The following is a 55,813-nucleotide window of genomic DNA, read 5'->3' as shown; positions in this document are numbered from 1 at the left end:
ATCTCTTCCAGACTCCCGATTCGGGGCCGCCGGAGGACGCCGAGCCGCCGACGACGGGGCAGCGGCGGACCACCGGGCCCCGGCTGCAACCGCTCACCGCACCCTGATCCTCACTCCGGCCCCCGGCCCCTGGTCCCAGGGTCGGGGGCCACCCCCCGCCCGAGCGGAGCCCGGTCGGCCTCAGCCCGCCCGGCGGGCGGCGCCGTCGCTGCCGCGTTCCACCGCGAGCAGCTCGGTCAGGCCGGTGCGGTCGAGCAACTGCTGGAGCTGGGAACCGACCCCGGTGAGTCGGACCGCGCCCGTGCCGTCGTGATGGGCGGTCAGGAACGCGCTGAGCCCGGACGAGTCGCACAGGCTGACCCCGCTCAGGTCGAACAGGAGCTCCTGGTAGCCGTCCCGGCGCAGCTCGGCGGCGGCGTTGACGAGCTCCGGGGCGGTGTCGAAGTCCAGCTCACCGGACAGCCGGAGCCGGGCACGCCCGGCGTCGAGCCGGGTCACCTCGATGGTCAACAGCTGAGCGGCCATGCGCCCATGTTCCCAGCCGCGGGCCCGGGTGCAAACCGGGGGGCCGGGCGGAGCGCGTCAGGCCGTGCCGGCGGCGCCCTCCGCCGCTGCCAGGCCCTCGCCGAGCGGCCGGGCGAGCAGGCCGGTGACGCCGGTCATGTCGAGGATCGTCGCCAGGAACCGGGGCACGGCGTGCAGCCGGAGGGCGGTGCCGCACTGCTGCCCCTCGCGCCACGCGTGCACGATCACCCCCAGGCCGGTGCTGTCGATGAAGAGCAGGTCGGTGAAGTCGAGGACGAGGGCCGGCGGGGCGCTGGCGAGCATCCGGTCGACCTCGGCGCGCAGCGGCCCGGCGGTCGTGTAGGCGAGGTCGCCCCCGACCCGAATGAGCGGTGCGGCGGGATCCGACCGGTCGACGGTCATGCTCAACGGAGTCGCCTCGGGTTGGCTCCGACAAGACAGCACCGATCACGCCCTTTCGCAGGCCGCCGAGGGGGCGGGGGTGAGGGGATCGTAACAACGCGCCGCAGGTCCCGCCGGGCACCGAGCGCCGGCCGCACGACCGGCGTCGGGTGGCGTTCGCGGCACACCGGCGTAGGGTGGTGCGAGAGATCTGACCACCTGTGCTGCCTCCCGGTGGTGCGGGTGTCGACAAGGAGTGGGGCTCAGCCGGTGACTGCTGCGGACGTCCGGGACTCAGATCCCGGCGACGGGCGGGTCTCCACACCGAGTGCCGCACGGGCCACGGCGCGGTCCGTCGGCGCCCCGGCACGCCCTTCCTCCGCGCTCCCCGCACTGGCGGCCGACCGGGAGCACGCGGCACCCGACTGGTCCGAGGTCGTCGAGCACTTCCGCGAGGGTCTCGTCGTCTGCGACGCGCAAGGCGTCGTCCGGCACGTCAGCCCGGTGGCCGAGCGGCTGCTGCCCGAGGTCACCCCGGGCGAGCTGCTCGCTGCGGCCAACCTTCCAGGGCTGACCGCCGACGGCGAGTTCACCCACCGCGGCCGCCGGCTGCGCGCGCGCCGGGTGCCGCTGTCGGCCGCCCGCTGCTGCTGGTACGTCGAGGACGTCACCGAGAGCGTCACCCGCGCCGACGCCCTGCTCGCCGAGCGGGCCCGCTCGGCGTTCCTGGCGGTCGTCGGCGAGAAGCTCGGCAATCCCCTGCATCCGGACCGGGCCGCCGCGGCGGTGGTCCGTCTCGCCGTGCCGACGCTGGCCGAGGTGGCGGTGCTGGTGCTGGCACCCCGTTCCGGTCGGGCGCGCTGGTGGCGGGCCGCCCGCAGCGACGACGACGCCCCGGTGGTGGACAGCGGCGTCCTGCCCGCCGTCGACCTGCCCGCGGCGATCACCGAGGGGCTGGACGGCGGGGAACCGCACACCGTCGACTGGCTGGCGGAGCAGGCCGTGGAGGCCGGCTGGCTGCCCGGGCTGACCGCGGCGGAGGCCTGCGTACGGGTGGTGCCGCTGCCCGGTCGCGACGCCCCGGCCGGCGTGCTGCTGGTCGCGCGGCGCGTCGAGCGCTGGTACGACGAGGCCGACGTGGACCTGGCCCGTGCCTTCGCGGCCCGGGCGGGGGCGGCGCTGACCACCGCGCTGCTCTACCGCGACCAGGCCGAGGTCGCCGACACGCTCCAGGCGAGCCTGGTGCCGGTGGAGCCGGCCGAGGCGACCGGGGTGCAGTGGGGCACCGCCTACCGGCCGGCCCAGGCCGGGTTGCGCATCGGTGGCGACTTCTACGGCTCGCACCGGCTGGCCGACGGCGGTTCCGTGTTCTTCCTGGGCGACGTCTCCGGCAAGGGCGTCGAGGCGGCGGTCTTCACCGGCCAGCTGCGTCAGTGCCTTCAGGCGCTGCACCGGGTCGAGTCGCAGCCGGGGCGCCTGCTGAAGCTGCTGAACGACGCGCTGCTGGAGACCAGCCAGGCGCAGGGGCAGGGACGTTTCGCGACCATGGTCCTGGGAGTGGTCCGCGCGCACCGCGAGGGGGGCCTGACCCTGACCCTGGCCGGCGGCGGTCATCTGCCGCCGCTGGTGCTGCGCGGCTCCGGCGAGGTCGAGCCGGTCCCGCTGTCGGGCATGCTGGTCGGCGTGGTCCCCGATCCCCGGATCGGGGAGGTGACCGTCCGGCTGGAGCCGGGCGAGACCTGCCTGCTCTACAGCGACGGGGTGACCGAGGCGCGCGGGGGCCGCCGCGGCAACGAGCAGTTCGGCACGGAGCGGCTGGTGCACGCGGTGACCGGCTGCCAGCGGATGCCCGCGCCCGCCCTGGCCGAGCGCGTCGAGCAGGTGACCTGCGACTGGTTGGCCCACGGCGACCACGACGACATCGCCGTGCTCGCGCTGCGCGCGACCGGCCCGGGCGGGCGTACGGCCAGGCACCTGCACGCGGTGCCCGACGCGAGCGGCACCGCCGAGACGAGGGAGACCCGACCGTGACCGTCGCCCCGACCGCCGGGGCCACCCCGGCAGGCGCCTGGCCCGGATACCTGGACTGCCTCCAGGAGGCGGACGAGTACGCCGCCATCGAGGTGGCCACCGGCCTGCTCGAGGCCGGCGTGCCCGCCGAGCGCGTCCTGCTCGACCTGGTCGCCCCGGCGCAGGCCGAGGTGGGGGAGCGGTGGGCGCGCAACGAGTGGAGCGTCGCCCAGGAGCACGCCGCGACGCACATCAGCGAGCGGGTGGTGGCGGCGGTGGCCGCGTACGCGAACCCGCGTCCGACGCGGGGTCGGGTGGTGGTGGCCTGCATGGACGGCGAGTGGCACGCCCTGCCGCCCCGGCTGGTCGCCGAGGTGCTGCGGCTACGGGGCTGGCAGGTCACCTTCCTCGGCGCGAGCGTCCCCGCCCCGCATCTGGTGTCGTACCTGCACCGGCACGACGCCCACGCGGTCGCGCTCGCCTGTGCGCTGCCGATGCGCCTGCCACACGCGCACCGCATGATCGAGGCGTGCCGGCGCGTGGACGTACCGGTGGTGGTGGGGGGCCGGGGATTCGGCGCGGACGGACGCTGGGCCCGGCGGCTCGGCGTCGCCTGGGCGCCCGACGCCCCGACCGCCGCGAACCTGGTCGCCGACGAGCGCGCGTTGCGCCGCGTCCCGCCGGCGGAGTTGAGCCACCTGGCCGACGACGAGTACACCAGCCTGGTCAAGCGGCGCGGCGAGCTGATCGACGGCGCGCTGGCGGACCTGCGGGAACACGACCCGGGGACGCGCGACTACACGCCCAGCCAGCTGGACTCCACCGTCAGCGACCTGGGCTACATCGTGGACTTCCTGGCCGCCGCGCTCTACGTCGACGACGGCTCGCTGTTCACCGAGTTCGTCGACTGGCTGGTCGAGATCCTCACCAGTCGGGGTGTGCCGGCCCCCGCCCTGGAGTCGACTCTGGAACACTACGGGCGGGTCCTGCGCGACTTTCCCCGGGCCGCGCGGTTCCTCGGGGCGGCGCGGTCGTCCCTGGCCAGGATGGGCGACTCCGGGGCGCGATGAGCGCCGGTGCGGCCGTGTCGGGTGCCCCTGCTTATACTTGCCACACTGCAAGCATCCGCCTGCGGTCAAGCGAGGGGGTCCAGGGGTGACGTTCACGGTCACGTACGCCGACCGCGACGGCGGGGCGACGCGCCTGCGGCTGGCCGGCGAACTCGACCTGAGCACCGCGCCCGAGCTCAACGCCGCCATCGACCGGCTGATCGGCGCCGGCGAGCGCCGCCTGCTGGTGGACCTGACGGAGCTCACCTTCTGCGACTCCACCGGGATCGCCGCCTTCGTCCGGGGCGACAACCGGGTCGCCGCCGACGGCGGGTGGCTGCGGGTCACCGGCGCCACCGGCCGGGTCGACCGCGTGCTCCAGGTGACAGGGCTGGCCGAGGTGCTGAGACACGAGTCCGGCAGGGCCGACCCGACGGCGCGGTCCGCCAGTTGATGGGCTAGATTTCCCCGCCGGCACAGAGCGCCTCACGATTCTCCGTTCCACCGACCCGAAGCAGGTAGTGATGGGTGCAGACACTCCGAGTCCGGTTCGCATCCTGGTGGTGGACGACGACCCGGGCGACGTGTTGATGATCGAGGAGGCCCTCGCCGACTCCGACGTCGACAAGGTCATCGACGTGGTCAGCGACGGCCAGGAGGCGATGGAGTTCCTGCGCCGCGAGGGGCGGCACACCGACGCCCGGCGGCCGGACGTCATCCTGCTCGACCTGAACATGCCCCGGATGGACGGGCGCCAGGTGCTCGGCGAGGTCAAGAGCGACGAGGACCTGCGTACGATCCCGATCGTCGTGCTGACCACCTCCAACGCCGACACGGACATCGTGGGCAGCTACACGCTCCAGGCCAACGCCTACGTCACCAAGCCGATCGACCTGGACGACTTCAACGACGTGGTGCGCCGGATCGACGAGTTCTTCGGCCGGGTGGTCGTGCTCCCGAAGCGCTCCTGAGGCGCCTCCGGGCGGATCGGCCCCGCCGGGTCGCGCGCCGGCACCCCGGGACGCGCCCGTGTTGCGGGCGTCCGCATGGTGAACATTTTTCCCGAAGCCCCTCCGCTGCCGCCCCCAGCGCCGAGGATCCAGGGTGGGGAAGGAAACACCGGCTGCCTGGGGGGCGACAGTATGAGGTTCTGCGTCGTGGAGACCGGCTATGACCAGCGGCAGGTCGATTCCTGCCTGGACGAGATCGGCGTCCGGTTGGCCCGGCTCGCCGCCCGGACGGAGGGCGCCGCGAGGGCCGGTCGCGAGTGGGACGAGATCCGTGACGAGGCGACGGCGCTGCGCGGCCTGCTCGAACGGCTGGACCTCGGCGACGCGGACCGGGCCCGGCGCGGCGCGCACGACGCCGATCGCGAGGCGGTCGACCTGCTGGCCCGGGCGCGGGTCGAGCTCGACGCGGCCCGGGAGGAGGCCCGGCAGGTGCGCGAGCGCGTCTACGCCGAGGCCGTGCAGGCCCGCCGGGACTTCGAGGAGGCGCTGTACGCCCGGCGCAGGCGCGAGGCCCGGGTGGACCGGATCCTCGACGGGGTGACCGTGCAACCGGTCCCGGCGGACACTCCGACCGCCGCGGCCGGGATGCCCGGCAGCGGGGTGCCGGCGACCCGGATCGCCGCCCGGGGCGGCGCGGACGCGTCCAGCGAGCCGCCGGGCGGCCGCGCCGGGATCCGCTGACCCTCGCCGGGGACCGGCGCGGTCAGCCGGCCGCCGTCAGGTCAGCGCGGCGACGACCGTGGTGGCCAGGCCCTCGTGCTGGGCGTACGCGTCGGGGAAGGCCGAGACCTGCACGGCCTGGGCGGCGCCGGCCACGCTCATCTGCTGCCAGCCCGGGACGTCCCGCAGCGCCTCGTAGAAGGCTCGCGCGGCGTACGACGGGCGCATCAGCTCGCGTACGGTGCCCCAGCCGCTGCTCGGGCGCTGCTGGAACAGGCCCACGGAGTCGTGGTCGGAGCCGCTGCCCTGGTGCGGGTACCGGCTGGACTCCGGAAGCACGTCGCTGGCGAGGTTGTAGAGCCGGCTCTCCTGCATCGCGGTCGCCACGGCCACCACCATGGCGCGGCGGGGCATCTTCAGCTCGGCGCCCACGTCGACGATGATCTTGGCGTTGTCCATCTGCGCCTGGGTGAGCCCGGCGACCGGGCGTGGGCGGGGTGGCGGGGCCGGCTTGCGCGGGGCCCTGCGGGTGGCCGAGGGGGTCGGCTTCGGCGTCGGGCTGGGGCTGAGCGTAGGCGAGGGCGAGGGCGAGACGGCCCGGTCAAGGGAGCGCGAGGCGCGGCCGTCGTCGACGGCCCGCTCGGCCAGCGCCTCGGCCACGGGTTCCCGCGCGGCATCGGCGTCCTCGCGCGTGCCGGCGAACGCGGCCACGCCGAGGCAGCAGGTCACGCCGGTGGCGAGCGCGACCCGGACGGGGGTCGAGGAGAGCAGGGCCCGGCCGCCGCGGCGCTGCCGTTCCACAGCGCGATGACGGCCGGTCGTCCGTTCGGTCGAGGCGGGATCGTCCGGGCGGGCGGCCGGGCGATCCTGGGTCAGCTTCTGGTCGAGAGGGTCGTCGGGGTGCACCCGCCGAGGCTAGAAAGGCGAGCGCGTCTTGCCATCGGCCTGGTTGGTGGCATGCGCCACATTTTGCGCCGATCTGCGGGTCGATTACCCCCGGCAGGCCATCAACGCCGCCAAATGCTCTTGTCGACTCTTTCGCATATATCCGATTAGGGGTTGCCAATCGGGCGGAGAATCGATCGCGGGCCCGGGCGCCGGGCCGGGGCCGAGCCTCCACCGAACGGTGGAGGCCGCCGTGGGCCACCTGACCGACCGCCCGTCGGCCCCGAGGCGCAGGCGCAGGTCGTACCGGCGGCGGTGGTGCTGGAGCTGCCACGCGGCGCAGGGCCCGCCGGCGGGTCGGTCAGTGCCGGCCGTTCTCCGCCGGGGTGACGGTGAGCCGGTGCCGGCTGCCGTCGCCGCTGGAGAAGGGCCACAACCGGTCCGCGTGCTCGACCAGCTCGGCCAGCTGTTGCCGGCTCAGCCCCGCCGACGAGATGGAGGCGTGCACGTCGGCCCGGTACCGGCCGTCGTCGTCGCGCCCGAGCCTCGCCTCCGCGCGTACCTGCACGGTGTGCGCCTCGTCGGTGATCTCGCCCGCCGCCTCCACCGCCGCGTGGTGCAGGCAGGACGCGAAGGCGGCGGCGAGCAGTTGCTCCGGGGTCAACCCCGAGCAGTGCGGCGCCAGTGGGGACGCCAGGGCCGTGGACAGGCTCCCGTCGTCGGTGCGTACGTGGCCGCCCTCGGCGGTCGCGGTGGCCGTCTCGTTCAGCCAGGAGCTCGATTCCGGCATCGCGTTCCTCCCGTCGCTCACCCGCCCGGCTACCCGGCCCCCGGACGGTGAAACGCGGGCGACCGGTGGGCGGCCCGAAGGACGCCGGACGGGAGCGGCCCCACGACGCCGGCGTGGCCGGGCCGCAGGAGGAGGCTCAGCCGGCGTGGCCGGGCCGCGGGAGGAGGCTCAGCCGGCGTGGTCGGGCCGCGGGAGGGGGCTCAGCCGGCCTGGGTGGACCAGTCGGGAACGGGGGCCGCCTCGGTCGCCTCGGCCGCCGCCCGCTCGGTCCACGGCGACATCGACCCGCCGCGCTGTCGTGGCGCCATGGGCTGCCGCAGCGGCACGTACACGCGGGCGTCCACCGCCTCCGCCAGCAGCAGGGCCGCCATCAGGCTGGACGGCCGGTCGGCCGGGTCGTCGGCCAGGCAGCTCGCGCACAGGTCGGCCACCTCCGGCGGCAGCCCCTCGATCTCCGGCAGCGGCAGCGGCGGTTGCCGCAGGCGCGCGCCGAGCAGCTGGGTCGGGGTCGTGGTGCCCGCCTGGTACGGCAGCCGCCCGGTCAGGCAGTAGTAGAGCAGGACGCCGAGGGCGTACATGTCGGCGGCCGGTGTGACGGGCGCCCGTTCCAGTTGCTCCGGCGCGAGGTAGGCGGGCGTGCCGACCACCATCCCCTCCGGTGACCGGTCCGGGGTTCCGGACGGGGCGGCGATGCCGAAGTCGAGCACCTTCACGCCGGCCGGGGTCAGGATCACGTTCGCCGGCTTGACGTCGCGGTGCACGATGCCGTGCGCGTGCGCCGCGGCCAGCGCGGCGCTCACCTCGGCGCAGACCCTTACGGCGATGCGCCAGTCCAGCGGTCCGGCCCGCAGGTGCGCGGCCAGCGTCTCGCCCTCGGCCAGTTCCATGACGATGTAGGGCACCTGACCCTCGGGGCCCGGCCCGCAGGTGCCGAAGTCGTGCACGAAGGCCACGTTCGGGTGCACCAGCCGGGCGGCGGAGCGGGCCTCCGCGCGGATGCGCTCCACAGAGGTGTCCTGGCCCTCCTGCCCGGGGGACATCACCTTCACCGCGACCGGCCGGTCCAGCACCGCGTCGTGGGCCCGCCAGACCTCCGACATGCCGCCGATGCCGATGCGCTGTTCGAGCCGGTATCGCCCGTCCAGCGTTCTCATCGACCGCTCCCTGCTCCTCCTGGCCCGTCCCTCGACAGGTCCCCAGAGCAGCGGTACCCGAGCTCCGATCAGGGCAAACCGCTGCCGGATCCGGGCGGGGCCGTCCACTGCTGCGGTAGCTTGCGAGCCAGGGCCGCTGCCGGGGCGGTACTGCGGGAAGGCGGGCGCGCGGATGAGCGAGGTGACCGTACGCTTCGTCGGCGGCCCGGCCCACGACCTGGTCCGGGCGGTGCCCGCCGAGCCGGACGGCTCCCCGCCGGCGCACTGGATCCTGCGGCACCCCGACGGCGTCGGGCCGGCCACGGCCGGCGGACCGGACCACCTCTACCAGCGCGAGCACCCCACCGGCGGCGGCACCTGGACGATGCGCTTCGTGCACACCTACCCGGTGGGCATGACCGAGTGAGTTCGCCCGTCGCCCGTCGGACGGGGCGGCCACCCGGGCGGTGGACGGGTCGGCCACCCGGGCGGTCGGCTGCCCGGCGGCGGACGGGCCGGCCGGCACACAGCGGGGGCACAGGTGGCGCACAAGCCGGGCACAGCGGCCCGGCGCACGATGGGGGCCATGGTGACGGACGGGCAGGTCGGGGCGGGCCGGGTCGAGCTGCGCCGCCCCGACGGGGAGCCGGTGCGGGTGCTGGTGGTCGACGACGAGCCGACCCTGGCCGACCTGCTGTCGATGGCGTTGCGCTACGAGGGCTGGCAGGTGCGTACGGCCGGCGACGGCACGTCGGCGCTGCACGCGGCGCGGCAGTTCCGGCCGGACGCCGTGGTGCTCGACGTGATGCTGCCCGACCTGGACGGCTTCCAGGTGCTGCGCCGGCTGCGTGAGCAGGCCCCGACGGTGCCGGTGCTCTTCCTGACGGCGCGGGACGCGGTGGAGGAACGGATCGCCGGGCTGACCGTCGGCGGCGACGACTACGTCACCAAGCCGTTCAGCCTGGAGGAGGTGATCGCCCGGCTGCGGGCGCTGCTGCGCCGCTCGGGCTTCGCCGTCGCCGCCCGCCCGGACGCGGTGCTCACCGTCGGCGACCTCAGCCTCGACGAGGACAGCCACGAGGTACGCCGCGACGGCTGCCCCGTCACGCTCACCGCCACCGAGTTCGAGCTGTTGCGCTACCTCATGCGCAACCCGCGCCGGGTGCTCAGCAAGGCGCAGATCCTCGACCACGTCTGGAACTACGACTTCGGCGGCCAGGCCAACGTGGTGGAGCTGTACATCTCGTACCTGCGGAAGAAGATCGACGCGGGCCGGAAGCCGATGATCCACACGCTGCGCGGCGCGGGGTATGTCCTCCGGCCGGCGGAGTGAGCCGGCCGCCGGCCGGCTGCGCCACCGGCTGGCCGGGGTGTCGCTGCGGACCCGCCTGGTGGCCATCCTGGTTGCCCTGCTGGCCCTGGTCAGCGTGGCCATCGGCGGGATCACCACGGTCGCGCTGCGGCAGTTCCTGATCGACCGGGTCGACGACCAGTTGACGCCGATGCGGACCGGTCCCGGTCGGGGCGTGCCGTCGCCCTTCGACGCGCCACCCTTCGGGCCGGACGCCCGGATTCCGCGGGGCCTCCCGCCGGGGACCGTCGCCGCCGAGGTGGCCGACGGCCGGGTGGTCCGGGCCTGGACCCTCGCCGACCGGGAGGAACGCGCCGTCCCCGCCGGGGACCTGGCCGGCCTCGCGGACCTGCCCACGGACGGCCGACCCCGCACCCGTGAGCTGGGCGAGCGTGGTGCCTACCGGGTGGTGGCGCGCCAGCTTCCGGGCGGGACCGTGCGGGTGCTCGGCCTGCCGCTGTCGGGCGTGTCGGAGACCGTCTGGTGGCTGGTCGCCGCGCAGGCCGGCGTGGCGACCGCGGGGCTGCTCGTCGCCGGCGGGGCCGGTGCCTTGATCGTGCGGGCGACCCTGCGCCCGCTGCGCCGGGTCGCCACCACCGCCGGCCGGGTCAGCGAGCTGCCCCTGGACCGCGGCGAGGTCGCGCTGTCGGTGCGGGTGCCGGCCACCGACACCGACCCGCGCACCGAGGTCGGGCAGGTGGGCGCGGCGCTGAACCGGATGCTGGGGCACGTCGGCGCCGCGCTCGCCGCCCGCCAGGCCAGCGAGACCCGGGTACGCCAGTTCGTCGCCGACGCCAGCCACGAGCTGCGCACGCCACTCGCGGCCATCCGGGGGTACGCCGAGGTCGCCCGGCGCGGCCGGGACGAGGTGCCGCCCGACGTGGCCCACGCGTTGCGCCGGGTCGAGTCCGAGAGCACCCGGATGACCCGCCTCGTCGACGACCTGCTGCTGCTCGCCCGGCTCGACTCGGGCCGGCCGCTCGTGGTCGAGCCGGTGGACCTGTCCGCGCTGGTGGTGGACGCGGTCGGCGACGCGCACGTGGCGGGGCCGGAGCACCGGTGGCGGCTCGACCTGCCGGACTCCGTGGTCCGCGTCCCCGGCGACCCGGCCCGGCTGCACCAGGTACTGGCGAACCTGCTGGCCAACGCCCGGGTGCACACCCCGCCCGGCACCACGGTCACCACCACCCTGCGGGTCGACGGCGACGTCGCCGTGCTCGGCGTCGCCGACGACGGGCCGGGCGTGCCACCGGCGCTGCGGGCCGAGGTGTTCGAACGCTTCTCCCGGGGCGACAGCTCCCGGTCCCGGGCGCACGGCAGCACCGGCCTGGGCCTGGCGATCGTGGCCGCCGTGGTGGAGGCCCACCACGGCACGGTCGAGCTGGACGGTCGGCCCGGCCGGACGGTGTTCACCGTCCGGCTGCCGGGAGTTAGCTCCGGCGGGTGACCCGTGCCGGGCCGGGCCGCGGCCGGCGCCGCGGTGACCGTCGGGCGGGCCGGAGGGGCGACGGTCAGTCGGCCAGCAGTTCGGCGAGGGCCTGCCCGACGCGCTCCGCGTGCCGCCCGTCGGGGTCCTCGTCGGCGTTGAAGTCGGTGACGCTCATTCCGATCAGCCGACCCGAGCGCACCAGTGGTCGGGCCAGCGCGATGAGGTCGGCCCAGTCCAGCCCGTCCGGCTCGGGGTAGCTGACCGCGGGGAGCACCAGCGGGTCGAGCACGTCGAGGTCGAGGTGCAGCCAGGCCGGCGTCGTACCGGCGGCGAGATCCCGGCCCACCGCCGCCGCGTCGGCGCCCCGCAGCCCGGTGGCCGGCACCAGGTGGACGGCGGGGTCGATCCGGGAGGCCTCCTTCCCGTCCGTCGCGGCCCGGTCGAGCGGCCGGTGCCCGAGCAGGTGCACCTGGTCGGGGTCGACCAGCGGCCCCTCCCGGTCGAGCACCCCCGCCGGGCCGTGGTCGGTGACGATCGACAGGTCCATGTCGGCCGCCTCACCGGTGGGCGAGGTGCGGCCGTCCTCGAAGTCGAGGTGGGCGTCGAGGAACCACAGGTCGAAGCCGGCGGGCAGCCCCGCCAGGATGCCGGGCAGGATCGCGCAGTCGCCGCCGAGCACCAGCGGATGCCGTCCCGAGCCGATCAGCGTCGTCGTGCGGGCGGCGATCGCCCGGCCGGCGCGGCGCACCTGGTCGACGCCGATCACCCCGGTCTCCGGGTCCCGTACCGGGTCGGTGATCAGGGCGTCGACCGCGCCGGCGTCGGCCGCGCCCAGCCGGCCCAGCAGCCCGGCGCTGCGCAGGGCCGCGGGCGCACGGTGCTCGCCCCGGCCGCGTCCGGAGGAGTCGAGGGGAGCGTCCAGCACCGACCATCGCACACCCGGAGGCTAGCCCGGCCGTGGCAGGCTGGGCGGCATGTACCGGGAACGTCCGGCCGGGTTCGCCGACGCGGTGCTCTGGACCAGCGCCACGACGGCGGGCGCCGCACCGACCAGGGTGCTCCCCGACGGCTGCCTCGACCTGCTCTGGTCGAGTCGCGTCGGGCTGCTGGTGGCCGGGCCGGACCGCAGGGCGCACCTCAGCGGTGGCGGGCCGGCGGAGCGCTGGGTGGGGCTGCGGCTGCCGCCGGGCACCGGGCCCGCCGTGCTTGGCGTACCGGCCGTCGAGCTGCGCGACCGGCGGGTTCCCCTGGCGGAGCTGTGGAGCGACCGGGATGTCGCGCGGCTGGCCGAACGGGCGGAGGCGGATCCGGTCGCCGCGCTGACGGAGATCGTCGTACGGCGGCTGCGGGCGGCCGGCGGGCCCGATCCGATCGGCGCCCGGGTCGCCGCCGCGCTGGCCGCCGGCGCCAGCGTGACCGCGACCGCCGCCCGGACCGGCCTCGACCCGCGCGCCCTGCACCGCCGGTGCCAGCACCTGTTCGGGTACGGCCCGAAGACCCTGGCCCGGATCCTGCGGATGGGGCGCGCGCTGCCGCTGGCCCGCGCCGGCACCCCGCTGGCCGAGGCGGCGGCCCGCTGTGGCTATGCCGACCAGGCCCATCTCACGCGGGACGTGCGGGACCTGGCCGGGGTGCCGCCGACCGCCCTGCTGACCTGAACCCTCGGCGATCGTCCCGGCCGGGCGACCGCTGACGCTCCGCGCGTCCCCGGTGCGGTGCCGCGTCGCATCCTCACCATCGCCCACGAGGCCCGACGGGTCGAGTTTCGGTGTCCGGCGCGGCCGGTGCGCGTTCAGCTCGCGGCGAGCGGGGCGAACAGGTCCACGCCGTTGCCGTCGGGGTCGAGCACCACCGCGTACCGCTGGCCCCAGTGGGCGTCCCACGGGGGCAGGTGGCCCTCGTGGCCCTCGGCCACGAGTTCCGCGTAGAGCCGGTCCACCTCCGCCGGGTTGGCGCACAGGAAGGCCAGGCTGGCCCCGCCGCCGCCCCCGGGCTTCCAGTCGGGGTCGAACGCGCGGACGGTGTCGGCGGTGTCCCAGGCCAGCCGGATGCCGCCGGGCAGGGTGACCTCCACGTGCGGCGCGGTGTCGGCGTCGGCGGGGATGTCCAGGCCGAGCCGCCGGTAGAAGGCGAGGGAGCGGGACAGGTCGCTGCTGACCATGCCGATGAGATCGAGTCTGGGTGCCATGGCTCCCACCGTAGGGAGGCTCCCGGCGCCCGTCTTGAACGAAACGGACAACCGGGCGGAGTGTCGGGTGTGCCCTTCACGACCGGGACGATCGGCGTAGCGTGTCAGACAAGTCCGGCTTTACGGGCAAATCCCCCAAGGATCCTGCCCGCGTACGCCGACATCGAGACGCGAGGAAAGGAGCGGTCGGTGGAACACCTGGCCTACCTGGACGCGGGGTCCGGCAGCCTGATCGTGCAGGCGGTGGTCGGCGGGGTGGCCGGCGCCGCGGTGGCGGCCAAGCTCTACTGGCGGCGACTGGTCGACCGGTTCCGCCGCCAGCCCACCGACCAGCGCTGACCCCGGCCGATGGCGAACTCCCGCACCGGCCTGCGCGCCGAGCCAGCCTCCTTCCGCGACCCCGCCAACCGGGTCTTCCACCTCGACGGCGACGTGCTGCGCGGGCTGGACGAGCAGGCCGCCGGGGAGTGGCGTGCGCTGACCGCCAGCGAGTTCTTCCCGCCGCTGCTCGCCGCCGGCAAGGTGTGCGGCACCGAGGCGGTCGACTCGCCGGCCGTGCCGTCGGCCGACCGGTGGGCCGCAGTCCTGCGCCACGAACGCATCCCGTTCGTCTCCCACCCGTACGAGTGGTCCTTCAGCATGCTGCGCGACGCGGCGCTGCTGCACCTGGAGATCCTGCGGGCGGCCCTGCCGGCCGGGTTCACCACGAAGGACGGGTCGGCCTACAACCTCCAGTGGCGGGGCGCCGAACCGGTGTTCATCGACGTCGGCTCGTTCACCCCGGCCCGCGACGGCGAGCCCTGGGCCGGCTACCGGCAGTTCTGTCAGACGCTGCTCTACCCGCTGCTGCTCGGCGCCCACCTCGGGCTGGACTTCCAGCCCTGGCTGCGCGCCCGGGTCGACGGCATCGAGCCCGAGCAGATGCGCCGGCTGTTCGGTGGCGCCCGGCGGCTGCTGCCCGGCGTACCCACCCACGTGCACCTGCACGACGCCATGCAGCGGCGCAACGCCCGGGCCAGCACCGCCGACGTCCGGTCCCAGCTGCGGGCCGCCGGCTACTCGCGGGAGTTGGCGCTGGCCACCGTACGCGGCATCGAGAAGCTCGTCCGGCGGCTGGAGCCCCGCCGCACGGCCAGCCACTGGGTCGACTACCAGCGCACCTGCGCGTACACCGCCGACGACCGGGCCGCGAAGGAACGCTTCGTCGCCGAGGCGCTGGCCGACGGACCACGGCCCCGCCTGGCGCTGGACCTCGGCGCCAACGACGGCCGGTACGCCCGCCTCGCCGCCCGGCACGCCGACTACGTCGTCGCGGTCGAGCAGGACCCGGGCGTGGCCGACGGGCTCTACCGGGACCTGCGCGCGGCGGGGGAGCGGCGGATCCTGCCCCTGGTGATGGACCTCGCCGACCCGTCGCCCGGCGGCGGCTGGCGCGGCGTCGAGCGGGCCTCGTTCGCGGACCGGGTGGAGGCGGACGCGATCCTCGCCCTGGCCGTGGTGCACCACCTGGCGATCGGGCGCAACGTGCCGCTGCCCGAGGTGCTGGACTGGCTAGTCGGGCTGGCCGCCCCGAGCGCCCGGGTGGTGGTGGAGTTCGTCCATCCCGAGGACCCGATGGCCCGGCGGCTGCTGGCCAACAAGCCCGAGGGGCTCTTCCCCGACTACCGGCCGGCCGAGTTCGAGCGGCTGCTGGCCGCGCGCTGCCGGATCGCGCGGCGACTCGACCTGCCCTCGGGCACCCGGACGCTCTACGCGGCGGTCGTGGGTGGCTGAGCCAGCGCCCCCGCCGGACCGCGCGGGCGGCGACCGGCCGTCTGGCGACCGGCCGTCTGGCGATCCGCCGTCTGGCGACCGGGTTTCCGGAGGCCGGGTTTCCGGTGGCCGGCCGGGCGGCTGGCGTACGGAGCTGGGCCGGCTGGCCGAGGTGACGGGGCTCGTCGGGCTCGTGGTCACCCAGCCGCTGCTGGACGTGCTCGGGCGCAGCCCCGACTTCTTCCTGTTCCACCGGGCGGACCGTGGGGAGATCATGCTGCTGGTGGCGTTGGTCGCGCTGGTGCCCACCGCCGCCGTCGCGCTGCCCGGCGCGCTGTCCCGCCTGGCCGGACGCACCGCCCGCTCGGCCACGCACACCCTGCTGGTCGGCCTGCTGATCGCCGCGCTGGCCGTGCAGGTCGGCCGGCACGGTACGCCGCTGCGGGGCGTACCGCTGCTGCTGCTCGCCGCGGTGGCCGGGGCCGCCTGGGCCGCCGCGCACCGGCGCTGGCGCGGGCCCGGGCGGATGCTGCGGCTGGCCGCGGCCGGGCCGCTGCTGTTCGTGGGGCTGTTCGTGTTCGCCTCGCCCACCTCCACGGTGGTGCTGCCTCGGGGCGAGGGCGGCGCCGCCGGGGTGCCCGGGCCCGGCAACCACCCGCCCGTGGTCGTGCTGGTCCTCGACGAACTGCCCCTGGTCTCCCTGCTCGGCGCGGACGGGCGGATCGACGCCGCCCGGTTCCCGCACTTCGCGGAGCTGGCCGGCGGCTCCACCTGGTACCGCAACGCCACCGGCGTCAGCGGCTGGACGCCCTACGCGCTGCCGGCCATGCTCACCGGCCGCTACCCGCAGCGGGCGGTGGCGCCGCACTACTCGCAGTACCCGGACAACCTCTTCACCGCCCTCGGCGGCCTGTACGACGTCCGCGCCGAGGAGAGCATCACCCGCCTCTGCCCGCCCAGCCGCTGCGAGCAGCCGGTCAGCCCGGAGCAGGGGATGGGCGTGCTGATCCGGCAGGCCGGCGGGCTGCTGCGCCAGGTCACCGCCCCGGTCGACAGCCGCGTCGACCCGGAGGACTCGTACCGCGAGCGGACCCGCGCGGAGGCGGGCATCGACGCCGCCGAGCCGGTGCCGGCGGACCCGAAGTTCCGCTGGGACAGCCTCGACGACAACCAGCCGGCCCGCTTCGCCAGCTTCCTCGCCGGGCTACGGCCGGCGCCCCGGCCCACCCTGCACTTCCTGCACCTGCTGATGCCCCACTCGCCGTGGGCGTACCTGCCGTCGGGGGCGCGCTACGACGCCCCGCCGGACCTGCCGAACGACGGCGACGGCTGGGCCGAGCTGGCCCGCCGGCGGCACCTCGCGCAGCTCGGCTACACCGACCGGCTGATCGGGGAGACCCTGCGTACCCTGCGCTCCACCGGCCTCTACGACCAGGCCCTGCTGGTGGTCACCGCCGACCACGGCGTCAGCTTCACCCCCGGCGCCCAGGGCCGGGGCATGGCCGCCATCCGGACCGCCCCCGGCGAGGTCGCCTGGGTGCCGACGTTCGTCAAGGCGCCGGGCCAGCGCGCCGGCCGGATCGACGACCGGAACTGGCAGCACGTCGACCTGCTGCCCACGATCGCCGACGAGGCGGCCATCCGACTCCCGTGGCCCGTCGACGGCCGGTCCGCCCGGCAGGCCCCACGCGCCGAGGCGGGCAAGGTCTTCTACGACCGCCCCGGCCAGCCGACCCCCGTCGCGGGCGGCGTGCCGGCCCCGATCGCACCGCCCGCGCCCCACCCGCTGGTGGGCGCCGCCGTCGGCGACCGCCCGACGGGCGGCACCGCCCGGGTCGCCGACCTGGCCGCGTTCGACGCGGTGGACCCGGACACCGGGCGGCTGCCGGCCGCCGTGTGGGGCGACGTGCCCGACGACGTACCCGACGGCACCCCGCTGGCAATCGCTGTCAACGGCCGGATCGGCGCGGTCGTCCCCGTGGTACCACGTGACGCCGGCGGACGCCGCTTCGCCGCCCTGCTCGCCGACGACCGCCTCTTCCACGCCGGCGCCAACCGCCTCACCATCTACCGCGTGGCCCCCGACAACACTCTCCTCACCCTGACCCTCACCTGACTCCACCGCCTCACCCAACCCCGCCCCACCCCGCCCAGAGCTGCCTCACCCGGTCCCGCCCAGACCCGGTCCCGCCCAGACGCGGCCCGGCCCCGTCCGGCCCGGCCCGGCCCCGTCCGGCCCGGCCCGGCCCCGTCCGGCCCGGCCCGGCCCCGTCCGGCCCGGCCCGGCCCCGTCCGGCCCTGCCCGCGCTCCCGCACCCTTCCCTGGCGTTGATCATGAAGTTATTGCCCTGGAATGCGCTTTCCGTAGGCAATAACTTCATGATCAACGTGCGCGGTGCGGTGCGGCGCGGCGCGGCGCGGCGCGGTGCGGCGCGGGGCGGCGCGGGGCGGCGCGGCGCGGACAGCGCGGGGCGGCAACGCGGCGCGGGGCGGTGCGGGGCGGCGGCGCGGACAGCGCCGGCGGAGGGGGGCGGTGAGTGGGGTGGGTGGGGTGGGGTTGGTTGGCGGTTGTGCGTCCGGATTGCGTGGGTTTCCCGGGGCGCTGGTCGGGAAACGGGTGACGCATGCCTCACCGTCGAACCACGACGGGCGGTATCTCCTCGAACGTGATTACGGTAAAAGCGAAGGCAATTCAACGCAGATCTGCCGGCGAAGCGAGGGAACCATGACGGAAGTCAAGCTCGATCACCCCGGTGGGCAGCTTTCGATGCCGGTGCAATCCGCGGTCGAGGGCCCCGCCGGCATCGGGGTGGGCAAGCTGCTGAAGGAAACCGGGATGACGACGTACGACCCCGGTTTCGTCAACACCGCGGCCTGCTCGTCCGACATCACCTACATCGACGGCGACGCGGGGATCCTGCGTTACCGTGGGTACCCGATCGAGCAGCTCGCGGAGAAGTCCTCCTTCCTGGAGGTCTCCTACCTGCTGATCTACGGTGAGCTGCCGACCCAGCAGCAGTTGACCGAGTTCACCGAGCGGGTCCGCCGGCACTCGCTGCTGCACGAGGAGATGCGCCGCTTCTTCGACGGCTTCCCGCGCGACGCGCACCCGATGGCCGTGCTCTCGTCGGCCGTCAGCGCCATCTCCACCTTCTACCAGGACAGCCTGGACCCGTTCGACTCCTCGCACGTCGAGATGTCCACGGTGCGGCTGATGGCGAAGGTGCCCACCATCGCCTCGTACGCGTACAAGAAGTCGATCGGGCAGCCGCTGCTGTACCCGGACAACTCGCTGGGCTACGTGGAGAACTTCCTGCGGATGACCTTCGGCGTGCCGGCGGAGCCGTACGAGGTCGACCCGGTGATGGCCAAGGTGCTGGACATGCTGTTCATCCTGCACGCCGACCACGAGCAGAACTGCTCCACCTCGACCGTGCGGCTGGTCGGCTCCAGCAACGCCAACCTCTTCGCCTCGGTCTCGGCGGGCGTGAACGCGCTCTTCGGCCCGCTGCACGGCGGCGCCAACCAGGCCGTGCTGGAGATGCTGGAGAAGATCCAGGCCGAGGGCGGCGACGTCGGGTCCTTCGTCCGCAAGGTGAAGGACAAGCAGGACGGCGTGAAGCTCATGGGCTTCGGCCACCGGGTCTACAAGAACTACGACCCGCGTGCGGCGATCGTGAAGAAGGCGGCCCAGGACGTGCTCGGCCGGATGGCCAAGCCCGACCCGCTGCTGGACATCGCCGTGCAGCTGGAGGAGATCGCCCTCGCCGACGAGTTCTTCGTCTCCCGCAAGCTCTACCCGAACGTGGACTTCTACACCGGCCTGATCTACAAGGCCATGGGCTTCCCGACCAAGATGTTCACGGTGCTCTTCGCGCTGGGCCGGCTCCCCGGCTGGATCGCGCAGTGGCGCGAGATGATCAACGACCCGGAGACCAAGATCGGCCGCCCGCGGCAGATCTACACCGGTGCCCCCGAGCGGGCGTACGCCCCGTTCTCGGAGCGCTGAGTTCCGGCCGTACCGACGACGAAGGCCGCCGACCCGCACGGGGTCGGCGGCCTTCGTCGTGTCGTGCTCTGCGCCCCGCCGGGCCTTCCTCGCACCCTCAGCGGAGGCCGGCGGCGGCGAGCAGGTTGCCCTCGGCGATCGACGGCACGGCGCGACCCCGGGTCACCCGCTCGGCGGCGAACGACCCGGCGGTGGCGATCGCGGTCGCGTAGGCGGTGGCCGTACGCTGCGCGATGGCCGACCAGCCGTAGCGCTCGTGCACCATGACGCGGGCCCGGCGGGCGAGCTGGCGGGCCCGCTCCCGGTCCGACAGCAGCGCGTCGACGGCGTCGGTCAGCCCGTCCGGGTCGTGCGGCCGGAAGGTCACCCCGGTCACCCCGGGCTCGACGATCTCGGCGAGCCCGCCGGTCGCGGCGACGGCCAGGGGCGCGCCGGCGGCGGCGCCCTCCAGGGCCACCATGCCGAACGGCTCGTAGATGCTCGGCACGGCGAAGCAGTCCGACGCGGCCATCACGGCGGGCAGGTCGGTGCCGCCGAGGAAGCCCGGCAGGCTGACCGTGCCGCCGAGACCCAGGCGGTGCACCTCGGCCTCCAGTTCCGCGCGGTACGGCCCGTCGCCGACGATGACGGCGCGCAGCCCGGGGTGCCGCTCGCGCAGTCGGGGCAGCCCGGCGATCAGGTGCTGCACGCCCTTCTCGTAGACCAGCCGGCCGGCGAAGGTGACCAGCGGCCCGTCCCCGGCGAAGCGGGCGCGGGCCTGCGCCACCGCGGCGGCGGAGACGCGCCAGCGGTGCGGCTCCACGCCGTTGGGCACCACGTCGACCCGGCCCGCCGGCACGCCGAACAGCCCCGTCACCTCGTCGCGCATGTAGCCGGAGCAGACGATCACCCGGCCCGACTCGCCGGCCAGCCAGTGTTCGACGCCGTGGATGGTGCGGTTCATCTCCTCGGGCAGCCAGCCCTGGTGTCGGCCGGCTTCGGTGGCGTGGATGGTGCTGACGAGTGGGATGTCGAGGTGTTCGCGCAGGGTCATGGCGGTGTGGGCGACGAGCCAGTCGTGGGCGTGGATGACGTCGTAGGTGCCGGCTTCGGTGGCGCGGAGGGCGGCGCGGGTGAGGGTGTGGTTGAAGGCCATGGTCCAGGCGAGCAGGGAGGAGGTGGCGAGGGGGAAAGTGACGGGGTCTTCGGCGGCGCGGACGATGCGGACGCCGTCGGCGTACTCCTCGAGGGGTGCGCCGTCGGTGTGGCGGGTGACGACGGTGACCTCGTGGCCGGCGGCGGCGAGGGCGACGGAGAGGGCGTGCACGTGACGGCCGAGCCCGCCGACGAGGACCGGCGGGTACTCCCAGGAGAGCATGAGGATGCGGCGGGTCTGCGGGGGCGTGCCCGTCGATCCGGACTGCGCCGGGACCTGGGGCCGGGAGGTGAGGGTGGGCCGGTGGACCCGACCCGGGGTGCTGGTGTGCTGCTCGTCGACCCGCAGGGTCGTCACAATCGATCTCCGTCCGTGCATGGTGGGACGCGCCGGCAGCGGTGGCGGCGGAACGGTGCTGAGGGATGGCCGAATGGCCGGGCCGGGGCGCGCGGGCGCGCCCCTGGGAACAAGCAAAGGGCATCCCGACCGATCCCGCATCTCGAAAGGGGCCAAGGTGACGGAGGACACCTGAAAGTGCCGGTTCGTGTCAGTCGGGTGGATTCCGGTCGTCGGCCGGTCGGGTGAGAAGACGGCGGGACCTGCGGCGACCGCCCGGGGACGGGAACGGCCGCCGACCCTCTCGTGCGGGGTCGGCGGCCGTTCGTCGGGCGGCACCGCTCAGTGGGCGTGGTCCTCCTCGTGGGCGGTCTCCGGCAGGTTGCCGAGCACCTTGTCGATCACGTGGATCCGGGCGCCGCCGGCCCGGAAGTCGGCGCAGATCGTCTCGGCCCGGTCGGCCAGCCGGACGCCCGACCCGGCCGGGGCGACGGCGAGGGTGGTGCCCGCCAGGGTGGTGACGGTGCCGGCGGACGCCAGGTCGGCCACCGGGCGAGCCCCGGCGACCAGGTGCTCCCTCAGTAGCCCGCGCAGCGTCGCGGTGTCGGTGAGCAGCAGTTGGTCCAGGTTGGCGGTGGAGAACCTGGCCCGGAAGGCGTCGTCGGTGGGGGCGAGGATGGTGAGCCCGCCCGCGGCGGACAGCTCCTCGGTCATGCCGGTGGCCCGCACCGCCGCCTCGAACATGGTGAGCACGGGAATCCAGGTCAGGGCCTGGGCGGGGGACCGGTCCACCAGCGAGCCCGGACTACCCGGCTCGGTCCCCGAGGGCAGCGCGTCGCACAGCGGTCCGGTGACCGCGACCGGCGTGCTGTCGCCGGTGCGCTCCGCCGCGGCGGGGGACTCCTGCGAGCCGGTGCATCCGGTCACCGCGACCAGGAGGGCCAGGGCGGCTCCGGCCGCCGCCCGCCGACGGCGGGCGGCCCGGGGCGGGGGGCCGGGGATGAGGGTCTCGGACACGGTCTCTCCACTCCAGTACCGGTACGGCAGGTGCCGGCAGGTCGGCGGTGGGCCGACCAGCCGGCACCTCGGGCGGGGACTCAGCAGGTCAGAGCTGGGCGCACTGGCCGAACTTCGGACCACTCACGGAGTTGGCGACCTCCAGGTTCGTCGGTGCCGGGGAGTTGCCGGTGCAGTCCAGCGGGCCGTTGACGGTGTTGCCCGCCACCAGCGGGGCCACGGTCTTGCCGTTGACCACGCTGACCGGTCCGGTCAGCGTGTTGCCGACCACCACGACCGGGCCCTGGGTGCCGGTGGCGCGCACCGGGCCGTTGATCCTGCTGTCGGTCACGACGAACCCGGCGGCGCCGGTGGCGTCGACGGGACCGTTGATCGAGCTGCCGTTGACGATCAGCACCGCGCCGGGACGCACCTGGATCGGACCCCGGACGGTGGCCCCGTCCAGGCAGGCGACGCCGGAGACGACCAGCGGGCCGTTGCGGGTGCCGGTCAGGGTGGGGGCGATCCGCTCGCCGGCGACCAGGCCCTCCACGGCCTGCTCGTCGAGCAGCAGCGGGATCAGGCCCCGCTGCGGCTGGGACAGCGGAACCAGGTAGCTGTCGCCGACCTTGATCACCTTCCAGCCGTGGGCGGCGAGCCGCTGGGCCACGGTGGTGCGCTGGCCGGCCGGGCCGTCGGTGCGCTCGCCGTGGTACTGCTGCTCGGTCAGCCGGTACGCGCACGGCGCCTGCTCGAGGATCCGCTCCGGGGTGGGGGCGTCCGCGGGTGGCGGGGCCTCACCCGGGTGCGGAGCGGGGTACGCCTCGATCTTGCGGGAGCCCCGGAACACGATGCGTCCCTCGTTGGCGGACTGCGACAGGATCCCCTCGGCACGGGCCTTGGTGATGCCCTCGACGCTGGCGCCGTGGTACGTGAGGAACTGGTGGAACGTCCACAGCGCGGAGTAGGTCTTGCGCCGGCGGTTGTTCGCGGTGTTGGACTCGTCGGGCCGCGTCGGGCCACCGGAGCTGCGCAGCTCCAGCAGGGAGTTGACCACGTTCTTCAGGCCGAGGGTGTTGCGCAGGATGGTCTCCTCGCTCAGCCCCACGTTGGCCCCGGTGGTGCACCCGTACGGACAGGCCCACCAGCCGTCCCGGGCGCCCTCGGTGTACATGTGGCCCTCGATCATCTTCTGCGACTCGTCGAAGATGCCCTGCGCCACGTTCTGGTGCCGCGGCGGCAGCATCGGCAGGTCACCCGTGTTGGTGTTGCCGTACTCGTGGCCGTCGTAACCGGCGATCGGCCGGTAGTCGCGCACCATCTCGGCGAGGGCGCGGGTCTCCGGCTGACGGATCAGCGAGTGGTCCCGGTTCAGGTCCTGGCCGGTGGAGTTGCCCCGGGAGTTGGCCGCCCGTCCGTCGCCGTTGAGCGTCGGCACGATGAGCATGGTGGTCTTCGACAGCAGGTCGAGGGTCTTGGCGTCCTTGGTGAAGGCGAGCTGCCGGGCCATGATCAGGCAGGCCTCGCGGTCACCCGGCTCGTTGCCGTGCACGTTGCAGTTGACCATCAGCGGGTTGGTCGCGGCCACCGCCTCCGGCGTCGCCGCCGGCCGGGGGTAGCCGATGACCAGCATGTTGATCGGCCGGTTCAGGACCGTACGGCCGATCTCGACGACGCGGACCCGGTCGCTGGCCCCGTCGAGCGCGGCGGTGTACGCGTACTCGTTGACGTCGCTGGTGTACTGCGCGCCCAGCGTCTCCTCCCACTGGGTGCGCAGGTTCTCACCCGGGGTGCCCGGGTCGCCCCAGTGGCCGCGGGTGGTGCCGCTGACCGGCGCCGAGTAGGGCTGGACCTCGGTGCCGAAGCGGGCCCGTACCCGCCACTGGAAGCCGTTGCCGGGGGCGAAGCCGGCGTCGGCGAAGGTCGGCTCGTCGTTGTTGACCTGCCGGTTCGGGCGCCACACACCGGCGATGACCGGCGTGCCGGGCGTGCCGTCCGCGGCGAGCGGGGTCCGCTCGATCTGGTAGTCGGTGGCCCCTTCCACCCGGGTCCACGCCAGCGTGGCGTACCCGTCACCCTGCACGACCGTGAGGCCCTGCACCTGGTTCGGCTCCGCCTGCTGCAGGGCCGCGCTCGGCTGCCCCTGCGCCTGCGCGGGCACCGCCGTCGCCACGAGGGCGGCGGCGAGCAGCGCGGAGAACACACCGGCCGTTGTCCGTCTGTATCTCAAAAGGATCTCCAAACAGGAGGGATGGCTGGGTGCGCCCAGCACACCCGTACTCGGCCCACCGGTGGCGGGCGGCCTGCGATTCTTGAGGTTCACCTGAGATTCCCGACGCGGAAACCGGGACGCGGTCGCGGTTCAGGTCACCCAGAATCCTCACCCGGTGCGCAGCCGGTAGCCGACGCCGCGCACCGTCTCGACCAGGCCGGCGTCGTCGAGCTTGCCCCGCAGGGCCGCGACGTGCACGTCGAGGTTGTGTCGGGTGCCCCAGGTGGTCTGCCAGACGTCCAATTGCAACCGGTCCCGGGGCACCACCGTGCCGGCCTGCCGGGCGAGCGCCACCAGCAGGTCGAACTCCTTGCGGGCGAGGTTGACCTCCCGCTCGCCCACCCAGACCTGCCGGGCGTGCACGTCGATGCGCAGCCTGCCGGCCCGCAACTCGCCCGTGCTGCGGGTGCCCCGGGTGCTGCGGGCGGTGCGCCGCATCACCGCCTCGATGCGGGCCTGCAACTCCACCATCGAGAACGGCTTGACGACGTAGTCGTCGGCGCCGGCGCGCAGGCCGGCCACCCGGTCGTACTCCTCTGCGCGGGCGCTGACCGCGATGATCGCGACGTCCTCGTCGACCTGCCGCAGCCGCCGGCAGACCTCCAGGCCGTCCCGGTCGGGCAGGTTGAGGTCCAGCAGGACCAGGTCGACGGCGTCGGCCCGGATCGCCTCGGCGGCCGTCAGCGCCGACACCACCTCGTGTCCCCGACGGCGTAGCGCCTTGGCGAGGGCAGACGCCACGCGTAGGTCGTCTTCGACCAGGAGCACCCGCACGCACACCCCCCGGACCTCGTCCCCCGCCGGATCCTGCGAGTCTGTCCGATGATCATCGACTTGACCAGTGCGGACGCAAGATGGTGACCGCAAGCATGATCCGTTCCGGACCGACAGCGGGGCCACGGTGACCGGGGGCGTCGAAACGTTCACCCGCCACCAGTCGGGTGCATTACGGTCATCCTCCGATCGGGTGGATTGGCGGCGGAGCGCGTGGGGCAATACCCGCACGCGCGCCACCCGGCCCCGTCGTGTGGTGCGCTCATGGTGCGGTGCGCGCTCATGATCTTGCGCAAAGGGAGCGACATGCAGGTCTGGCCGGGTGAGCGGTACCCCCTGGGGGCCACCTACGACGGGATGGGCACCAACTTCGCCATCTTCTCCGAGGTGGCCGAGCGGGTCGAGCTGTGCCTGTTCGACGAGTGGGACACCGGGGCCGAGCGGCGGGTCGAGCTGCGCGAGGTCGACGCGTACGTCTGGCACGCGTACATCCCCGGCATCGAGCCGGGGCAGCGCTACGGCTACCGGGTGCACGGCCAGTACGACCCGGCGAACGGGCTGCGCTGCAACCCGGCCAAGCTGCTGCTCGACCCGTACGCCAAGGCGATCGACGGCGACGTGCGGTGGGACCCGGCCGTCTACGACTACGAGCACGGCGACCCGGAGCGGATGAACACCACCGACTCGGCGCCGTTCATGCCGAAGTCGGTGGTGGTGAACCCGTACTTCAACTGGGGCAACGACTCCCCGCCCCGCATCCCGTACCACCACTCGGTCATCTACGAGGCGCACGTGCGTGGCCTGACGATGCGCCACCCGGACATCCCCGACGAGCTGCGCGGCACGTACGCCGGCCTCGCCTCCCCGCCGATGATCGAGCACCTGACGAAGCTCGGCGTGACCGCCATCGAGCTGATGCCGGTGCACCAGTTCGTGCACGACCACCGGCTGACCGACCTGGGGCTGCGCAACTACTGGGGCTACAACACCATCGGCTTCTTCGCCCCGCACCACGGCTACTCGGCGCTCGGGCACCTCGGCCAGCAGGTGCAGGAGTTCCGGGGCATGGTCAAGGCGCTGCACGCCGCCGGCATCGAGGTCATCCTCGACGTGGTCTACAACCACACCGCCGAGGGCAACCACCTCGGCCCGACGCTGAGTTTCAAGGGCGTCGACAACCCCAGCTACTACCGGCTCAGCGAGGAGGACCGCCGCTACTACGTCGACTACACCGGCACCGGCAACAGCCTCAACGTACGCAGCCCGCACTCGCTCCAGCTGATCATGGACTCGCTGCGGTACTGGGTGACCGAGATGCACGTCGACGGGTTCCGCTTCGACCTCGCCGCCACCCTCGCCCGCGAGTTCTACGAGGTCGACCGCCTCTCCACCTTCTTCGAGGTGGTGCAGCAGGACCCGGTGGTCAGCCAGGTCAAGCTGATCGCCGAGCCGTGGGACGTCGGGCCGGGCGGCTACCAGGTGGGCAACTTCCCACCGGTGTGGACCGAGTGGAACGGCAAGTACCGCGACACCGTGCGCGACTTCTGGCGCGGCGAGCCCGCCACCCTCGCCGAGTTCGCCTCCCGCATCTCCGGCTCCGCCGACCTCTACCAGGACGACGGGCGCCGCCCGTTCCACAGCATCAACTTCGTCACCTGCCACGACGGGTTCACCCTGCGGGACCTGGTGTCGTACAACGACAAGCACAACGAGGCCAACGGCGAGGAGAACCGCGACGGGGAGGGCCACAACCGGTCCTGGAACTGCGGCGTCGAGGGCGACACCGACGACGAGACGGTACGCGCCCTGCGGGCCCGGCAGCGGCGCAACTTCCTGACCACCCTGGTGCTCTCCCAGGGCGTGCCGATGATCGGCCACGGCGACGAGCTGGGCCGCACCCAGCGCGGCAACAACAACGCCTACTGCCAGGACAGCGCGCTGGCCTGGGTCGACTGGGACGCCGCCGACACCGACCTGCTGGAGTTCACCCGCAAGCTGGTCGACTTCCGCCGCCGCCACCAGGTGTTCCGCCGGCGGCGCTTCTTCACCGGCCTGCCGGTGCGTTCCCGGCTGGTCGACGAGCCCCTGCCGGACCTGGCCTGGTACACCCCCGACGGGCGGGAGATGACCGGCGAGGACTGGGGCAACGACTTCGGCCGCTCGGTGGCGCTCTTCGTCAACGGCGAGGGCATCCGCGAACGCGGCCAGTACGGCCAGCGCCACGTGGACGCCTCCTTCCTGCTCTGCTTCAACGCCCACGACGCCCCGCTGGACTTCACCGTGCCCGGCCCCGAGTTCGGGCCGCGCTGGGAGGTGGTGATCAGCACCGCGGAACCGGAACCGGAGAAGACCACGATCGTCGAGGCGGGCGGCACCCTCTGCGTGCCCGACCGGTGCGTGGTGGTGCTGGAGAGGAAGGCCTGACATGTCGAGCACCCCTCGACCCGACGCGCCCCGGGTGGGCACCACCTACCGGGTGCAGGTCCGCCCCGGCTTCGACCTGGACGCCACCGCCGAGCTGGCCGACTACCTGACCGACCTCGGCGTCACCCACCTCTACAGCGCGCCCCTGCTCACCGCCACCCCCGGCTCCGCGCACGGCTACGACGTGGTCGACCACCGTGCCGTCAACCCCGAGCTGGGCGGCGAGGCGGCCCGGCAGCGGCTGCTGCGGGCACTGCGCGCCGCCGGTCTCGGGATGGTCGTCGACATCGTGCCCAACCACGCCGGCGTGGCCGTGCCCGCCGCCAACGCCGCCTGGTGGGACGTGCTGCGCCGGGGCCGCGACTCGGCGTACGCCGGTTGGTTCGACGTCGACTGGGACCGGGGCCGGCTGCTGCTGCCGGTGCTCGCCGACACCCCGGACGCCCTCGACGACCTCAAGCTCGCCGACGGGGAACTGCGCTACCACGAGCACCGCTTCCCGATTGCCGACGGCACCGGCGACGGCCTCGACGTCGGCGGAGCCGACCATGGCAGCCCGCGCGAGGTGCACGACCGGCAGCACTACGAGCTGGTCTCCTGGCGGCGCGGCGACACCGAGCTGACGTACCGCCGGTTCTTCGCCGTCTCGGACCTGGCCGGGCTGCGGGTGGAGGACCCGGAGGTCTTCGCCGCCACCCACGAGCTGGTGCTGCGGTGGGCGGCGGCCGGCGAGGTCGACGGCATCCGCGTCGACCACCCGGACGGGCTGCGCGACCCCTCGGCCTACCTGGCCCGGCTGCGCGCCGCCGCGCCCGACGCGTGGCTGGTGGTGGAGAAGATCCTGGAGTACGGCGAGGAGCTGCCGGACTGGCCCGTGGAGGGCACCACCGGCTACGACGCCCTCGCCGCCGTCTGCGGGCTCTTCGTCGACCCCGACGCGGAGGGCGACTTCACCGCCCTGGACACCCACCTCGTCGGCCGGCACACCTCCTGGCAGGACCTCACCCACGACACCAAGCTCGCCGCGGCCACCCGCCTGCTGTCGGCCGAGCTGACCCGCCTCGCCGCGCTCGCCGACGACGTCGAGCACGACGCCGCCCGCGCGGCGCTGGCCGAGCTGGCCGCCGCGTTCCCGGTCTACCGGGGCTATCCGCCGCACGGCGCCCGGCACCTGGCCGCCGCCCGCGCCGAGGCCGGCCGCCGCCGCCCCGACCTGACCGCCGTGCTGGACGCGCTCACCCGCCGGCTGCGCGACCCCGACGACGAGCTGGCGAAGCGCTTCCCGCAGCTCACCGGCGCGGTCATGGCCAAGGGCGTGGAGGACACCGCCTTCTACCGGTGGAGCCGCTTCGTCGCGCTCAACGAGGTCGGCGGCAGCCCCGCGCACTTCGGCGTGCCGCCGGCGGAGTTCCACCGCTTCGCCGCCGCCCGGCAGGTGCGCTGGCCGGCGAGCATGACCACGCTCTCCACCCACGACACCAAGCGCTCCGAGGACGTCCGGGCCCGCCTCGCGGTGCTCAGCGAGCTGCCGGGGCGCTGGGCCGACCTGGTCGCCCGGTGGACGGCCCGCGCGCCGCTGCCCGACCCGGCCTTCGCGCACCTGCTGTGGCAGACCGCCGTCGGCGCCTGGCCGATCGAACGGGAGCGGCTGCACGCGTACGTCGAGAAGGCCGCCCGCGAGGCGTCGGCGTCGACGAGCTGGGCCGACCCCGACCCGGTCTTCGAGCGGGCCATGCACGACGTGGTCGACGCGATGTACGACGACGCGCAGCTGCACGCCGAGCTGACCGCCTTCGCCGACGAGATCGCCCCCGTCGGCTGGTCCAACTCGCTCGGGCAGAAGCTGGTGCAGCTCGCCATGCCCGGGGTGCCCGACACCTACCAGGGCACCGAGCTGTGGGACAACTCGCTGGTCGACCCCGACAACCGCCGCCCGGTCGACTTCGCCGTACGCCGGGAGCTGCTGGCCCGCCTCGACGCCGGCCCGCCCCCGCCGGTGGACGCCGGCGGCGCGGCGAAGCTGCTCGTGGTGTCGCGGACCCTGCGGCTGCGCCGCGACCGCCCGGAGCTGTTCACCGGCTACCGGCCGGTGCCGGCCCACGGGCGCGCCGGGCGGCACGCGCTCGCCTTCGACCGGGGCGGCGCCGTCGCCGTCGCCACCCGCCTGCCGCTCGGGCTGGCGCGCGCCGGCGGCTGGGGCGACACAACTCTGTCACTTCCCGTTCACGAGGTGACCGACCTGTTCACGGGCCGGTCCTACAGTGGCGGGCAGACCCCGCTGGCCGACCTGCTGGCCACCTACCCCGTCGCGCTGCTGGCTCCCACCACCGAGTCCGTGGAGGCTTCATGACCGAGTTCACGGTGTGGGCGCCGCAGGCCGCCCGCGTCCGGCTGCGCCTGCCGGGCGTCGCCGACCACGAGATGCGCTCCGGCCCGGACGGCTGGTGGCGGGTCGAGGTGCCCGCCGCCGGCCCCGGCACCGACTACGCCTTCCTGCTCGACGACGACGAGCGGGCGCTGCCCGACCCCCGCTCGCCCTGGCAGCCGGAGGGCGTGCACGGGCCGAGCCGGCGCTACGACCACGCGGCGTTCGAGTGGACCGACCAGGCCTGGACCGGCCGGCAGCTGCCCGGCGCCGTCCTCTACGAGCTGCACGTCGGCACCTTCACGCCCGAGGGCACCTTCGACGCCGCCATCGGCCGCCTCGACCACCTCGTCGACCTCGGCATCGACATGATCGAGCTGCTGCCGGTCAACGCCTTCAACGGCGAGCACAACTGGGGCTACGACGGGGTCTGCTGGTATGCCCCGCACCAGCCCTACGGCGGGCCGGACGGCCTGAAACGGCTGGTCGACGCCGCCCACGCCAAGGGCCTGGGGGTGATCCTCGACGTCGTCTACAACCATTTCGGGCCCTCCGGGGCCTACGCGCCGATGTTCGCGCCGTACCTCACCGAGCAGAGCAACACCTGGGGCCGCACCGTCAACCTCGACGGACCGCACTCCGACGGCGTGCGCCGCTACATCGTCGACAGCATCCTGATGTGGCTGCGCGACTACCACGTCGACGGCCTGCGGCTCGACGCCGTGCACGCCATGCCCGACTCCCGCGCCACCGGATGGCTGGAGGAGGTGGCGATCGAGGTCGAGGCGCTCGCCACCCACCTCGGCCGGCCGCTGTCGCTGATCGCCGAGTCCGACCTCAACGACCCCACCCTGATCACGCCCCGGGAGGCCGGCGGTTTCGGCCTGCACGCCCAGTGGAACGACGACGCCCACCACGCCCTGCACACCCTGCTCACCGGCGAGCGGCAGGGCTACTACGGCGACTTCGGCTCGCTGGAGTGCCTCACCGACGTGCTCACCGGCGGGTTCTTCCACGCCGGCACCTGGTCCAGCTTCCGCAACCGCCACCACGGCCGGCCGGTGGACCGGCAGCGCACCCCCGGCCACCGGTTCGTCGCGTACCTGCAGAACCACGACCAGATCGGCAACCGGGCCACCGGCGACCGGATCTCCGCCACCCTCTCCCCGGGGCTGCTGCGCGTCGGCGCGACGCTGCTGTTCACCGCCCCGTTCACCCCGATGCTGTTCATGGGCGAGGAGTGGGCCGCCAGCACCCCGTGGCAGTTCTTCACCAGCCACCCCGAGCCGGAGCTGGCGACCGCCGTCGCCACCGGGCGCAAGCGGGAGTTCGCCGCGCACGGCTGGCCGGAGGGCGACGTGCCCGACCCGCAGGACCCGCAGACCTTCGTCCGCTCCCGGCTCGACTGGGCCGAGCTGGACAAACCCGAACACCGCGAGATGTACGAGTTCCACAAGCGCCTCATCGCGCTGCGCAAGAGCCGCCCCGACCTGTCCGATCCTCGGCTGGACCGGGTCGACGTCCGCCCCGGCGACCAGTTCCTGGTGATGCGCCGGGGCGAGACGCTGGTGGCGGCGAACCTGGCCGCCAAGCCGCAGCGGATCACGCTGCCGGGGGTGGCGCGCCGGGTGCTGCTCGCGACGGGGGAGGGGGTCACGGTGATGCGCGACCGCATCGAGCTGCCGGCCGAGACGGCGGCGATCGTGGCGCTCTGAGCGGCGCCCGACGTCACCGGCCGACGTCACCGGCCGACGTCACCGGCCGACGTCACCGGCCGTCGGCAGCGCGGTGGCGACCGCCGACGGCGACCGGCCCGCCCCCCGCCGTCGACGGTGGTCAGCCGGCGTCCAGCACCTCGCGCAGCCTGGCCGCGAACTCGGCGGGCTTGCCGGCGTAGCCGAACTCGCCGTCGAGGAAGCCGCCGTGGTGGCTCGGGAACACCACGGCCTCCTGGCCGAGCAGCGCCGCGGTGGCGACGGCCGTGCGCGCCGTGTAGGTCCCCGCCGTCTCCTCGCCGACCGCGATCACGATCCGGGTCGGCGCCGCCGTGAGCGCCGCCGCGTCGGGCCGGTAGTCGGTGACCGTCCCGGAGGCCTTCGACAGCAGCGGGTCGTCGCGGGAGCCGTCGTCCTCGGTCGGCAGGCCGAACGCCGCCGGGTCGGGCGCGGGCTGGGCGAAGTAGGCGTCCGTGAACTCGCCCTGCCAGGAGACCAACGCCATGAAGGCGGCCATGCCCGCCCCCATGCCCTTCGCCTGGTACGCCTCGTGGACGACGGCCTGGGCGCGCTCGGCCGCTGCGGCGTCGGGGAGCACGCCGGTGATCGGCGGCTCGTGCGCCACCAGCGTCGCCACGTCCCCGGGGTGGGACGCGACCAGCTCCAGCGCGGTCACCGCCCCGCCGCTGCTGGCGAACACGTCGACCGGCGCCGCGCCGAGCGCCTCGATCAGCAGGTGCAGGTCGGCCGCCTGCTGCTGCGGCGTGTGGTCCGACCGCCCGTCGCTGCGGACGCTGCGGCCCAGGCCGCGCGGGTCGTAGGTGACGACCGTCCGGTCGGTGAAGTGGGTCGCGAGCGCGTTGAAGCCCTCCGCCGTCATCGGCTGGCCGATCATGAGCAGGGTGCGGTGATCGTCGGAGGCCGACAGCGGACTGCGCACGTCGTAGACCAGGTCGACGCCGGGCAGGGCAAGGGTGTGGGTCTCCATCGTCGTCATGCCGGCGAGCGTACGGCCGACGGGTGACAGATCCGGTGCTACGCGCGGAAAGCGGCCCCACCCGCCCCGGATTTCGGCACCGGCGTCAGGATCTGCGGTATGGAGTTCTTCTGCTACCACCGCGACCGGCGCGACTCCCTGGCTCTGCGCAAGGAGCTGCGCGAGGAACACTGGTCCTACATGGACCGGTACGCAGAGCGGATGATCGCCCGTGGGCCGACGTTCGCCCCCGACGGGGAGACGCCGACCGGCAGCGTGCACATCGTCGACCTGCCCGATTCCGCCGCCGCCCGGGCGTTCGCCTTCGATGAGCCCAACTACCAGGCCGGCGCGTACCGGGACGTGCTACTGCGCCGGTGGCACAACACGCTGGGGCGCACCATGTGGGACTTCCCCGGCGGCCGGACGGGTGGTGACCGGTACCTGGTGCTCGGCCTCGGGGCGGGGGAGGCCGCCGACCTGGACGTGAGCGCGGACCGGGACGAGCTGATCGCGTACGGGCCGCTGCTGTCGGACGACGGTGTCAGGTGGCTCGGCACGGCGGCGCTGGTCCGGGCGGAGGACCCGGACGAGGCGCGTGCCGTGCTGACCCCGGACCGGTACGCCGAGATCGAGGTCCACGCGTGGGCGTTCGGCGGACGACCGTGACTCCATTGGCCCTCTCAGTTGGGCCGACCATGGTCGTGCCGAGCTTCGGTTGTGCCGTGAACGCCCTACCGGGCTGACGTCGCCGTTCTGCCGCGAGCGAACCCGCTTGTCCTGTTGCGGCGCGCTGCGGAGGATCGGTGGATGGATCTCCTCACCGCGGAACGGCAACTCCAAGCCGCCCAGCGCGCCGCCGACGTCGAGTCCCTCGACGCGCTCCTGCACCCGCAGGTCGTGGGTGCCGGACCGGACGGCACGGTCTTCACGAAGGAAGACGACTTGGAGAGCTACCGCTCCGGTGCACTGCGAATCACCAGCCTGGTGGAGGAGTCGCTCGACGTCCAGGAGGACGGTCAGACCGGGGTGACTCGCATGGTCGCTGCGGTGGATGCCGTTCAGGGCGGTGCCGCCATGTCCACGCGGTTGCGCTACACCCGACTGTGGGTGCGTGAGGACGGCAACTGGCGGGTGTTGGCCGCCACCCTCGTCCCGGTCTGAGGGACGTCTCGTAACTGGGTGAAGGCGTTGCCCGGCATCGGGCCGGTGGTCAGCCGGCGAGGATGATGTTGTGGCTTGCGGTACGGCATGATCACCTGCGGGTTGCCCCGGTAGCCGCCGTCGGCCATCACTGGCCGCCCGGTCAGCTTCTGGTCGATGCCGAGGCACGGTAGACGATGGTGCCGTTGCGGTTGCCGGGCTGCGGGTCACCGACGACGATGACCAGGCGGGTGCTGGCGTCGATGGCGACCCGCAGGTTCGTCGAGTACCGGTGGTTCTTGCTGCGGGCGGCCAAGCGGTGGTCGCGGGTGGGGATCAGGGTGCCGTCGACGATCGCGATCTGCTCGACCGGTCGCTTCCGCACCGGCGCCAGGGCCAGCAGCGCTGCGAGGGTGTCGATGACCCGGTGGGCCGCGGAGTGCGACACCCCGAACAGTGAGCCGATCTGGCGCATCGTCAGGTTCGTGCGCCAGTAGGTGACCGCCAGCAGCACCCGCTCGGCGAGGTCAAGGGCCGGCGGCAGCCACCGCCGAACTCGGACTTCCGGAGCCGGAGCTACCGACGGCGGTGGCGCTGATCGCGGCCGATACCTGCGAGCGGATCCTCGACCACAGCATCTCCGCCGAGGTGGGAACCCACCGTCTCTACGTGGTGGGACACGAGGGCGGCCCGCTGGACGACCTGCTCCCGACGGTCGCCGCCCTGGCCGCGCATCTCGCCGACACGCGTGCGCCTGGTTGCCTGCGCCGCATAGCACTACGCACAGGAAGCGATCGTCAACAAGAAGTGATCCTTGCCTCTTCATTGGTCAGTCTCTATGGTTGTTGGAAAGCGCTTTCCCGTCCCCGTGCTCATGCCTGAAAGGTGAACTCAGATGAGACGCAAAGTCGCCACGCGGTGGCTGGCCGGTGGTGCCACCGCGGTCGCAGGTGCCGTTGTCGCCCTGGCACTGCAGATTCCCAACGCCTCGGCCGCCACGAACCTGAGCCTCGGCGCCGGCGCTGACGGCTCCAGCAAGGCCAGTGGTACCAGCTATGGCAACGTCATCGACGGCAACCCCAGCACCTACTGGTCGCCGAGCGGCTCGACCGGCACGGTCTCGGTCAAGTGGGGCAGCGCCACGACGGTGTCCTCAGCCGCCATCGTGCAGGCCTCGGGCGGCGGCTCGATCAGCGGCTGGCAGCTCAAGAACCACGACACGGGCTCCGTCCTGGCCAGCGGCAGCAGCGCCCCAGGCACCATCAACTTCTCCTCGACGTCGCTGAAGAAGATCTCCTTTGTCATCACCAGCGCGTCCGGCACCCCACGGATCGCCGAGTTCGAGACGTACTCCAGCGGCGGGTCGACCCCGACCACTAGTCCGACCAGTGGCCCCACCAGCAGTCCGACGGCCAGCCCGACCAGCAACCCAGGCACGCCGACTGGTGCGTGGCCGTCGTCGGCCGGCTCGGTGAGCATCTCGGGCACGGTCAGCGTCTCCGGCACCTTCGACGGCGGGATGAAGACGTACTGCTGCATCGGTGACGGTGGACAGGGCGAGTCGCAGGACCCGATGTTCAAGATCGCCAATGGTGGCACGCTGCAGAACGTCATCCTCGGTTCACCCGCCGGTGACGGCGTGCACTGCGAGGGCACCTGCACACTGCGCAACGTGTGGTGGAACGACATCGGTGAGGACGCCGCCACCTTCAAGCAGACCAACGGCGGTACCTCCTACGTCATCGGTGGCGGCGCGCGCAACGGCAGCGACAAGACCTTCCAGCACAACGGCAACGGCACGGTCAACATCTCCGGCTTCTACCTCAAGGGGTCCGGCAAGCTGTACCGCGGCTGTGGCAACTGCTCGACCTCGCACACCCGTCACGTGCGTATCGACAACGTCCTCGTCGACGACATTGACATGCTCGCCGGCATCAACAGCAACTGGAACGACACCGCGACGATCACTCGCGTGGTCGTGATCGGCTCGGCCACCATCTGCGGCAAGTACAAGGGTGTGCCCAAGGGCAGCGAACCCAGCTACCTCGGTGAGGGCTGGAACGACGCCAACTGCAAGGTCAACAGAAGTGACGTCACCTTCCGGTAGTTACTAGGCACGTCTGTTCGCGAAGGGGCGCCCGCCGCCAGGCGGGCGCCCCTTCGGTGTCCGTCGTACGGGGGGCGAGTTCGATGAGCCGTTTTCATCCTGTGTAGCGGTTGGATTCGGTGGGCAATTGCTTGCCTTGCCGGGAGTTTCGTCCTATGTCGACACCAGGTTCCACCTGGCCGTGACCTGCACCGTCACGATGAAAGAGGTTCAATGGCGAGCGTCGACAGAGCGGCTGGAGGCCACGCGACTCACGGCGCTATTCAGAGCTTGCGAACGTGTACGGTGCAACTGCGACGTCATCGGCGAGGTTGATGACCGCTGTCCCAGCCCGCTACCTGGGAAGCAGGCGAAGTCATGGTCAAGAACGCTGACACCATCGGTGCGAGGATTCGGTACTGGCGAATGCGCCGTGGGGGTATGACCCAGGCCGTTCTTGCCGGCCTTGCCGGCGTCAGCCAGTCCTACGTGTCGCAGGTCGAGTCGGGTCGGAAGACGATTGATCGGCGCTCCACGCTGGTCGCCCTTGCCGCCGCTCTTCAGGTCACGGTGGCCGACCTGCTGGGGCAGGGCGCGGAGCCCGGCGACCCTGCCCGCGATGGTGCTGCCGAGCGCGTTCCCGCGATCTGGTCCGCCCTGATCGAGATCGAGGACGGCGAGCGCCGACCGTCGACCTGCACGAGGGAGCAGCTTGCCGCTGAGATAGCCCGCAGCGATCAACTCCGCAACAGCTGCAACTATCCGGCTATGGCCCGCCTGCTCCCCGGCCTGCTGTTGGAGGCCGCGGCTGCCGGGGGTGTCGTGCTCGCCCAAGTGGCCTACCAGGCATCGACGTGCCTCCGGCATCTCGGATACCGGCATCTAGCCCTCAACGCAGCCCGGGTCGCCGTGTCGGCCGCGGAGGACGTGGGAGACCCGGCATGGACCGGGGCAGCCCGGTTCGCCTACGTGCAGAGTCTGCCGATCGAGTCCGCGCCGCTTGCCGCGAGAGCGGCGGACCGTTCACTGACGGAACTCCAAGCCCACGCCGCCGACGTCCGCGTCCGGCAGATGCTGGGTCAGCTTCATCTCTCGGCCGCGTTGACCTCGACGGTGAGTGGTCGTCCGGATGTCGCCCGCGATCACCTGACCGAGGCGGGGCGGGAGGCTGGGAGCCTCGGGGATCCGTCTGACGGGGCCGGCTTCAACGGCTGCTGTTTCGGACCGACAAACGTGGGGCTCTGGGAGATGTCCATCGCGGCGGAGCAGGGTGAGGCCGGCCGCGTGATCGAGCTTTCCCGGCGAGTGCGGCCACGAATTCTGGTGGCGTCGACTCGCCAACTGTCCTACTGGCTCGACCTCGGCCGAGCGTATGCGGACAGCGGTCGCCGGGATGCGGAGGCGGTGGCGGCGTTTGTGCAGGCCGAACGGACTGCGCCGGTACCGTTCGTGCTGAACCCCCTCGCCCGGGATGCAGTGGTCGCGCTGTCGCAGCGGGCGAAGCGCCGGGCCGTTCCGGACGAACTGCGGTCACTTGCCAGCCGCATGGGCATCAACCTGGCCGCATAACTAGCGGTAATTGCACCATCACTGATTCGCCCTAGTGTCCGCCTCTGAGGGGCGACCGCCTCTCGGGGTTCGGGCGCGGTGATGAGGTATCACCGCTATGCCCTGCGCCAGCGGAGGCAGAGTGGACAGTCAGGGAAGCGGTTCGGCGAGCCGGGGTGAGCAGGCCGAGGCCGCCGAGCGGGAGGCGGCCAAGCAGCGCCTCCTGGATCAGGCCGAGGCGGAGCGCGTACCGGTGGAGGAGACCACCCGGGCGGTGCCGGACCGGCGGTGGCGGCGTGACCAGCGCTGACGAGCCGATCGGTCGCCGCGTAGCCCGCTGGCGGGCACGGCGGCGGATGACCCAGCAGATGTTCGCCGACCGGCTCGGCAGGTCGAAGAGCTGGGTGGACAAGACCGAGCGGGGCGTACGGCCGCTGGACCGCTACCCGGTGATCCAGGAGATCGCCCGGGTGCTGCGGGTCGACCCGATGGTGCTGCTCGGCGAGCACCGCCCGCCGCCGATCGCGGCCGGCCCGGTGGACGGGGTGGACGGCATCCGCGCCGCCCTCGCGCGCTACGACGACCACGGGGTGACGGCGTCCGTGGTGGAAACGGGCCGGCATGTCGCGCACGCCTGGCTGACCTACCAGCACGGGCACTACGCGCAGGTGGTGCGGCTGCTGCCGAGGCTGCTGCGCGCCGCGCAGGGCGTGCGGGGGCAGGAGCCGGGGCTGCTGGTGCAGGCGTACCGGATCACCTCGTCGGTGCTCGTGAAGCTCGGCGAGGCCGACCTGGGGTGGCTGGCCGCCGACCGGGCGGTGGCGGTGGCCGGTGGCGATCCGGTGCTGGCGGGGGCGGCGACCGTGGCGGTCGGACAGGCGCTGCGTGCGCTGGGCCGGGACCGGCTGGCGCTGGTGGCGACGCTGGCCGCCGCGCGTCGCGTCGCGCCCGCGCCGGAGGCGGTGCACGGGACCCTGCTGATCCAGGCCGCGCTGGCCGCCGCCGGCTGCGGCGACACCGGCCGCAGCGAGGAGCTGGTCGAGCGGGCCGCCCGGGTGGCGGCGCGGGTCGCCGGTGACGACCCGCACCGGACCGGCTTCGGGCCGGGCGCCGTCGAGGCGGCCCGGGTGGTCGCGGCTTTCGAGCGGGGGGACGCCGGGGAGGCGGTGCGCCGGCACGAGCAGGCGGTACGGCAGGAGACGTGGCGGCGGCTGCCGGCCGAGTACCGGGCCGCCTACCTCGTGGACGCCGCGCGGGCGTACCTCCAGGTCGGCGACCTGTGCGGCGCGGCCCGCGTCCTGGTCGACGCGGATGCCGTCGCGCCCGCCGAGGTCCGGTGCCGGCCGTCGGCGCGTACGGTCGTCGCCGAGGTCGCCCGGGCCCACCCGGCGCCGGCCGGCGTGGCGCGCCTGGCGACGCTGGTGGGCCTGACCCGCTGACCGCCCGGCCTGGGGCGCGCGGCGGGCGACCGGCGTGCCGCTGGCGGGTCAGCCGTTGGTGAAAAGCTCCCGAATCGCGACGAGGCTGGCGCCGTCGCCGACGGCCACCAGCGAGTCACCGGCCTGGAGGGTGAAGTCGGGACCCGGCGACGGGATCACGTGACCGTCGCGGACCACCGCGACGATCGACGCGCCGGTGCGGGTCCGCGCGCGCGTGTCACCGAGCTTGCGCCCGAGGTACGGCGACCTGGCGGGGATCGGCATGCGTACGGTCTCGACGCCCTCCAGGGGCGGGACCAGCTCCGTCAGGTTGTCCATGACCAGCGGAAGGCCGAGCAGGTCGGCGATCGTCCGCGACTCCGTGCTCTCCAGCGTCAACGTGTGCTGGGCGGTTTCGGGGTCGGCGGGGTCGTAGAGCACGATGTCGCGCCGGCCGTCGAAGTGCACGATCACGGCGCCTCGCTGGCCCGTCCCCGTGACGAAGCCGTACGACTCTCCGACGCCGAACAGCCGGGTCCTCTCCAGGTCCACGTTTCCACCTTCCGAGGATGAGGCGCCGCAGTCGGGCACCTTGCGGCCCAGACTAGTACCTCGGCCGGGATCGTGACGATCGCTCGGTACGGGCCTGCCGGCCGTGGGTGCGCTGCTCACGGCGTGGCTCCGTCTCGGCAGCCAGTTGTCGGTGTCGTCCCCGCGGATGAGGAATTCCATCGGGAGACAACCGCAATTCCCATCTGTCGATAGCGTCGAGCGTCCTGGAATCGAAAGCACGGATTCGCGGCGATGGGATTTGCGAGTCAATTTCGAGGCTCTTGTTCGGGGTGGGGACGCTTTGTTTGCCGCCGGCTGTGGTCCTTTTCGGACGCCAGAAAGTCAATGTCAATTACCTGTCATTCGATCACGTTGTGATCAAAGCGATTCGATCGATAGGTTTCGCTGGTCCGAGTTGGAGTACCCGAAAAAGGGGGCAACTGTTGAGATCAACCCTGCGCTGGTCTGCATCGGCCAGCCTGGCACTCGCGCTGGTCGTGACCGCTCCGGCGGTCGCCCAGGCGAAGCCGACCACGGCCGAGCGGAACGGCAACTCCACCGCCGTCGCCCGCACCAGTGACGGTCGCGCGATCACCAACGAGAAGATCGCCGAGGAGGTCGCCAGGTATTGGACGCCGCAGCGGATGGCGAGCGCCGTCGACCTCGACATCGCGAAGTCGGCGAAGGCCACCGAGTCCACGAGCCGGGCGCCGAAGCCCGACGGGCCGGCGGGATCGGTCGCGCCGGTGCGACCCAGCGTCGCCAGCGGCGCCGACGTCGGCATCCAGCTCAACGAGTCGGCGGTGGTCGGCAAGGTCTACTTCACCACCCCCAACGGTGGCGGCGCCTCGTGCTCGGCGAGCGCGGTCGCCAGCGGCAAGGCGCGACTGGTCATGACCGCCGGGCACTGCGTGCACCAGGGCGCCGGCGGGCAGTGGTACAGCAACTGGCAGTTCGTGCCGCGCTACCGCGACGGCGCGCGGCCGTTCGGCACGTTCGTGGCGTACCAGCTCGCGGCCCGCACGGCGTGGATCAACAGCAGCAGCTACGACGAGGACATGGCCATCGCCATCATGCACAACGGCGGTAACTGGGGCCTGAAGGTCGTCGAGACGGTCGGCGGCCACGGCATGCGCTGGAACTGGGGCTACAACATCTCCCTGATGACCGCGCTGGGCTATCCGTCCAACCTCGGCGGCGGCGAGAGCCAGTACTTCTGCCAGAGCGGCACCTGGCACGCCGGCAGCCAGCAGATCCGGATGTGGTGCAACATGACCTACGGCTCCAGCGGCGGTCCCTGGCTGCAGGAATACAACGACCAGAATGGTCTCGGATTCATCAACAGCGTCGTGAGCCACGGCGACAATCCGGGCAACGGTCAGTTCGACGGTCCGTACTTCGACAACGACATCAAGAGCCTCTACGACTTCGTGGAGGGTCTCTCCCCGGCGTAAGGGCACGTGATCGGCAGAGCCCCGGCCACCCGGCCGGGGCTCTGCGCGTGGTGCTCCGTCATCGGCGGAGAAGTTCCCGTCCGAGGCGCGGGGTCACTTGAAGCGGATGAACCTGGAGAACTGGTTGTTGGCGGTTCCCACCGACACCGTCCGGTGGCTGTACCGGTCGGCGGAAACGTAGTTGTACTCGTCGATCTCGAAGGTGCCGTTCGCGTTCACCCTGGTCACGAACGCGACGTGACCGTAGGTGCCGCCCAGGCGTACCGCGACGTCACCGGCCTTCGGGCTGTTGTACACCGGCACGCCGGCGCGTCCGGCGGCGGCCACCCACTCCTTGGCGTTGCCCCACCGGGCCTGGCCCTTGTACTGGTTGTGGAAGGCGACGCCGACCCGGCTGCGCACCGCCCAGGCCGCGAAGCTGGTGCACTGCCCCTTGTAGAAGTTCCAGGGATCGATGCCGGACGTCTGACCCTTGTAGGGGTAGTCGTCCTTGGCCGGGTAGCTGGCGCCGGCCGAGATCAGCTGGTGGGAGGCATTGTTGTTCTTCAGCGTGGAGCTGAGGTTCTTCTTCGCCCCGGGCGCGAAGTCCTGGTACGCGTGGGAACCGTTGTAGCCGGTGTTGTAGTAGACGCGCACCGTCTTGCCGGTGCGGTTCCACGCCGACGCGGCGTTGTTCTTGACGCACTGGCCCTTGCCGCTGCCGGCGCCCTTGAACTCGTAGCAGCCCGGCTGGGCGGTGCCGTAGTCGGCCAGCGAGCCGGCGTGATCGGAGATCGAGCCCGCGTGGTTGCTGTTGTAGTAGTAACAGAACTCGCCGGTGTTGCAGGCGCCGTCGCGGGACGCGGCCTGGGCGGGCGCGGCGACCGCCAGGACGCCGAGAGTCGCGCTCAGGACGCTCGCGCTGAGGGCACCGAGGATGCGAACGGTGACCGTGGGCATGATCACTTCCCTCCTGGGGGTGGGTGATGGGGGACCCACGCTACAAGGCATAGATCATCCGCCATACCCCTCAATTGTCGGCGCGCGGATGGCCCGGGGGTCTGTCGAGATTCGGGGTTCATCGGGCGATTCGCGGGCATAGCGTCAGGCGTGGCGGCTACCCGCCGCCGGGCCTGCCCCGGGGGCGGGTCAGGACGATCTGACGGTGGTGCGACGTGGACGAGACCGATCCGATGATGCTGGACCAGCGGGGGCGCCGCGGCCAGGGCGCCGGGCTGCCCCGGTTGCTGGGCGCGGTCAGCCTCGCCCTAGGGGCCGGCAGCCTGCTCGCCCCGCGCGCGGTGGCCCGGCTGACCGGGGTGGACGACTCACCCGCCGCCCGCGCGGTCGTCACCGCCGTGGGCGCCCGCGAGCTGGCCCACGCGGCCGGCCTGCTCGCCGGCCGCAGCCCGGCCGGCTGGGCATGGACCCGGGTGGCCGGCGACGCGCTGGACCTCACCCTGCTCGGACGGGCCTGGGCGGACCGGTGCGGCGAGCGGCGCCGGCGGGTCGGCCTCACCACCGCCGCCGTCGCCGGCATCGCCGCCGTCGACCTGATCGCCGCCGTGCGCGCCGGACGGGCCCGGGCGGCGCAGCGGCGGGTGATCGACATGGAGGTCGCGGTCACCGTCAACCGGTCCCCGGCCGAGGCGTACCGCTTCTGGCGGGACCTGGAGAACCTGCCCCGGTTCATGTCCCACCTGGAGTCGGTACGCGCCGACGACCTGCGCCGGTCGCACTGGACCGCGCACGGCCCGGCCGGCCGCCGGGTCGAGTGGGACGCGGAGATCGTCGACGACCAGCCGAACCGGTCGCTCGCCTGGCGGTCGCTGCCCGGCACCCGCGTGCCCAACGCGGGTCGGGTCCGCTTCGTGCCCGCGCCGGGTGATCGCGGCACCGAGGTCCGGGTGCGGCTGCGCTACGCCCCGCCGGCCGGCGCGCTGGGCCGGGCCGTGGCGAAGCTCTTCGGCGAGGAACCCGAGCAGCAGGTACGCGACGACCTGCGCCGGTTCAAGCAGGTGGTGGAGACCGGCGAGGTGGTCCGCTCCGAGGGCAGCCCCGACGGCATCTCCGTACGCCAGCAGGTCATGCAACGCCCCGCCCAGCCGCTGCCCATCGCGCGCCGCTGACCGCCCGCCATTCGAGAGGACGAACGATGAAGGCCACCGCCTGGATGGGCAAGGACAGCGTCAAGGTCGTCGACGTGCCCGACCCGACCATCATGAACGCGCGCGACGCGATCGTACGGATCACCTCGACCGCCATCTGTGGCTCGGACCTGCACCTCTACCACGGGTACATCCCCGCCATGCGCAAGGGCGACATCCTCGGCCACGAGTTCATGGGCGAGGTGGTCGAGGTCGGCCCCCAGGTACGCAACCTGCGCCCCGGCGACCGGGTGGTGGTGCCGTTCCCGATCGCCTGCGGGCACTGTTCCTCCTGTCAGCGCGGGCTCTTCTCGGTCTGCGAGAACTCCAACCCCAACGCCGGGGTGGCCGAGAAGATCATGGGGCACTCGCCGGCCGGCATCTTCGGCTACTCCCACCTGCTCGGCGGCTACGCCGGCGGCCAGGCCGAGTACGCCCGGGTGCCGTTCGCCGACGTCGGCCCGATCAAGGTGCCCGACGAGGTCCCCGACGACCAGGCCGTGATGCTCGCCGACGTGCTGCCCACCGGCTTCATGGGCGCGGAGATGTGCGACATCAAGCCGGGCGACGTGATCGCCGTGTGGGGGGCCGGTCCGGTGGGCCTGCTCGCCGCCGCCAGCGCCCGGATGCTCGGCGCGGAGCGGGTGATCGTCATCGACCGGTACCCGTACCGGCTGCGGCTCGCCGAGGAGCACACCGGCGCGGAGACCATCAACTACGACGACACCGACGTGCTCGACGCGCTCAACGCGATGACCGCCGGCCGGGGGCCCGACGCCTGCATCGACGCCGTCGGCCTGGAGGGGCACCACGGCAACACCGTCGTCTACGCGTACGACCGGGCCAAGCAGGCCGCCCGGGTCGAGACGGAACGGCCGTTCGCGCTGCGCCAGGCCATCCTCGCCTGCCGTAGCGGCGGCGTCGTCTCGGTGGTCGGCGCGTACGGGGGCTTCGTCGACAAGTTCCCGATGGGTGCGTTCATGAACCGATCGTTGATCATGCGTACCGGTCAGTGTCACGTCCAGCGCTACACGCGTCCGCTGCTCAACCGCATCCAGCGCGGCGACATCGACCCCAGTTTCATCATCAGCCACCGGATGCGGCTCAAGGACGCGGCCAAGGGCTACAAGATCTTCCAGAAGAAGCAGGACGAGTGCACCAAGGTCGTCCTCAAGGTCTGAGCCCCGGTACGGGCGGCGCCGAGCGCCGACGAGGCCCGGGGGCGGCGGAAACCGGTAGTCCCCGGGCCTCGTCGGCGGCGGCTCAGGCCCAGGGGGCCGTCGGGTACCAGGGGATGATCTCGCGTCGGGCGAGCAGCCGCACGTCCCAGTAGAGGAACGTGAAGGCGCCCGCGACGATGAACGCGACCGCGGTCAGGACCGCCAGGCGGCTCGGCCGGGCGCTGAACCAGCGTTGCAGGCGGGAACCGGCGAGCCAGGCCAGCAGCAGGAACAGCACCGCCATGATGACGATGTTGCCCAGGGACTGCAGCGTGAACGCCGCCGCGCCGTAGAGCGGGTTGCCGCTCTCGGCGGCATCGCGGAACATTTGCCGGAACAACGCGAAGGGCCGGCCGATCAGGAAGCCGGCGATCAGTGCGCCCATGAACACCATCGGGGCGTTGGGGAACCGGCGGGCGATCCGGGCGAACGGGTCCGGCACGACGCCCAGCGCGGCCAGACCGAGATAGATCATGATGAGCCCGATCGCGCCGAAGACGACCATGGACTGGATGCTCCTCGGCGACAGCCCGCCGGGCGCGTTGGGCGCGGTGGAGAACTGCGGCATCGACGTGCCGACGAGGCCGACGACCGCGCCGTAGGCGGCCGACACCGCGACCATGCCCACCGACATCCAGCCCAGCGGCTTCAGCGGTGCGACGATCCGGCTGAACCTGCTGCCCGTGGTGCCGGTCAGCGGGGCCAGGGCGCCGAACGCGGCGATGTTGCAGGCGGTGAACGTGCCCGCGATGCCGGAGACGAAGGCGAACAGGATGCCCGCCGCGATGCCCTGGATGGGCGTCTCCTTGGCGTCGTGGCCGAGCAGCGTGTTGGCGACGTTGTCGCCGATGGTCCGGTCCACGAACTCCGCCGACCAGATGACGGTCAGCAGGAACCCGCCGAGGACGCTGAGGAGGATGATCAACCCCCGCCGCCGGGGAAAGTGCCCGTTGACGAACGCGGACGTCCCGCTCCGCGCGGTGTCGGGGCTGATTCGGACGGGCGCTTCGGGTCGCCGGGAAGACCTCTGGGTCTGCGTCACATGCGCTCCTCGGGGTGGGGGAGGGGGAACACGGGCGCCGCGTCGACGCTGACGCCCGCGACCGGTGTCGACGGCCGCCGATCGACGTGGACGCGCCCGCCTGGCGCCTATGGATGACAATGGCGCGGGTCGATGTCCGCGTTTCATCATGGGGTGGCCGCCGTCGGCTCGGTTCTTCCATCGTGCGCAATCTCCCGGGCCGTTCTGCCCGCTCCGGGTGCCGGTCAACTCCAGGACGGTCCGGCTGCCCGCCTCCGCCGGAGATGCGTAGCTGAAGCACTTCGGGGATTGTCGGAGGCCGGCGCCGCGAAGGGCATGGGGTGTCGTGCGCCCGTCCGCCTGTCGTCGGTCAGGTGATCGGAGAGGCGACCACGCGGTCCTTGTTGCCACTACTTTGCAATAAGCTGGCGGCGAGCGATGACTGCCGCGAGAGGACCACCCATGCCCGACGCGCCCGCCCGGACCGCCGTGGACGGTCCGCCGCACACCGTGTCCGAGCTGGTGATGGCCTGGGGGCGCGGCTGGGCGGTCTCCAGGGACACCCCCGCGCCCGTCGCGGTCCCCGGCGGCTTCCGGATCGACGTGGGCCGGCCCGGCCACCGCGTACGCCACGTGCTGCACACCTACGACGCCGACTCGCTCGGGCGGCTCGGCCGGGAGCTGACGGGGCCGGGCACCTGGATCAAGGTCAGCGGGGACCGCGCCGGCCTCCGCGCCGCCCTGCCCGACGCCTGGACGCTGGACAGCGCCGGACACCTCATGAGCGCGCCGCTGACCCCGGGCGCGGCCGAGCCGCCCGCACCGTACGCGACGCGGGTCGTCGCCGAGGGCGAGGTCGTCGTCGCGACGGTCCTCGACGCGTACGGGCACAGGGCGGCCATCGGGCGGCTGGCCGGTGCCGGGGAGTTCGGCATCGTCGACCAGGTCGAGACGGAGCCCACCCATCGGCGGCGCGGGCTGGGCAGCGTCGTCATGCGGGCGCTCTGCGACCACGCGGCGAGGCTCGGCATGCGCACCGGGATCCTCGTCGCCACCGACGAGGGACGCGCCCTGTACCGCGCGCTCGGCTGGACGGTGCGCTCGGACCTGTCGGGGGCGTACCTCAGCGAGGACCCGGGCCCGGCCTGACGTGCCGGACGACGGGCGGAGCCGACCGGTGGACGGCGGCTCCTGGCGGCCCGGTCAGGGGATGGGCCACTCGTGGACCGGCCGGTTGGTGTGCATCAGCGTCACATAGTGCCGCACCACCTCCCGCAGCGCCTCCGGCCGGTCGAGATGGTCGGCGGACTCCAACCGGTGCAGGGTCTCCACCTGCCAGCTCGCCCCGTTGCGGCCGGTCAGGCACCGCTGTTCGATGACGCCGAGCAGCCGGTCCCGCTCGGCCGGGTCGAGGCCCCACCGGTCCAGCCCGTGGTGGGCCAGCGGCAGCAGCCGGCGCAGCACCAGCTCGGTGACCGGGAGATAGCCGAGGCCGGGCCAGAAGACCTGGGCGTCGATGCCGTACCGGGCGCAGGCGTTGAAGTTCTCCTCGGCCGCGCTGAACGACATCTGCGACCACAGCGGCCGGTCGGCCTCGGCGAGCGCCCGGACGAGACCGAAGTAGAAGGCGCCGTTGGCCACGGTGTCGAGCACCGTCGGCCCGGCCGGCAGCACCCGGTTCTCCACCCGCAGGTGCGGGCGGCCCTTCAGCACGTCGTACACCGGGCGGTTCCAGCGGTAGACGGTGCCGTTGTGCAGCCGCAGCTCGGCGAGCCTCGGCACGTCCCCCCGGGCCAGGGCCTCGGCCGGGTCCTCCGCGTCGCAGACGGGCAGCAGCGCCGGGAAGTAGCGCACGTTCTCCTCGAACAGGTCGAACACCGTGGTGATCCAGCGCTCGCCGAACCACACGCGGGGGCGTACGCCCTGGGCCTTGATCTCCTCCGGCCGGGTGTCGGTCGCCTGCTGGAACAGCGGGATGCGGGTCTCCCGCCACAGCTCCCGGCCGAAGAGCAGCGGCGAGTTCGCCCCCAGGGCCACCTGGATGCCGGCGATCACCTGCGCGGCGTTCCAGTAGTCGGCGAACTGGGCCGGGCTGACCTGGAGGTGGAACTGGGTGCTCGTGCAGGCCGCCTCCGGGGTGATGGTGTCGGCGGTGACCGCGAGCCGTTCCACGCCGTTGATCGCGATCCGCAGGTCCTCGCCGCGGGCGGCGAAGATCTGCTCGTTGAGCAGCGCGTAGCGCGGGTTGGCCGACAGCGTCTCGGCGGTCAGGTGCTCCGGCCGCAGCGTCGGCAGGACGCCGATCATCACCATGTGCGCGCCCACGTCCCGCGCCTTGCTCTCGGCGGCGTTGAGGCTGGCCCGCACGGACTCCTCGAACTCGCGGGTGCCGGTGCCGGCCAGCCGGCGCGGCGCCACGTTGATCTCGACGTTGAACTGGCCCAGCTCCGTCTGGAAAGCCGGGTCGGCGATGGCGGCCAGCACGTCGGCGTTGCGCATGGTCGGCATCGAGTCGTCGTCGACCAGGTTCAGCTCGATCTCCAGCCCGGTCATCGGCCGTTCGACGTCGAACCGGGACTCCCGGAGCATCTCGGCGAAGACGTCCAGACACCGCCGTACCTTCTCGCGATAGCGGGCCCGGTCCTCGCGACTGAAGGTCCGTACGCCGACGTCCTCGCCCATGGTCACCGCCCTGTCACCGTTGGTTCCCCTAACCTCGCACGCCCAGGGCGGGCCGGGGAAGACCCGAAGCTTCTTGTACGTACCCAGCTCGGGCCCGCGTGATCCCTGTCGCCTCCGCCCGTCGTGCCGTCGGCGCGGCCGGCGGGGTGGCTAGCATGTGCGGCAACCGGTGGGGGAGTGACGATGCGCGAGAAGATCACCAGGCTCTTCGTGGCGGCGGCGATCGCCGAGGCCTGCTCCTGGCTGGCCCTGCTGATCGGCATGGCCGTCAAGTACGGCCCCCCGGGCAACGAGATCGGCGTGCAGATCTTCGGCCCGATCCACGGCGCGCTCTTCGTCGCGTACGGCCTGCTGGTCCTCGCGATGGCCCGGCTGCACCGGTGGCGGCCCTGGCCCACCCTCGTGGCCCTCGCCTGCGCCGTACCGCCGTTCGCCACCCTGGTCTTCGAGCGCTGGGCCGCCCGGCGGGGGATGCTGCGCACCGCGGGCGAGCCGGACCGGCCGCTGACCCCCGTCGGCTGACCGGTCAGCCGGCGAGGAAGTCGGCCAGCGCGGCGCCGAGCTGCTCCGGGGCCTCCTCGGCCATGTGGTGGCCCGAGTCGATCGCGGCCACCCGCACGTCGTCGGCCCAGTCCCGCCAGATCGCCGCCGGGTCGCCGTACAGGTCGACCATGTCGTCCCGCTCCGACCAGCAGAACAGCACCGGGCAGGCGATCCGCCGCCCGACGGCCCGGTCGGCGTCGTCGGCCGCCCGGTCCGGGCCGAGCCCGGCCCGGTAGTCCTCGCACATCGCGTGCACCGTCGCCGGGTCGTGGATGGCCCGGCGGTAGTCGGCGTACGCCTCCTCGCCCATGACCGCCGGCGACCCGCCGTACCAGGCGTCCGGGTCGGCGGTGATCACCCGCTCCGCCGGCTTGTCCGACTGGCCGAGGAAGAACCAGTGCCACCAGCGGGCCGCGAACCGGGCGTCGGCGCGCGCCAGGGCCTCGCCGATCGGCACCCCGTCGAGCACGCCCAGCCGGCTGACCCGCTCCGGGTGGTCCAGCGCCGTGCGCATCGCCACGTAGCAGCCCCGGTCGTGCCCGACCACGGCCGCGCGGTCGTGGCCGAGCGCGTCGAGCAGGCCGACCACGTCGCGGGCCATCGCCCGCTTGGCGTACGTGGTGTGCCCCGGGTCGCTCGGCGGCTTCGACGAGCCGCCGTAACCGCGCAGGTCCGGGCAGATGACGGTGTGCTCGCGGGCGAGCAGCGGCGCGACCCGGTGCCAGGTCGCGTGGGTGCGCGGATGGCCGTGCAGCAGCACCACGGGTGGCCCCGAGCCGCCGTGGCGTACCCGCAGTTGGACCTCGCCGACGTCGATCCGCTCCAGCGTGAATCCCTCGAACATGTCCGCCACGGTGCCCGCGGGCGCGCCGCCGGAAACCGCGCCGGCCGTCAGGTCAGCGCGGACCAGGCCAGCACGCCGGCGACCAGCAGCGCGCCCACCACCGCCTGGAGCAGCAGCGGCGGCCCGAGGTGCGACCACAGGGTGGCGGTACGCGGGGTGAGCAGCTGGCCCGTCGTCAGGTTCACGATCCGCTCGATCTTCGGCGGCAGGTCCGGGTCGCCCTGCGGGCGCAACGTGAGCTGCACGTGGTCCGCCGGGTGCAGGGCGCTCTGCGGCAGGTGCCCGTGCAGCTCGACCTCGCAGAGCCGCCCGGTGGCGTCGCGCAGCCGCACCGGGGTGACCAGGTATTCCGGGCCCTTCTTCAGGTCCTTGAACCGCCGACGGGCGGCGCCGGAGCCGGCGGAGAACAGGGAGCGGGCCACCGCCATCAGCAGGCCGGCGATGCCGGCCGCCACGAGCACCGCGACCAGCACCGGCTGGCCGATGCGCACCTCGCGCGGGTAGCCGTCCAGCAGCCGGACGATCCGCCCCGTGACGATCCGGCCGGTCGGATGGACGATCCGCCGGATGTGCAGGTCGCTGTCCATCTCCACCACCCAGAGTCCGGTTGCGTTCACTCATGGTATCGGTCGTCCGGGTTGAACGACATGAATGAAATGCGGTCACGCGCTCGCGGCGGCCAGGTGACAACCGCAGCGGCACGGGTAAGCGGGGGGCCGAGCTGGAAAGGGGTCGAGCATGCAGCTGTCCTTCCTGCGCACGCTCTACGACCGGCCGGGGCCGTGGGTCTCGGTGTACCTGGACGCCTCCGCCAACACCGAGGACGCCCACCCGGCGCTCGATCTGCGCTGGCGCGCCCTGCGTGACCAACTTCAACAGCAGCGCGCCGACGTGGACACCATCGACGCCGTCGAACGCGTCGTGCGGGGGCACGATCCGATGCCCGGCGGCTACGGGCTGGCGATCTTCGGCGCCCGGGGCCGGGTGGTGCTGTCGGAGTACCTCTCCGCCCCGCCGCTGCGGGACCTCGCCGCGTACACCTCGTTGCCGCACGTGATGCCCATGCTGGCGCAACGCGGCGAGCAGGTGGCCTGGGTGCGCGTGCTGGCCGACCGGACCGGCGCCGACGCCATGGCGATCAGCGCCGGCGGCGTGCCACGCCGGGCCCACGTGAGCGGCCGGGAGGACTTCCAGCTGCGCCGGGTGCAGCCCGGCGGCTGGTCGCAGTCGCACCACCAGCGGGCCGCCATGGAGGCCTGGCACCACAACGCGGGCGACGTCACCGCCGCCACGGTGGAGCTGGCCGAGAAGGTCGGCGCGGAGGTGGTGGTGGTCGCCGGCGATGTACGCGCCACCGGCGTGATCGCCGCCCAGATGCCCGAACGCTGGCAGGACCTGATGGTGCGCACCGACGCCGGGTCCCGGGGCGGCGGCGCCGACCAGAGCCTGCTCGACGACCTCACCGTGCAGACCATCGCCGAGGTGGCCGACCAGCGGATCACCGCCGTGCTGGACCGGTTCGGCATGCAGGAGGACGTCGGCGCCGGGCTGGACGCCGTGGTGTCCGCCCTGCAACGCAACCAGGTCGAGACGATGCTCATCGTCGACGACCCGTCCGCCACCGGGGAACTCTGGATCGGGCCGGACCCGACCGAGATCGCCACCGACCCGGGGCAGCTCGCCGCCATGTCCGTACGCGACCCGGAGAAGGTCCGCGCCGACGCCGCCCTCGTACGCGCGCTGGTCGGCACCGACGCCGCGCTGACCGTGCTGGGCCCGGACGAGGCGCCGGAGCTGACCGACGGCGTCGGCGCGGTGCTGCGCTACGTCGACGCCGGCACGCCGGGGCGTGGCGATGGCTGAGCGTACGGTGGCCGACCTGCTGGTCGAGCGACTGCGCGCCTGGCGGGTGCCGCGGGTCTTCGGCTACCCCGGGGAGGCCATCGCCACGGTGGTCGAGGCGTTGGACGCCTCGGGCGGGGACCCGGCGTTCGTGCCGGCCCGGCACGAGGAGACCGCCTCCTACATGGCCACCGGGCACGCCAAGTTCACCGGGGGGATCGGCGTCTGCCTGGCCACCCAGGGGCCGAGCGCCGTGCAACTGCTCAACGGCCTCTACGACGCCAAGCTGGACAGCAAGCCGGTGGTGGCGATCGTCGGCGAGGACGTCTCCGGCCCGCTCGGCGGCGCCCACCAGGAGATCGGCCTGAGCCGGCTGTTCGCCGACGTGTGCAACCAGTTCGTCCGGTACGGCCGCACGCCCGACGGGGTGCCGGCCCTGCTCGACCAGGCGTTCCGCACGGCCGCCGCCACCCGCAGCCCGGTCTGCGTGGTGCTGCCGCGACAGTTGCAGGAGGCCACCGTGCCCGACCTGCAGTCCCACGCGGCCGGGGTGCTCTCGGCGACGCCGGGCGAGCCGCTGGCCCGGGTCCTGCCGCACGACGCCGACCTGGACGCGGCCGCCCAGCTGCTCGCCAACGGCCGGCGTAGCGCGATCCTGGTCGGCCAGGGCGGCCGGGGCGCGGCCGGAGAGATCGTCGCCCTCGCCGACCGGCTCGGCGCCGGGTTGGCGGCCTCGCTGCTGGGCAAGCCGGTGCTCGACGAGCGGCTGCCCTTCCACGCCGGCGTGCTCGGCGAGGTCGGCACCCCGGCCGCCGCCGAGCTGATGGGCGGCTGCGACACGCTGCTGCTCATCGGCACGAACGATCCGTGGACGGACTACTTCCCGATGCCGGGGCAGGCCCGCACGGTGCAGATCGACATCGACGGCCGCCGGATCGGCACCCGCTACCCGGTGGACGTGCCGCTCGTGGGCGACGCCCAGGAGACGCTGCGGGCGTTGCTGGCCCGGGTGCCCGACCGGCCGAACGCCCGGTGGCGGGAGACCGTCGAGGGCTCGGTCGGCCGGTGGCGGGCCGAGCGGGCCGACCGGGCCGCCGCCCCCGCCGAGCCGGTGAACCCGCAGCTCGTGCTGCACGAACTCTCCACCCGGGTCCCGCCGCGCGGGGCGGTGGCGGTGGACGTCGGATCGGTCATGTACTGGTACGCCCGGCACCTGGAGCTGCCGCCGGGCGTCAACGCGCAGCTCTGCGGCACGCTCGGCACGGTGGGCTGCGCCCTGCCGTACGCCGTGGCGGCCAAGCTCGCCGCCCCGGACCAGCCGGTGGTCGCCCTGCTCGGCGACGGCGCGATGCAGCTCAACGGGCTGGCCGAGCTGATCACCGTGGCACACCACTGGCGGGAGTGGCGCGATCCCCGCCTGGTGGTGCTGGTGCTGAACAACCGGGACCTGTCCGGCACGGGCGGCGGTCGTACGTCGACCGACCCGACGCGCCGCCGGCCCGACGTGCCGTACGCCGGCTGGGCGCGCCTGCTCGGCCTGCACGGGGTGCGGGTCGACCGGCCCGAGCTGGTGGGGGCGGCCTGGGACGAGGCGCTGGCGGCCGACCGGCCCTGCGTACTGGAGGCGGTGGTCGACCCGTCGGTGCCGCTGGCGCCGCCCGAGCCCGCGTTCGCGGACCTGCGCGAGGTGTTCGCCGACGGTGACGCCGCCCGGCGGGTACGCGACCGGATGCTCGCCGCCGGGGTGGCCGTGGAGGTCGACGACCTCGTTTAGCGCCCCACCCGACGGGCACTGAGGACGGGCAGTACGACGCTGGAGGTCACCTTGTCAGAAGCCCCGGACCGCCGGTACGGCCCCGCGCCCCTGCCGCAGCCTCGTGGGCCGGTGTCGGCGGCGCTGCTGGACGCGCTGCGGCGGGCGCCGCACGACCTTCCGGCGGGGCTCGGCGCCGCGCTCGACCCGGCCGGGCCGCTCACCGACGAGGACCTCCAGCTCACCCTCTTCTGCTGCTACGAGCTGCACTACCGGGGCTGGCAGGGCGTCGACGACGACTGGGAGTGGCAGCCGTCTCTGCTCGCGCTGCGCGCGTACGCCGAACGGCACTTCGAGGCGGCGGTGCGCGCGCTGGTGGGGCCCCTGCCGGCGGCGCTGCCCGGCGGGGTGCCGGCGGCCCTGGCCGACGTGGTCGCCGCCGACGACGGGCCGTCACTCGCCGGCCACCTGCAACGCCGGGCGTCGCTGGCCCAGTTCCGGGAGTTCGTCACGCACCGCTCGATCTACCACCTGCGCGAGGCCGACCCGCACAGCTGGGCCCTGCCGCGCCTCGGCGGACCGGCGAAGGCCGCCCTGGTGGAGATCCAGATGGACGAGTACGGCAACGGGCGGCTGGACCGGATGCACGCCGAGCTGTTCCGGGTCACCCTGGCCGAGCTGGGGCTGGACACCGGCTACGCCGCCCACCTGGACGCCGTGCCGGCGGTCACCCTGGCCACCAACAACCTCATGTCGCTGTTCGGGTTGCACCGGCGGCTGCGCGGGGCGCTGGTGGGGCACCTAGCCGCCTACGAGATGACCTCCTCGCTGCCGAACCGCCGGTACGGCAACGGGCTGCGCCGCCTGGGGCTGGGCGAGGCGGCCACGCGCTTCTACGACGAGCACGTCGAGGCCGACGCGGTGCACGAGCAGATCGCCGCGTACGACCTGTGCGGTGGGCTGGTCCGGGTGGAGCCGGCGCTCGCCCCGGACGTCCTCTTCGGCGCCGCCGCCGCGCTGGCGGTGGACCGGCTCTTCGCCGCGCACCTACTGGACGCCTGGACCGCCGGCCGCACCTCCCTGCGCACCACCGCCGCACCGATCCGCATCGACCTGCGCGACCGCCCGCGCCCCGGCGGCCGACCCGCCGCCGTCGCCTGACCCACCCGGCTTCACCCCGCCCGGCAGGGCAGGGCGGGTCAGGGGTTTTCGCGGGTGGGGGCGGCGCGGAAGTTGACGGCCTTGTGGGTGCCGTCGCAGAACGGCTTGAGCGCCGACTTCCCGCAGCGGCACAGGGCCACCGTGCCCCGCCGCGCGTCGATGGTCTCCCCGTCGGGGGTGACCAGGGCGAAGTCGCCCCGGACCAGCAGTGGCCCGTCCTGGTAGGGGGTGATGGTGGCCGCCGCGGGAGTGTCGTCGTCGGTGTGCATGGGCGCTGAAGTGCCCCTTGCTCCGGCACTGAAACCCCTGCTCACCGGCGTGCCGTCGCGGTGGGTGACCGGCGTCGTCACCCGGTTCGGCGGCTCGGCGGCTGCCCGCCCGGGATCTTCTGATTGCTCCCGCCCGGTGGGGGATGCCCCGTTTGAACCCCATCGGGACGGGAAGCCGGGCCGCGTGGTGAGCGAACGAGGCAAGGTGGAGCCGGGGCCCAAGGTGCGCAAGGGGCTCACGGCCGACGGGGCCGGGCTGGCGGGCGACCGGGTCGTGGCCGCCGGCAGCGCCGCGCGGGTCCTGGTGGCCGCCACCGCGCGGGCGCTGCGCGGCACCGACTGCGCCGACCTCGGGCACCCGGGACACCCGGGGCCGCTGTCACGGTTCGTCGGCACGCCCGAACCGGTGCGCCGGGCGGCGGTGATCCGGGCGGCCGGCCGGGTGGCGCTCACCCCCGGACAGACCGCCGAGGTCGACGCGGGCCGGGTCGCCCGCTGGTTCGCCGAGCAGTACCCGCGCCGCCGCTACCCGGGTGTCCTGATCGGCTCCCCGCACGGCGCGGCCGCGCACCTGGCGATGGCGCTCGGCGTGCCCTGGCTGCCGGCCGGGTTCGAGATGACCGTGCACTGGGCGCAGGGCGCCGTCGACCGGCCGCAGGCCGCCCTGGACCACGGTGCCGCGCTCACCGCCCGTCTCCTCGGCGGCAACGCCGACCTGCACGTCCGCCAGGTGCACTGCCCCGCGAGCCGGGGCGCGCTGGCCGGCGCCACGGTGTCGCTGGCGGCCCGGTGGCGGTCCCTGCCGGCCGCGTACGCGCGGTTCCTGGCCGACCGGCTGGAGCCCGGCGCACCGGTGCTGCTGCTGCGCGACGCCCGCACCTGGCCGGTCTTCGACTCCGCCCCGGGGCACAGCTTCCAGGTCGGCTGCCCGGGCAGCGGCCTCGACCCGGTCGACTTCCACCCGGACAGCCACGCCCTGCGCCAGGTGCTCCGCTCGGCCGGCGGGGACGGCGCGCACTGGCAGCCGCCGGAGGTCGCCTCACCGCCGGAGCCGGCGGAACACGGCGTGGAGTCCGGTTTCGAGGCCGGCGTCCAGGAGTGGACCGGCGGGCACGGGCATCCCCTGCACCGGGTCCTCGTGCCGCGGCCGGAGGCGCTCAGCGCCGCGACCGCCGACCTGTACCGGCGCTGGCTGCGCGCGGCCGGCAAGACCGGCGACCGGCTGGTGGTGGAGTGCGGCCGGCTGCTCGACCCGTGGCAGGTGGTGCGGGCCGGGATGGTGCCGTACTGGTGCGAGAACGCCACCCGGCGCAGCGTGGAGGCGGCGGAGTGGTGGCTCGCCGGGAGCGAGCCGTTCAGCTCGGTGGACGTGCTGCCCGAGCCGCCCGGCCTGCGGTCGCCGGCGTTGGCCGGGCTGCCCCAGTGGCTGGCCGTCGCCGGCTTCGGGCGCCGCCGGCGGGCGCTGGACCGCACCACGGCGCGCGGCTACCCGGTCACCTCGGTGCCCACCCGTCGGGCGACGGAGGTGCTGCGGGCGCAGCCGTACGACCTGCCGACGCCGCCGCCGATGACCGTCCCCGAGGCCCTCGCGGCGTTGCGCGACGGCGGCTCCCACCAGGGGTTACTCGTCTGTTGAGTCGGCCCTTTCGAAACATCCTCGCGAACCCCGGGTCCCGTGATTGAGTACCTACGGAGCGGGAACACCGCTGGCTGCGACGGCCTGATCACGCCGTCCGGCGTGGCGCCGTCGCCCGCTGACATCCCAGTCATGTGACCCATTTTCCGGCCCGGGCGTGGTGCGACCACGCGCGCGCACGACCGGTTTCCTGAATCCGGGCGGGGGACCTTCCTGAGGGAGGCGCGGATGTTCGGACAGACCACCACGACCACACCACCTCCGACCGATCGGGGCCTGGAGGACCTCGACGCGGCCGCACTGGCGTACGCGGCGCGGATCGCGGGCCTACCGCCCGAACGACGCCAGGA

General features: G+C 73.5%; 53 protein-coding genes and 1 pseudogene (2 of these 54 cut by a window edge). 34 read left to right on the top strand and 20 right to left on the bottom strand.

What is annotated here, in order from left to right:
- On the top strand, positions 1–107 hold the 3' end of the coding sequence (locus tag ACPXCB_RS24995) for a hypothetical protein (protein WP_151454803.1). It extends 208 nt beyond the left edge of the window; the window shows 107 of its 315 coding nt (coding positions 209–315); its start codon lies beyond the left edge, outside the window; the stop codon is at positions 105–107.
- Positions 108–180: 73 nt separating this feature from the next.
- On the opposite strand, the gene ACPXCB_RS24990 is transcribed toward ACPXCB_RS24995, so the two are convergent.
- Positions 181–525 (bottom strand): STAS domain-containing protein, encoded by a 345-nt coding sequence (locus tag ACPXCB_RS24990; RefSeq protein ID WP_425877951.1) that lies wholly within the window; start codon positions 523–525, stop codon positions 181–183.
- A 57-nt stretch (positions 526–582) separates the two neighbouring features.
- The gene (locus tag ACPXCB_RS24985; RefSeq protein ID WP_425877987.1) at positions 583–927 is read right to left on the bottom strand and encodes an STAS domain-containing protein; all 345 of its coding nucleotides are present in this window, start codon (positions 925–927) and stop codon (positions 583–585) included.
- Positions 928–1,176: 249 nt separating this feature from the next.
- On the opposite strand from ACPXCB_RS24985, the gene ACPXCB_RS24980 reads away from it, so the two are divergent.
- The 5 genes from ACPXCB_RS24980 to ACPXCB_RS24960 all read left to right on the top strand — a co-directional run bounded on the left by ACPXCB_RS24980 (position 1,177) and on the right by ACPXCB_RS24960 (position 5,656).
- Positions 1,177–2,937, top strand: coding sequence for a PP2C family protein-serine/threonine phosphatase (locus ACPXCB_RS24980; protein WP_425877949.1), 1,761 nt, complete (start codon positions 1,177–1,179; stop codon positions 2,935–2,937).
- Positions 2,934–3,986 (top strand): cobalamin B12-binding domain-containing protein, encoded by a 1,053-nt coding sequence (locus tag ACPXCB_RS24975; protein ID WP_425877947.1) that lies wholly within the window; start codon positions 2,934–2,936, stop codon positions 3,984–3,986. The genes ACPXCB_RS24980 and ACPXCB_RS24975 overlap by 4 nt, the downstream gene beginning before the upstream one ends.
- Positions 3,987–4,071: 85 nt before the next feature.
- The gene (locus ACPXCB_RS24970; protein ID WP_425877945.1) at positions 4,072–4,419 is read left to right on the top strand and encodes an STAS domain-containing protein; all 348 of its coding nucleotides are present in this window, start codon (positions 4,072–4,074) and stop codon (positions 4,417–4,419) included.
- 70 nt (positions 4,420–4,489) lie between these two features.
- Positions 4,490–4,936 (top strand): response regulator, encoded by a 447-nt coding sequence (locus tag ACPXCB_RS24965; RefSeq protein ID WP_357579800.1) that lies wholly within the window; start codon positions 4,490–4,492, stop codon positions 4,934–4,936.
- A 171-nt stretch (positions 4,937–5,107) separates the two neighbouring features.
- Positions 5,108–5,656 (top strand): ATPase, encoded by a 549-nt coding sequence (locus ACPXCB_RS24960; protein WP_425877943.1) that lies wholly within the window; start codon positions 5,108–5,110, stop codon positions 5,654–5,656.
- 36 nt (positions 5,657–5,692) lie between these two features.
- Here ACPXCB_RS24960 and ACPXCB_RS24955 read toward each other — a convergent pair whose 3' ends face one another.
- The 3 genes from ACPXCB_RS24955 to ACPXCB_RS24945 all read right to left on the bottom strand — a co-directional run bounded on the left by ACPXCB_RS24955 (position 5,693) and on the right by ACPXCB_RS24945 (position 8,464).
- Positions 5,693–6,541, bottom strand: a complete 849-nt coding sequence (locus ACPXCB_RS24955; RefSeq protein ID WP_425877942.1) for a hypothetical protein — start codon at positions 6,539–6,541, stop codon at positions 5,693–5,695.
- A 340-nt stretch (positions 6,542–6,881) separates the two neighbouring features.
- Positions 6,882–7,310, bottom strand: a complete 429-nt coding sequence (locus tag ACPXCB_RS24950; RefSeq protein ID WP_425877940.1) for an OsmC family protein — start codon at positions 7,308–7,310, stop codon at positions 6,882–6,884.
- 200 nt (positions 7,311–7,510) lie between these two features.
- Complete coding sequence (locus ACPXCB_RS24945) at positions 7,511–8,464, bottom strand: serine/threonine-protein kinase (protein ID WP_425877939.1); 954 nt, start codon at positions 8,462–8,464, stop codon at positions 7,511–7,513.
- A 172-nt stretch (positions 8,465–8,636) separates the two neighbouring features.
- On the opposite strand from ACPXCB_RS24945, the gene ACPXCB_RS24940 reads away from it, so the two are divergent.
- From ACPXCB_RS24940 to ACPXCB_RS24930, 3 genes are all read left to right on the top strand, one after another.
- Positions 8,637–8,870 (top strand): hypothetical protein, encoded by a 234-nt coding sequence (locus ACPXCB_RS24940; RefSeq protein WP_425877937.1) that lies wholly within the window; start codon positions 8,637–8,639, stop codon positions 8,868–8,870.
- A 159-nt stretch (positions 8,871–9,029) separates the two neighbouring features.
- Positions 9,030–9,776, top strand: coding sequence for a response regulator transcription factor (locus ACPXCB_RS24935; protein ID WP_425877936.1), 747 nt, complete (start codon positions 9,030–9,032; stop codon positions 9,774–9,776).
- A gap of 28 nt (positions 9,777–9,804) precedes the next feature.
- On the top strand, positions 9,805–11,241 hold the full coding sequence (locus ACPXCB_RS24930; RefSeq protein ID WP_425877986.1) for a sensor histidine kinase: 1,437 nt from the start codon (positions 9,805–9,807) through the stop codon (positions 11,239–11,241).
- Positions 11,242–11,305: 64 nt separating this feature from the next.
- Here ACPXCB_RS24930 and ACPXCB_RS24925 read toward each other — a convergent pair whose 3' ends face one another.
- A complete protein-coding gene (locus tag ACPXCB_RS24925; RefSeq protein ID WP_425877935.1) occupies positions 11,306–12,160 on the bottom strand; it encodes an arginase family protein in 855 nt (284 codons plus the stop codon).
- 37 nt (positions 12,161–12,197) lie between these two features.
- Here ACPXCB_RS24925 and ACPXCB_RS24920 point away from each other — a divergent pair, with 37 nt between their 5' ends.
- The gene (locus ACPXCB_RS24920; protein WP_425877934.1) at positions 12,198–12,881 is read left to right on the top strand and encodes a helix-turn-helix domain-containing protein; all 684 of its coding nucleotides are present in this window, start codon (positions 12,198–12,200) and stop codon (positions 12,879–12,881) included.
- A gap of 134 nt (positions 12,882–13,015) precedes the next feature.
- On the opposite strand, the gene ACPXCB_RS24915 is transcribed toward ACPXCB_RS24920, so the two are convergent.
- Positions 13,016–13,411 carry a VOC family protein gene (locus tag ACPXCB_RS24915; protein ID WP_425877932.1) on the bottom strand — a complete coding sequence of 132 codons (396 nt, stop codon included), beginning with the start codon at positions 13,409–13,411 and terminating at the stop codon, positions 13,016–13,018.
- Positions 13,412–13,600: 189 nt separating this feature from the next.
- Between ACPXCB_RS24915 and ACPXCB_RS24910 the strand changes: the two genes are divergently transcribed.
- The 4 genes from ACPXCB_RS24910 (at position 13,601) to ACPXCB_RS24895 (ending at position 19,172) form a co-directional block, all read left to right on the top strand.
- Positions 13,601–13,750, top strand: coding sequence for a hypothetical protein (locus ACPXCB_RS24910; protein ID WP_165947858.1), 150 nt, complete (start codon positions 13,601–13,603; stop codon positions 13,748–13,750).
- Between the two features lie 9 nt (positions 13,751–13,759).
- Entirely contained in the window at positions 13,760–15,184 is a 1,425-nt protein-coding gene (locus tag ACPXCB_RS24905; RefSeq protein ID WP_425877931.1) for a methyltransferase, read from the top strand.
- Positions 15,177–17,279, top strand: coding sequence for a sulfatase-like hydrolase/transferase (locus ACPXCB_RS24900; RefSeq protein WP_425877929.1), 2,103 nt, complete (start codon positions 15,177–15,179; stop codon positions 17,277–17,279). Before ACPXCB_RS24905 ends, ACPXCB_RS24900 begins: the two co-directional genes overlap by 8 nt.
- Before the next feature lie 609 nt (positions 17,280–17,888).
- Positions 17,889–19,172, top strand: coding sequence for a citrate synthase (locus ACPXCB_RS24895; protein WP_425877927.1), 1,284 nt, complete (start codon positions 17,889–17,891; stop codon positions 19,170–19,172).
- 97 nt (positions 19,173–19,269) lie between these two features.
- Here the strand turns inward: ACPXCB_RS24895 and ACPXCB_RS24890 are convergent, their stop codons facing one another.
- From ACPXCB_RS24890 to ACPXCB_RS24875, 4 genes are all read right to left on the bottom strand, one after another.
- Positions 19,270–20,664, bottom strand: a complete 1,395-nt coding sequence (locus ACPXCB_RS24890; protein ID WP_425877926.1) for a glycosyltransferase family 4 protein — start codon at positions 20,662–20,664, stop codon at positions 19,270–19,272.
- Between the two features lie 321 nt (positions 20,665–20,985).
- Entirely contained in the window at positions 20,986–21,660 is a 675-nt protein-coding gene (locus tag ACPXCB_RS24885; RefSeq protein WP_425877924.1) for a fasciclin domain-containing protein, read from the bottom strand.
- A gap of 88 nt (positions 21,661–21,748) precedes the next feature.
- A complete protein-coding gene (locus ACPXCB_RS24880; RefSeq protein WP_425877922.1) occupies positions 21,749–23,869 on the bottom strand; it encodes a M14 family zinc carboxypeptidase in 2,121 nt (706 codons plus the stop codon).
- Between the two features lie 150 nt (positions 23,870–24,019).
- Positions 24,020–24,685 carry a response regulator transcription factor gene (locus ACPXCB_RS24875; RefSeq protein ID WP_425877920.1) on the bottom strand — a complete coding sequence of 222 codons (666 nt, stop codon included), beginning with the start codon at positions 24,683–24,685 and terminating at the stop codon, positions 24,020–24,022.
- 306 nt (positions 24,686–24,991) lie between these two features.
- Between ACPXCB_RS24875 and glgX the strand changes: the two genes are divergently transcribed.
- From glgX to treZ, 3 genes are read left to right on the top strand one after another with little or no spacing between them, the layout of a single operon-like run.
- Positions 24,992–27,109: a glycogen debranching protein GlgX gene (gene glgX / locus ACPXCB_RS24870; protein WP_425877984.1), complete on the top strand. Its 2,118-nt coding sequence runs from the start codon at positions 24,992–24,994 to the stop codon at positions 27,107–27,109.
- A gap of 1 nt (position 27,110) precedes the next feature.
- On the top strand, positions 27,111–29,459 hold the full coding sequence (gene treY / locus ACPXCB_RS24865) for a malto-oligosyltrehalose synthase (protein WP_425877919.1): 2,349 nt from the start codon (positions 27,111–27,113) through the stop codon (positions 29,457–29,459).
- Complete coding sequence (gene treZ, locus ACPXCB_RS24860) at positions 29,456–31,189, top strand: malto-oligosyltrehalose trehalohydrolase (RefSeq protein WP_425877917.1); 1,734 nt, start codon at positions 29,456–29,458, stop codon at positions 31,187–31,189. Before treY ends, treZ begins: the two co-directional genes overlap by 4 nt.
- A gap of 121 nt (positions 31,190–31,310) precedes the next feature.
- Here treZ and ACPXCB_RS24855 read toward each other — a convergent pair whose 3' ends face one another.
- Positions 31,311–32,186: an alpha/beta fold hydrolase gene (locus ACPXCB_RS24855; protein ID WP_425877915.1), complete on the bottom strand. Its 876-nt coding sequence runs from the start codon at positions 32,184–32,186 to the stop codon at positions 31,311–31,313.
- Between the two features lie 99 nt (positions 32,187–32,285).
- On the opposite strand from ACPXCB_RS24855, the gene ACPXCB_RS24850 reads away from it, so the two are divergent.
- Together ACPXCB_RS24850 and ACPXCB_RS24845 are read left to right on the top strand one after the other, a co-directional pair.
- On the top strand, positions 32,286–32,834 hold the full coding sequence (locus ACPXCB_RS24850) for a YciI family protein (RefSeq protein WP_425877914.1): 549 nt from the start codon (positions 32,286–32,288) through the stop codon (positions 32,832–32,834).
- Positions 32,835–32,975: 141 nt separating this feature from the next.
- Positions 32,976–33,329: a nuclear transport factor 2 family protein gene (locus ACPXCB_RS24845; protein ID WP_425877912.1), complete on the top strand. Its 354-nt coding sequence runs from the start codon at positions 32,976–32,978 to the stop codon at positions 33,327–33,329.
- Positions 33,330–33,397: 68 nt separating this feature from the next.
- Here ACPXCB_RS24845 and ACPXCB_RS24840 read toward each other — a convergent pair.
- Positions 33,398–33,843: pseudogene (locus ACPXCB_RS24840) on the bottom strand (transposase family protein); the annotation flags it as partial.
- Positions 33,844–33,896: 53 nt separating this feature from the next.
- On the opposite strand from ACPXCB_RS24840, the gene ACPXCB_RS24835 reads away from it, so the two are divergent.
- From ACPXCB_RS24835 to ACPXCB_RS24815, 5 genes are all read left to right on the top strand, one after another.
- Positions 33,897–34,190, top strand: coding sequence for a hypothetical protein (locus tag ACPXCB_RS24835; protein WP_425877991.1), 294 nt, complete (start codon positions 33,897–33,899; stop codon positions 34,188–34,190).
- Between the two features lie 13 nt (positions 34,191–34,203).
- Positions 34,204–35,415 (top strand): pectate lyase, encoded by a 1,212-nt coding sequence (locus ACPXCB_RS24830; RefSeq protein ID WP_425877911.1) that lies wholly within the window; start codon positions 34,204–34,206, stop codon positions 35,413–35,415.
- Positions 35,416–35,772: 357 nt separating this feature from the next.
- Positions 35,773–36,963 (top strand): helix-turn-helix domain-containing protein, encoded by a 1,191-nt coding sequence (locus ACPXCB_RS24825; RefSeq protein ID WP_425877910.1) that lies wholly within the window; start codon positions 35,773–35,775, stop codon positions 36,961–36,963.
- 121 nt (positions 36,964–37,084) lie between these two features.
- Positions 37,085–37,252, top strand: a complete 168-nt coding sequence (locus ACPXCB_RS24820) for a hypothetical protein (RefSeq protein WP_425877908.1) — start codon at positions 37,085–37,087, stop codon at positions 37,250–37,252.
- Positions 37,239–38,381 carry a helix-turn-helix domain-containing protein gene (locus ACPXCB_RS24815; protein WP_425877907.1) on the top strand — a complete coding sequence of 381 codons (1,143 nt, stop codon included), beginning with the start codon at positions 37,239–37,241 and terminating at the stop codon, positions 38,379–38,381. The genes ACPXCB_RS24820 and ACPXCB_RS24815 overlap by 14 nt, the downstream gene beginning before the upstream one ends.
- Before the next feature lie 48 nt (positions 38,382–38,429).
- Here ACPXCB_RS24815 and ACPXCB_RS24810 read toward each other — a convergent pair whose 3' ends face one another.
- Positions 38,430–38,912 (bottom strand): cation:proton antiporter regulatory subunit, encoded by a 483-nt coding sequence (locus ACPXCB_RS24810; protein WP_425877906.1) that lies wholly within the window; start codon positions 38,910–38,912, stop codon positions 38,430–38,432.
- A 440-nt stretch (positions 38,913–39,352) separates the two neighbouring features.
- Here ACPXCB_RS24810 and ACPXCB_RS24805 point away from each other — a divergent pair, with 440 nt between their 5' ends.
- Positions 39,353–40,366: a trypsin-like serine peptidase gene (locus ACPXCB_RS24805; protein WP_425877982.1), complete on the top strand. Its 1,014-nt coding sequence runs from the start codon at positions 39,353–39,355 to the stop codon at positions 40,364–40,366.
- A 93-nt stretch (positions 40,367–40,459) separates the two neighbouring features.
- On the opposite strand, the gene ACPXCB_RS24800 is transcribed toward ACPXCB_RS24805, so the two are convergent.
- Positions 40,460–41,305: a CHAP domain-containing protein gene (locus tag ACPXCB_RS24800; protein ID WP_425877905.1), complete on the bottom strand. Its 846-nt coding sequence runs from the start codon at positions 41,303–41,305 to the stop codon at positions 40,460–40,462.
- Positions 41,306–41,520: 215 nt separating this feature from the next.
- On the opposite strand from ACPXCB_RS24800, the gene ACPXCB_RS24795 reads away from it, so the two are divergent.
- Together ACPXCB_RS24795 and ACPXCB_RS24790 are read left to right on the top strand one after the other, a co-directional pair.
- The gene (locus ACPXCB_RS24795) at positions 41,521–42,474 is read left to right on the top strand and encodes an SRPBCC family protein (protein WP_425877904.1); all 954 of its coding nucleotides are present in this window, start codon (positions 41,521–41,523) and stop codon (positions 42,472–42,474) included.
- Positions 42,475–42,500: 26 nt separating this feature from the next.
- Positions 42,501–43,673, top strand: coding sequence for a zinc-dependent alcohol dehydrogenase (locus ACPXCB_RS24790; RefSeq protein ID WP_425877903.1), 1,173 nt, complete (start codon positions 42,501–42,503; stop codon positions 43,671–43,673).
- Between the two features lie 82 nt (positions 43,674–43,755).
- Here the strand turns inward: ACPXCB_RS24790 and ACPXCB_RS24785 are convergent, their stop codons facing one another.
- Complete coding sequence (locus ACPXCB_RS24785; RefSeq protein ID WP_425877902.1) at positions 43,756–44,754, bottom strand: hypothetical protein; 999 nt, start codon at positions 44,752–44,754, stop codon at positions 43,756–43,758.
- A 441-nt stretch (positions 44,755–45,195) separates the two neighbouring features.
- On the opposite strand from ACPXCB_RS24785, the gene ACPXCB_RS24780 reads away from it, so the two are divergent.
- Positions 45,196–45,882 (top strand): GNAT family N-acetyltransferase, encoded by a 687-nt coding sequence (locus ACPXCB_RS24780; RefSeq protein ID WP_425877901.1) that lies wholly within the window; start codon positions 45,196–45,198, stop codon positions 45,880–45,882.
- A 54-nt stretch (positions 45,883–45,936) separates the two neighbouring features.
- Here ACPXCB_RS24780 and ACPXCB_RS24775 read toward each other — a convergent pair whose 3' ends face one another.
- Positions 45,937–47,415: a glutamate--cysteine ligase gene (locus tag ACPXCB_RS24775; protein ID WP_425877900.1), complete on the bottom strand. Its 1,479-nt coding sequence runs from the start codon at positions 47,413–47,415 to the stop codon at positions 45,937–45,939.
- A gap of 183 nt (positions 47,416–47,598) precedes the next feature.
- Here ACPXCB_RS24775 and ACPXCB_RS24770 point away from each other — a divergent pair, with 183 nt between their 5' ends.
- A complete protein-coding gene (locus ACPXCB_RS24770; RefSeq protein WP_425877899.1) occupies positions 47,599–47,937 on the top strand; it encodes a DUF3817 domain-containing protein in 339 nt (112 codons plus the stop codon).
- Positions 47,938–47,941: 4 nt separating this feature from the next.
- Here ACPXCB_RS24770 and ACPXCB_RS24765 read toward each other — a convergent pair whose 3' ends face one another.
- Complete coding sequence (locus tag ACPXCB_RS24765; RefSeq protein WP_425877898.1) at positions 47,942–48,802, bottom strand: alpha/beta fold hydrolase; 861 nt, start codon at positions 48,800–48,802, stop codon at positions 47,942–47,944.
- Positions 48,803–48,849: 47 nt separating this feature from the next.
- Positions 48,850–49,398 (bottom strand): hypothetical protein, encoded by a 549-nt coding sequence (locus tag ACPXCB_RS24760; protein WP_425877981.1) that lies wholly within the window; start codon positions 49,396–49,398, stop codon positions 48,850–48,852.
- Positions 49,399–49,540: 142 nt separating this feature from the next.
- On the opposite strand from ACPXCB_RS24760, the gene ACPXCB_RS24755 reads away from it, so the two are divergent.
- Genes ACPXCB_RS24755 through ACPXCB_RS24745 form a run of 3 tightly spaced genes read left to right on the top strand, consistent with a single transcriptional unit; the run spans position 49,541 to position 53,558 of the window.
- On the top strand, positions 49,541–50,665 hold the full coding sequence (locus tag ACPXCB_RS24755; protein ID WP_425877897.1) for a Vms1/Ankzf1 family peptidyl-tRNA hydrolase: 1,125 nt from the start codon (positions 49,541–49,543) through the stop codon (positions 50,663–50,665).
- Complete coding sequence (locus ACPXCB_RS24750; RefSeq protein ID WP_425877896.1) at positions 50,658–52,418, top strand: thiamine pyrophosphate-binding protein; 1,761 nt, start codon at positions 50,658–50,660, stop codon at positions 52,416–52,418. Before ACPXCB_RS24755 ends, ACPXCB_RS24750 begins: the two co-directional genes overlap by 8 nt.
- Before the next feature lie 51 nt (positions 52,419–52,469).
- On the top strand, positions 52,470–53,558 hold the full coding sequence (locus ACPXCB_RS24745; RefSeq protein WP_425877895.1) for an iron-containing redox enzyme family protein: 1,089 nt from the start codon (positions 52,470–52,472) through the stop codon (positions 53,556–53,558).
- A 38-nt stretch (positions 53,559–53,596) separates the two neighbouring features.
- Here ACPXCB_RS24745 and ACPXCB_RS24740 read toward each other — a convergent pair whose 3' ends face one another.
- On the bottom strand, positions 53,597–53,827 hold the full coding sequence (locus ACPXCB_RS24740; RefSeq protein ID WP_425877894.1) for a CDGSH iron-sulfur domain-containing protein: 231 nt from the start codon (positions 53,825–53,827) through the stop codon (positions 53,597–53,599).
- Between the two features lie 223 nt (positions 53,828–54,050).
- On the opposite strand from ACPXCB_RS24740, the gene ACPXCB_RS24735 reads away from it, so the two are divergent.
- On the top strand, positions 54,051–55,463 hold the full coding sequence (locus ACPXCB_RS24735; protein WP_425877979.1) for a hypothetical protein: 1,413 nt from the start codon (positions 54,051–54,053) through the stop codon (positions 55,461–55,463).
- 228 nt (positions 55,464–55,691) lie between these two features.
- Positions 55,692–55,813: the 5' end (the start) of a SigB/SigF/SigG family RNA polymerase sigma factor gene (locus ACPXCB_RS24730; protein ID WP_425877893.1), read on the top strand. It continues 1,021 nt past the right edge of the window; 122 of the gene's 1,143 nt are visible here — the first part of the coding sequence; the start codon lies at positions 55,692–55,694; the stop codon falls past the right edge of the window.

Origin of the sequence: Micromonospora sp. DT62 (assembly GCF_049847285.1) — a bacterium.
GTDB lineage: Bacteria > Actinomycetota > Actinomycetes > Mycobacteriales > Micromonosporaceae > Micromonospora > Micromonospora reichwaldensis.
This window is presented reverse-complemented; position numbering and strand designations above follow the sequence as displayed.

Coding starts and splice junctions, on each gene's coding strand:
- ACPXCB_RS24755 (WP_425877897.1), top strand. CDS start 49,541: ATGCAGCTGTCCTTCCTGCGCACGCTCTACGACCGGCCGGGGCCGTGG.
- ACPXCB_RS24855 (WP_425877915.1), bottom strand. CDS start 32,186: ATGACGACGATGGAGACCCACACCCTTGCCCTGCCCGGCGTCGACCTG.
- ACPXCB_RS24765 (WP_425877898.1), bottom strand. CDS start 48,802: ATGTTCGAGGGATTCACGCTGGAGCGGATCGACGTCGGCGAGGTCCAA.
- treZ (WP_425877917.1), top strand. CDS start 29,456: ATGACCGAGTTCACGGTGTGGGCGCCGCAGGCCGCCCGCGTCCGGCTG.
- ACPXCB_RS24750 (WP_425877896.1), top strand. CDS start 50,658: ATGGCTGAGCGTACGGTGGCCGACCTGCTGGTCGAGCGACTGCGCGCC.
- ACPXCB_RS24965 (WP_357579800.1), top strand. CDS start 4,490: ATGGGTGCAGACACTCCGAGTCCGGTTCGCATCCTGGTGGTGGACGAC.
- ACPXCB_RS24920 (WP_425877934.1), top strand. CDS start 12,198: ATGTACCGGGAACGTCCGGCCGGGTTCGCCGACGCGGTGCTCTGGACC.
- ACPXCB_RS24775 (WP_425877900.1), bottom strand. CDS start 47,415: ATGGGCGAGGACGTCGGCGTACGGACCTTCAGTCGCGAGGACCGGGCC.
- ACPXCB_RS24825 (WP_425877910.1), top strand. CDS start 35,773: ATGGTCAAGAACGCTGACACCATCGGTGCGAGGATTCGGTACTGGCGA.
- ACPXCB_RS24915 (WP_425877932.1), bottom strand. CDS start 13,411: ATGGCACCCAGACTCGATCTCATCGGCATGGTCAGCAGCGACCTGTCC.
- ACPXCB_RS24850 (WP_425877914.1), top strand. CDS start 32,286: ATGGAGTTCTTCTGCTACCACCGCGACCGGCGCGACTCCCTGGCTCTG.
- ACPXCB_RS24950 (WP_425877940.1), bottom strand. CDS start 7,310: ATGCCGGAATCGAGCTCCTGGCTGAACGAGACGGCCACCGCGACCGCC.
- glgX (WP_425877984.1), top strand. CDS start 24,992: ATGCAGGTCTGGCCGGGTGAGCGGTACCCCCTGGGGGCCACCTACGAC.
- ACPXCB_RS24905 (WP_425877931.1), top strand. CDS start 13,760: ATGGCGAACTCCCGCACCGGCCTGCGCGCCGAGCCAGCCTCCTTCCGC.
- ACPXCB_RS24830 (WP_425877911.1), top strand. CDS start 34,204: ATGAGACGCAAAGTCGCCACGCGGTGGCTGGCCGGTGGTGCCACCGCG.
- ACPXCB_RS24800 (WP_425877905.1), bottom strand. CDS start 41,305: ATGCCCACGGTCACCGTTCGCATCCTCGGTGCCCTCAGCGCGAGCGTC.
- ACPXCB_RS24990 (WP_425877951.1), bottom strand. CDS start 525: ATGGCCGCTCAGCTGTTGACCATCGAGGTGACCCGGCTCGACGCCGGG.
- ACPXCB_RS24740 (WP_425877894.1), bottom strand. CDS start 53,827: ATGCACACCGACGACGACACTCCCGCGGCGGCCACCATCACCCCCTAC.
- ACPXCB_RS24935 (WP_425877936.1), top strand. CDS start 9,030: ATGGTGACGGACGGGCAGGTCGGGGCGGGCCGGGTCGAGCTGCGCCGC.
- ACPXCB_RS24780 (WP_425877901.1), top strand. CDS start 45,196: ATGCCCGACGCGCCCGCCCGGACCGCCGTGGACGGTCCGCCGCACACC.
- treY (WP_425877919.1), top strand. CDS start 27,111: ATGTCGAGCACCCCTCGACCCGACGCGCCCCGGGTGGGCACCACCTAC.
- ACPXCB_RS24845 (WP_425877912.1), top strand. CDS start 32,976: ATGGATCTCCTCACCGCGGAACGGCAACTCCAAGCCGCCCAGCGCGCC.
- ACPXCB_RS24985 (WP_425877987.1), bottom strand. CDS start 927: ATGACCGTCGACCGGTCGGATCCCGCCGCACCGCTCATTCGGGTCGGG.
- ACPXCB_RS24770 (WP_425877899.1), top strand. CDS start 47,599: ATGCGCGAGAAGATCACCAGGCTCTTCGTGGCGGCGGCGATCGCCGAG.
- ACPXCB_RS24895 (WP_425877927.1), top strand. CDS start 17,889: ATGACGGAAGTCAAGCTCGATCACCCCGGTGGGCAGCTTTCGATGCCG.
- ACPXCB_RS24790 (WP_425877903.1), top strand. CDS start 42,501: ATGAAGGCCACCGCCTGGATGGGCAAGGACAGCGTCAAGGTCGTCGAC.
- ACPXCB_RS24960 (WP_425877943.1), top strand. CDS start 5,108: ATGAGGTTCTGCGTCGTGGAGACCGGCTATGACCAGCGGCAGGTCGAT.
- ACPXCB_RS24940 (WP_425877937.1), top strand. CDS start 8,637: ATGAGCGAGGTGACCGTACGCTTCGTCGGCGGCCCGGCCCACGACCTG.
- ACPXCB_RS24945 (WP_425877939.1), bottom strand. CDS start 8,464: ATGAGAACGCTGGACGGGCGATACCGGCTCGAACAGCGCATCGGCATC.